The sequence below is a fragment of the Streptomyces sp. NPDC104309 genome (genome assembly GCF_055584025.1).
On sequence record NZ_JBVJMV010000031.1, the window covers coordinates 7,781 to 65,451 of the forward strand.

At 70.0% G+C, this 57,671-nt stretch carries 44 protein-coding genes and 5 pseudogenes (1 of these 49 cut by a window edge); 21 read left to right on the forward strand and 28 right to left on the reverse strand.

What is annotated here, in order from left to right:
* Positions 1–68: 68 nt before the first annotated feature.
* Positions 69–470 (forward strand): hypothetical protein, encoded by a 402-nt coding sequence (locus ACZ68L_RS32985; protein ID WP_469584419.1) that lies wholly within the window; start codon positions 69–71, stop codon positions 468–470.
* A 499-nt stretch (positions 471–969) separates the two neighbouring features.
* Here ACZ68L_RS32985 and ACZ68L_RS32990 read toward each other — a convergent pair.
* Positions 970–1,761 (reverse strand): annotated as a pseudogene (locus ACZ68L_RS32990) (helix-turn-helix domain-containing protein); the annotation flags it as partial.
* A gap of 109 nt (positions 1,762–1,870) precedes the next feature.
* Between ACZ68L_RS32990 and ACZ68L_RS32995 the strand changes: the two are divergent.
* Positions 1,871–3,184: pseudogene (locus ACZ68L_RS32995) on the forward strand (IS630 family transposase).
* A 236-nt stretch (positions 3,185–3,420) separates the two neighbouring features.
* Positions 3,421–3,541: pseudogene (locus tag ACZ68L_RS33000) on the forward strand (dTDP-4-dehydrorhamnose reductase); the annotation flags it as partial.
* Between the two features lie 40 nt (positions 3,542–3,581).
* On the opposite strand, the gene ACZ68L_RS33005 reads toward ACZ68L_RS33000, so the two are convergent.
* A complete protein-coding gene (locus ACZ68L_RS33005) occupies positions 3,582–5,171 on the reverse strand; it encodes a recombinase family protein (protein ID WP_469584421.1) in 1,590 nt (529 codons plus the stop codon).
* Between the two features lie 30 nt (positions 5,172–5,201).
* Between ACZ68L_RS33005 and ACZ68L_RS33010 the strand changes: the two are divergent.
* A pseudogene (locus ACZ68L_RS33010) lies at positions 5,202–6,095 on the forward strand (penicillin acylase family protein); the annotation flags it as partial.
* A gap of 109 nt (positions 6,096–6,204) precedes the next feature.
* Here ACZ68L_RS33010 and ACZ68L_RS33015 read toward each other — a convergent pair.
* The 15 genes from ACZ68L_RS33015 to ACZ68L_RS33085 all read right to left on the reverse strand — a co-directional run bounded on the left by ACZ68L_RS33015 (position 6,205) and on the right by ACZ68L_RS33085 (position 21,820).
* Positions 6,205–7,581: an MFS transporter gene (locus ACZ68L_RS33015; RefSeq protein WP_469584424.1), complete on the reverse strand. Its 1,377-nt coding sequence runs from the start codon at positions 7,579–7,581 to the stop codon at positions 6,205–6,207.
* Positions 7,582–7,752: 171 nt separating this feature from the next.
* Entirely contained in the window at positions 7,753–8,784 is a 1,032-nt protein-coding gene (locus ACZ68L_RS33020) for a hypothetical protein (protein WP_469584427.1), read from the reverse strand.
* Complete coding sequence (locus ACZ68L_RS33025) at positions 8,781–9,383, reverse strand: MOSC domain-containing protein (protein ID WP_469584430.1); 603 nt, start codon at positions 9,381–9,383, stop codon at positions 8,781–8,783. The genes ACZ68L_RS33020 and ACZ68L_RS33025 overlap by 4 nt, the downstream gene beginning before the upstream one ends.
* A complete protein-coding gene (locus ACZ68L_RS33030; RefSeq protein ID WP_469584433.1) occupies positions 9,373–9,636 on the reverse strand; it encodes an acyl carrier protein in 264 nt (87 codons plus the stop codon). Before ACZ68L_RS33030 ends, ACZ68L_RS33025 begins: the two co-directional genes overlap by 11 nt.
* On the reverse strand, positions 9,612–10,631 hold the full coding sequence (locus ACZ68L_RS33035) for an NAD(P)H-dependent flavin oxidoreductase (RefSeq protein WP_469584436.1): 1,020 nt from the start codon (positions 10,629–10,631) through the stop codon (positions 9,612–9,614). The genes ACZ68L_RS33030 and ACZ68L_RS33035 overlap by 25 nt, the downstream gene beginning before the upstream one ends.
* Complete coding sequence (locus ACZ68L_RS33040; protein ID WP_469584439.1) at positions 10,628–11,491, reverse strand: aminoacyl--tRNA ligase-related protein; 864 nt, start codon at positions 11,489–11,491, stop codon at positions 10,628–10,630. Before ACZ68L_RS33040 ends, ACZ68L_RS33035 begins: the two co-directional genes overlap by 4 nt.
* Complete coding sequence (locus ACZ68L_RS33045; protein WP_469584442.1) at positions 11,478–12,392, reverse strand: diiron oxygenase; 915 nt, start codon at positions 12,390–12,392, stop codon at positions 11,478–11,480. The genes ACZ68L_RS33040 and ACZ68L_RS33045 overlap by 14 nt, the downstream gene beginning before the upstream one ends.
* The gene (locus tag ACZ68L_RS33050) at positions 12,380–13,294 is read right to left on the reverse strand and encodes an inositol monophosphatase family protein (RefSeq protein WP_469584443.1); all 915 of its coding nucleotides are present in this window, start codon (positions 13,292–13,294) and stop codon (positions 12,380–12,382) included. Before ACZ68L_RS33050 ends, ACZ68L_RS33045 begins: the two co-directional genes overlap by 13 nt.
* Entirely contained in the window at positions 13,291–14,559 is a 1,269-nt protein-coding gene (locus ACZ68L_RS33055) for an aspartate aminotransferase family protein (RefSeq protein ID WP_469584446.1), read from the reverse strand. Before ACZ68L_RS33055 ends, ACZ68L_RS33050 begins: the two co-directional genes overlap by 4 nt.
* A 136-nt stretch (positions 14,560–14,695) precedes the next feature.
* Entirely contained in the window at positions 14,696–15,241 is a 546-nt protein-coding gene (locus ACZ68L_RS33060) for a dioxygenase family protein (protein ID WP_469584449.1), read from the reverse strand.
* Between the two features lie 359 nt (positions 15,242–15,600).
* Complete coding sequence (locus tag ACZ68L_RS33065; RefSeq protein ID WP_469584452.1) at positions 15,601–16,602, reverse strand: phosphotransferase family protein; 1,002 nt, start codon at positions 16,600–16,602, stop codon at positions 15,601–15,603.
* An 87-nt stretch (positions 16,603–16,689) separates the two neighbouring features.
* Entirely contained in the window at positions 16,690–17,616 is a 927-nt protein-coding gene (locus tag ACZ68L_RS33070) for an ROK family protein (protein ID WP_469584455.1), read from the reverse strand.
* Positions 17,613–18,686, reverse strand: a complete 1,074-nt coding sequence (locus ACZ68L_RS33075; protein ID WP_469584457.1) for a zinc-dependent alcohol dehydrogenase — start codon at positions 18,684–18,686, stop codon at positions 17,613–17,615. The genes ACZ68L_RS33070 and ACZ68L_RS33075 overlap by 4 nt, the downstream gene beginning before the upstream one ends.
* Before the next feature lie 477 nt (positions 18,687–19,163).
* Positions 19,164–20,714, reverse strand: a complete 1,551-nt coding sequence (locus tag ACZ68L_RS33080) for an acyl-CoA synthetase (RefSeq protein ID WP_469584460.1) — start codon at positions 20,712–20,714, stop codon at positions 19,164–19,166.
* Positions 20,711–21,820: an NAD(P)H-dependent flavin oxidoreductase gene (locus ACZ68L_RS33085; RefSeq protein ID WP_469584464.1), complete on the reverse strand. Its 1,110-nt coding sequence runs from the start codon at positions 21,818–21,820 to the stop codon at positions 20,711–20,713. The genes ACZ68L_RS33080 and ACZ68L_RS33085 overlap by 4 nt, the downstream gene beginning before the upstream one ends.
* Before the next feature lie 182 nt (positions 21,821–22,002).
* On the opposite strand from ACZ68L_RS33085, the gene ACZ68L_RS33090 reads away from it, so the two are divergent.
* The 3 genes from ACZ68L_RS33090 to ACZ68L_RS33100 all read left to right on the forward strand — a co-directional run bounded on the left by ACZ68L_RS33090 (position 22,003) and on the right by ACZ68L_RS33100 (position 26,604).
* A complete protein-coding gene (locus tag ACZ68L_RS33090; RefSeq protein ID WP_469584467.1) occupies positions 22,003–23,850 on the forward strand; it encodes a serine hydrolase domain-containing protein in 1,848 nt (615 codons plus the stop codon).
* 407 nt (positions 23,851–24,257) lie between these two features.
* Positions 24,258–25,139: a phosphotransferase gene (locus ACZ68L_RS33095; RefSeq protein ID WP_469584470.1), complete on the forward strand. Its 882-nt coding sequence runs from the start codon at positions 24,258–24,260 to the stop codon at positions 25,137–25,139.
* Positions 25,140–25,383: 244 nt separating this feature from the next.
* Positions 25,384–26,604 (forward strand): MFS transporter, encoded by a 1,221-nt coding sequence (locus ACZ68L_RS33100; RefSeq protein WP_469584473.1) that lies wholly within the window; start codon positions 25,384–25,386, stop codon positions 26,602–26,604.
* 44 nt (positions 26,605–26,648) lie between these two features.
* On the opposite strand, the gene ACZ68L_RS33105 is transcribed toward ACZ68L_RS33100, so the two are convergent.
* Both ACZ68L_RS33105 and ACZ68L_RS33110 read right to left on the reverse strand, forming a co-directional pair.
* A complete protein-coding gene (locus ACZ68L_RS33105; protein ID WP_469584475.1) occupies positions 26,649–27,410 on the reverse strand; it encodes a MurR/RpiR family transcriptional regulator in 762 nt (253 codons plus the stop codon).
* Positions 27,407–28,495 (reverse strand): LacI family DNA-binding transcriptional regulator, encoded by a 1,089-nt coding sequence (locus tag ACZ68L_RS33110; RefSeq protein ID WP_469584478.1) that lies wholly within the window; start codon positions 28,493–28,495, stop codon positions 27,407–27,409. Before ACZ68L_RS33110 ends, ACZ68L_RS33105 begins: the two co-directional genes overlap by 4 nt.
* Positions 28,496–28,721: 226 nt before the next feature.
* Here ACZ68L_RS33110 and ACZ68L_RS33115 point away from each other — a divergent pair, with 226 nt between their 5' ends.
* From ACZ68L_RS33115 to ACZ68L_RS33165, 11 genes are read left to right on the forward strand one after another with little or no spacing between them, the layout of a single operon-like run.
* On the forward strand, positions 28,722–29,990 hold the full coding sequence (locus ACZ68L_RS33115) for an ABC transporter substrate-binding protein (RefSeq protein ID WP_469584480.1): 1,269 nt from the start codon (positions 28,722–28,724) through the stop codon (positions 29,988–29,990).
* Between the two features lie 12 nt (positions 29,991–30,002).
* Positions 30,003–30,971, forward strand: a complete 969-nt coding sequence (locus ACZ68L_RS33120) for a carbohydrate ABC transporter permease (protein ID WP_469584483.1) — start codon at positions 30,003–30,005, stop codon at positions 30,969–30,971.
* Positions 30,958–31,881, forward strand: a complete 924-nt coding sequence (locus ACZ68L_RS33125) for a carbohydrate ABC transporter permease (RefSeq protein WP_469584486.1) — start codon at positions 30,958–30,960, stop codon at positions 31,879–31,881. The genes ACZ68L_RS33120 and ACZ68L_RS33125 overlap by 14 nt, the downstream gene beginning before the upstream one ends.
* A 44-nt stretch (positions 31,882–31,925) precedes the next feature.
* Positions 31,926–32,690: an SDR family NAD(P)-dependent oxidoreductase gene (locus ACZ68L_RS33130; RefSeq protein ID WP_469584490.1), complete on the forward strand. Its 765-nt coding sequence runs from the start codon at positions 31,926–31,928 to the stop codon at positions 32,688–32,690.
* Positions 32,678–34,468, forward strand: a complete 1,791-nt coding sequence (locus tag ACZ68L_RS33135) for a heparinase II/III domain-containing protein (protein ID WP_469584492.1) — start codon at positions 32,678–32,680, stop codon at positions 34,466–34,468. Before ACZ68L_RS33130 ends, ACZ68L_RS33135 begins: the two co-directional genes overlap by 13 nt.
* 3 nt (positions 34,469–34,471) lie before the next feature.
* Positions 34,472–36,454, forward strand: a complete 1,983-nt coding sequence (locus ACZ68L_RS33140; protein ID WP_469584495.1) for a hypothetical protein — start codon at positions 34,472–34,474, stop codon at positions 36,452–36,454.
* A gap of 2 nt (positions 36,455–36,456) precedes the next feature.
* Positions 36,457–37,059 (forward strand): hypothetical protein, encoded by a 603-nt coding sequence (locus ACZ68L_RS33145; RefSeq protein ID WP_469584497.1) that lies wholly within the window; start codon positions 36,457–36,459, stop codon positions 37,057–37,059.
* A complete protein-coding gene (locus ACZ68L_RS33150) occupies positions 37,056–38,135 on the forward strand; it encodes a DUF1565 domain-containing protein (protein ID WP_469584500.1) in 1,080 nt (359 codons plus the stop codon). The genes ACZ68L_RS33145 and ACZ68L_RS33150 overlap by 4 nt, the downstream gene beginning before the upstream one ends.
* Positions 38,132–39,283, forward strand: coding sequence for an SGNH/GDSL hydrolase family protein (locus tag ACZ68L_RS33155; RefSeq protein WP_469584503.1), 1,152 nt, complete (start codon positions 38,132–38,134; stop codon positions 39,281–39,283). Before ACZ68L_RS33150 ends, ACZ68L_RS33155 begins: the two co-directional genes overlap by 4 nt.
* Before the next feature lie 10 nt (positions 39,284–39,293).
* Positions 39,294–41,717 carry a polysaccharide lyase 8 family protein gene (locus tag ACZ68L_RS33160; RefSeq protein WP_469584506.1) on the forward strand — a complete coding sequence of 808 codons (2,424 nt, stop codon included), beginning with the start codon at positions 39,294–39,296 and terminating at the stop codon, positions 41,715–41,717.
* 4 nt (positions 41,718–41,721) lie between these two features.
* Positions 41,722–42,696: an acetylxylan esterase gene (locus tag ACZ68L_RS33165; protein ID WP_469584509.1), complete on the forward strand. Its 975-nt coding sequence runs from the start codon at positions 41,722–41,724 to the stop codon at positions 42,694–42,696.
* A 9-nt stretch (positions 42,697–42,705) separates the two neighbouring features.
* On the opposite strand, the gene ACZ68L_RS33170 is transcribed toward ACZ68L_RS33165, so the two are convergent.
* The 5 genes and pseudogenes from ACZ68L_RS33170 to ACZ68L_RS33190 form a co-directional block, all read right to left on the reverse strand.
* On the reverse strand, positions 42,706–44,250 hold the full coding sequence (locus ACZ68L_RS33170; protein ID WP_469584513.1) for a phytoene desaturase family protein: 1,545 nt from the start codon (positions 44,248–44,250) through the stop codon (positions 42,706–42,708).
* A 22-nt stretch (positions 44,251–44,272) separates the two neighbouring features.
* Complete coding sequence (locus ACZ68L_RS33175) at positions 44,273–46,549, reverse strand: tetratricopeptide repeat protein (protein WP_469584516.1); 2,277 nt, start codon at positions 46,547–46,549, stop codon at positions 44,273–44,275.
* A gap of 72 nt (positions 46,550–46,621) precedes the next feature.
* Positions 46,622–47,464, reverse strand: a complete 843-nt coding sequence (locus ACZ68L_RS33180) for an oxygenase MpaB family protein (RefSeq protein ID WP_469584518.1) — start codon at positions 47,462–47,464, stop codon at positions 46,622–46,624.
* A 518-nt stretch (positions 47,465–47,982) separates the two neighbouring features.
* Entirely contained in the window at positions 47,983–50,517 is a 2,535-nt protein-coding gene (locus tag ACZ68L_RS33185; protein WP_469584521.1) for an ATP-dependent Clp protease ATP-binding subunit, read from the reverse strand.
* A gap of 353 nt (positions 50,518–50,870) precedes the next feature.
* Positions 50,871–51,383 (reverse strand): annotated as a pseudogene (locus tag ACZ68L_RS33190) (universal stress protein); the annotation flags it as partial.
* A gap of 191 nt (positions 51,384–51,574) precedes the next feature.
* Between ACZ68L_RS33190 and ppk2 the strand changes: the two are divergent.
* Entirely contained in the window at positions 51,575–52,396 is an 822-nt protein-coding gene (ppk2, locus tag ACZ68L_RS33195) for a polyphosphate kinase 2 (protein ID WP_469584525.1), read from the forward strand.
* A gap of 248 nt (positions 52,397–52,644) precedes the next feature.
* Here the strand turns inward: ppk2 and ACZ68L_RS33200 are convergent, their stop codons facing one another.
* Entirely contained in the window at positions 52,645–53,526 is an 882-nt protein-coding gene (locus ACZ68L_RS33200) for a universal stress protein (protein WP_469584527.1), read from the reverse strand.
* Positions 53,527–53,970: 444 nt separating this feature from the next.
* On the opposite strand from ACZ68L_RS33200, the gene ACZ68L_RS33205 reads away from it, so the two are divergent.
* Positions 53,971–54,432: a cyclic nucleotide-binding domain-containing protein gene (locus ACZ68L_RS33205; protein ID WP_469584529.1), complete on the forward strand. Its 462-nt coding sequence runs from the start codon at positions 53,971–53,973 to the stop codon at positions 54,430–54,432.
* Between the two features lie 275 nt (positions 54,433–54,707).
* On the opposite strand, the gene ACZ68L_RS33210 is transcribed toward ACZ68L_RS33205, so the two are convergent.
* The 3 genes from ACZ68L_RS33210 to ACZ68L_RS33220 all read right to left on the reverse strand — a co-directional run bounded on the left by ACZ68L_RS33210 (position 54,708) and on the right by ACZ68L_RS33220 (position 57,416).
* On the reverse strand, positions 54,708–55,886 hold the full coding sequence (locus ACZ68L_RS33210; protein ID WP_469584533.1) for an acyl-CoA dehydrogenase family protein: 1,179 nt from the start codon (positions 55,884–55,886) through the stop codon (positions 54,708–54,710).
* Positions 55,887–55,988: 102 nt separating this feature from the next.
* On the reverse strand, positions 55,989–57,146 hold the full coding sequence (locus ACZ68L_RS33215) for a methyltransferase (protein ID WP_469584536.1): 1,158 nt from the start codon (positions 57,144–57,146) through the stop codon (positions 55,989–55,991).
* A 69-nt stretch (positions 57,147–57,215) separates the two neighbouring features.
* Positions 57,216–57,416, reverse strand: coding sequence for a hypothetical protein (locus ACZ68L_RS33220; protein ID WP_114242806.1), 201 nt, complete (start codon positions 57,414–57,416; stop codon positions 57,216–57,218).
* Positions 57,417–57,667: 251 nt separating this feature from the next.
* Between ACZ68L_RS33220 and ACZ68L_RS33225 the strand changes: the two genes are divergently transcribed.
* A protein-coding gene (locus ACZ68L_RS33225; protein ID WP_469584540.1) for an endonuclease I family protein crosses the window boundary here: on the forward strand, positions 57,668–57,671 show its 5' end (the start). It continues 821 nt past the right edge of the window; the window shows 4 of its 825 coding nt (coding positions 1–4); the start codon lies at positions 57,668–57,670; the stop codon falls past the right edge of the window.

The window sequence follows — 57,671 nt, forward strand, 5'->3', positions numbered from 1 at the left end:
CCCCCTCGTCGGATGCCGCTTACGGCTGCCCCCTCGTCGGATGCCGCTTACGGCTGCCCCCTCGTCGGATGCCGCTTACGGCTGCCCCCTCGTCGGATGCCGCTTACGGCTGCCCCCTCGTCGGCTGGGCCCACTCCTTCCTGGGCCTGACCCTCAAGACGGTGCCCCGCCGCAAGGACCAGGACAGCTTCGCCGTGCTCGCAAAACGGTGGCGTGTGGAACGGGCCATTTCGTGGGTCATGCGAGCCCGCAGAAACGTTCGGGACTACGAACGGCTCATCTCCCACAGCGAAGCCCCCATCACCTGGACCACGATCACCCTCATGACCCGCCGCCTTACCCGTTCTCCCTGCCCGCCCCGGACGTCACCGCACCTCCCCGAGCCGGTGAAAGCAGTCGGCAAATCCACGCCGATCCGCATCCGGATGCAGTCCCAGAAGATTCGGCTGGCCCCTACCGCCTTGCGCTGACCCCGGGACCTGACACAGCTTCTGATTGCGGACATGAATGCCCATCGCAATGGCGCTTGGCTGTTACAGGGGGAACCGCTCCGGGCGGAAGTCCGTACGGTGGCTGCCCGTTCGACCAGCTCCAGGGCCCGCACCGGGCGGCTCGCCCGGCTCAGTACCCACTCGGCGCCGCTCCAGCCGCCTGCCGTCCCGCCGACAGACAGCCCCTGCGCCTGGTGCCCGTCACGCAGAGCTGGTCCGCCCGCGGGAGTCTGGGCAGCGACGGGACACCGGCAGGGGCCGTGATCGTCACCGGGCGGGACTACGGCCTCGTGTGGGTCAGCCCCGCCACCTGCCGTCAGGTCCTGGACGTCACGACTGTCGGCCGGTGGGAGCCGGTCATCGGGCGCCCCGCGTCCAAGGCGGCCCTCCCCATCACGCCACGAGCCCTTGCGGCCCTATGGTGTGCTCCCAGCGGGTGGCTGTGGCGGCCGGGGGCACGGGTTCGCCTGCCACCGGAGTACTGGCCGGGGCCCGACGGAACGTACTGGGCGGTCTCCTGCCGGGCTCCGCTGTGGCTCGCGGCCCCCTTCTTGCGCCGGTTGACGCCCCAGAGCGTGTCGTCGCCGACCGAGTAGCAACCGTGAAAGTAGCGCACCCCGTGAGTACGGTGGTAGGTCGCGGGATGCCGCTCGGGCCGACCCTGTTCGGCCCAGCACGACCCGGCGGTGGGCCTGATGCCGAGCGGGCCGAACTCGTCGAACGCGAACACACGGTCCGGGAAGTGCTCCAGCACGTGCTCGATCCGGTCGAGCTTGGCGTCGCGCTCGGGGTCGGGGGATTCCTTCCAGGTCTTGGTGCGTTGGAAGGTGATGCCGCGGCGGGCGAGCAGGCAACGTAACGCCTCGCGTCCGATGCGGATGATGCGGCCGTGTACGAGGCGCAGGTAGGCGGCGAGTTTGCGGATGGACCAGCGGGTGAAGGGCTGCCCGAGCTTGGTCGGTCGGGTGGTGGCCGTCAGCACAACGAAGTCTTCGTCGTCAGGACTGAGAAGGCGGGGACGGCCTCCCGCCCACCGAGGGTCCAAGCAGGCCGGACCGACCTCGTTGAACCGGTGGATCACGTCCCGGACCGTGTCCTCGTCGGCCTGCACCAACTTCGCGATCACCGGCACCCGGTTCCCGCCAGCCGAGGCCAGCAACATCATCGCGCGCCGGTAACGCACCGCACTGGTGCTGCCCCGGCGCACGATCTGCTGCAGCTTCTGCCCCTCCTGGTCAGTCAACCTGCGCACACGGACAGGCTCAGCCACCACACCCCCAGCGGTCAGATCGGACGTCACCGCTCATCTCACCGCTCGGACACCCAACCCGGCGAACCGTTGCTACCTTATCTGGGTGTCGCATCCTGGGCCTTCTGCCGTGTCAATCACGCTGTCTGAGGACGAGCGTGCCGAGTTGGTGCGTCGGGCGACGTCGTGGGACCGGAGAGCTGCGGAGCGGGCCCGGATCATTCTGGCGTGCGCTGACGGTATGTCGAATGCTGCCGTGGGCCGGCTTGTTGACGCCCAGGCCAAGACGGTGGGCAAGTGGCGCCGCAAGTTCGCGGCCGAGGGGCTTGCCGGCCTGCAGGACGCGGGTCGCATCGGTCGGCCGAAGGCCGACCTGGTCCTGAGCGACACCGAGCGGGACCAGCTGGTTCGCTGGGCGAGGCGGGCGAAGACCGCGCAGTACCTCGCTCTGCGGGCCAGGATCGTGCTGCGGTGCGCGGAGGGCGGGACGAACAAGCAGGCCGCGATGGACCTGGGCGTGGACGAGACGACGGTGGAACGCTGGCGGGCCCGCTTCATCGCCAGGCGCCTCGACGGGCTGCAGGACGAGCCGCGGCCTGGCCGGCCGCCGTCGGTCCTGCTCGACCAGGTCGAAGAGGTCATCGCCGCAACGCTGGAGTCCACACCCAGCAGCGACACTCACTAGTCGCGGGCCTCGATGGCCGCTCGTACCGGGCTGTCGAAATCGACCATCGGGCGGATCTGGAAGAAGTTCGATCTCAAGCCGCACCTGCAGGACAGCTTCAAGCTGTCCACCGACCCGCAGTTCGTGGACAAGGTCGTCGATGTCGTCGGCCTGTACCACAACCCGCCCGAACGGGCGGTCGTGCTCTGCGTCGACGAGAAGTCACAGATCCAGGCGCTGGACCGTTCCCAGCCGGTGCTGCCGATGATGCCGGGCATGCCTGAGCGCCGCACCCACGACTATCTGCGGCACGGAATCACCAGCCTGTTCGCCGCCTTCAACATCGCCGACGGCACCGTCATCGGCGAACTCCACCGCCGCCACCGCGCCATCGAGTTCAGGAAGTTCCTGGTCACCATAGACAAGGCCGTGCCGCACGAGCTCGACGTGCACCTGGTGTGTGACAACTACGCCACCCACAACACCGCCGAGGTCAGGGCGTGGCTGGCCAAACACCCACGCTTCCACGTCCACTTCACACCGACCGGCTCCTCCTGGATCAACCAGGTCGAGCGCTGGTTCGGCCTGCTGACCGACAAACTCATCCGCCGCGGCGTCCACACCTCCGTAAAAGCCCTGGAGGACGACATCAAGACGTGGATCGACACCTGGAACGACAACCCCAGACCATTCGCCTGGACCAAGACCGCTGACGAGATCCTCAAGTCCCTCGCCGACTACCTCACCAAGATCAACCCACCGGACACGACACCAGATTAGGAACTTAATTACCTGCTTGATTTCAGGCGCATCACACTAGGGAATCACCAGCCGGGTCGAGGTGGCGCACTTGTCCGCGCCGAGGGTCTGAAGGTAGCTTCCCGGCCCTCCTCGGCCACCTGATACCTGCCCTGAACCGGGTCGCCGACGGCGGCCGGGCTCAGGAAGGAGTGAGGCCCTGGATGAGCCTGAACAGGCCTTTCCTGAGGTGGTCTTGCCCGCTCCGTCCGATCCTAACGGCTCTCCCCGATCCCGTGACTCCCTACGGGGGCCGCGAAGGCCACCGCGGAGGCCGTGGTACATCTGCTTCACCCTGCCGCGGCCGTCGCGCGCACCTCGCTGATCATCGGCGATGGCCGTCAAAGTGACTCTTCGGCGTGACCGGCGCCAGGTGATCTCAAAGCCGCTTTCGGTGATGGCGATACGGCCACTCACTGGGGCCCCCCTTCGGCTCGATGAGCACAGAGGCCGGGTTGAAGTAGCCCTGGTCTCTGCCAGGTACGAAGCCCGCTGGCCGTCCCTGCCGGGCGCGCACCAGGGTGACCGTGACCAGTATGTTTAGAATCTTGCGCCGCCGTTCGAGGGAGTACACCTCACGCCACCAGGCCAAGGCATCGTCCGGGTCGGCAGCATGCCGCCGGGCCAGTTCGGGGCGGTCCACGTCATCGAGCTGGCCTGATCCTCTCGCTGAGGCGGCAAGCGCTACCGCCTCAGCGATCTCCTTCTCGACGGCCCCAATCCTCTCCTTGAGTTTGCGGGATGCGGCGCGGTACTCGACGGGGTCGGCGTCGTCATCGTCAGCGAAGGCGGATGCGAGGGCATCGAGGCGGGCGGTGAGGGTTGCATGACGAACGGTCAGGGCAGCCGAGTCCGGACCGGTAATGACCGTCGGCGTCTGGAACAGGTCGTAGACGTCCGCTCGACAGAGACGGGCCACGATGACGCGCTCGACGAAGTCGTCGATAGGGGCGGCGGTCCGGCTCACATGACCTCCTTGGGTGCAGCGGTACAGCTTGGGCTGTCCGCTCTTGGCCCCACCCGGCCGGACTACGGCACCGCAGTGGCACCGGTAGAGGCCGGAGCCGAGGTATCGCACGGTCTTGCCGTCGTGCTGTGCACTGAGATGTGTGTAGCGGGCTGGGTCGTTCAGCACGGTGCGCACTGCGAGCCACGTGTCGTACTCCAGGATCGGCTCCCACTGTGCGGAACCCACGTCCTGGCCCTTGTGTGCAATGCGTCCAGCGATGCGCGGGGAGAGCAGCATCTTGCGCAGACTGGGCACCGTCCACGGGTTGCCGCGCGGTGTGGTGACCTTCTTCGCGTTCCACGCCCGGCAGATGCCAGCGAGGGTCAGGCCCGTCTCCGGGTCGGCGGCACGGGCGAGCACAGAATTCGCCGCATCGCGGATGAGCTCGGCTTCACGTCGATCGATCTGGGGGACCTGTGGAGCCGTCCCCTTCGCATGCGGACGGACCTTCTGGTAGCCGAAGGCGCGGGGGCCACCGTGGTTGATGCCCGCCGCGCGGAGGTCTTCCTTCTTGTCACGCATACGTTCCTTGGCGCGTTCCACCTCATGGGTCGCCACGGCCGCCAGCATGCGCGCCACCATCCGGCCGGAGGCGGAAGTGAGGTCAAGTGCGCCAGTCTCGACCGGGTAGACCATCGCGTGCGTCTTCTCGACGACATCGATGAGTGGCTCGAGGTCGCGGCTCTGGCGGTACAGGCGGTCGGTGTGCAGACACAGCACAGCGTTCGCCGCTCCGGAGACGAGCATGTCGACGGTCTCGTCGTACGCGGGCCGGTTGGCTCGTTGGCCGTTCTTCCCCATGGCAGTGAGGTCGTCGTCGACCTTCACGGCCACAATGTCGGCACCCAATCGGGCACCCAGTTCACGGCAGCGCCTCACCTGTGACGGAGTGTTGGCCGACCCATTAGACAGCCGGGCATAGATGACCGCCCGTATCCGGAAGTTCGCGGCGATAGCCATACTTCATAGTATGCCTTGATCATGGTCTCGGAGAACTCCAACGACAGCGCCTGGCTGACCTACGCGCAGGCGCCGCTGACCGGCTACGAACGGGTCTTCGGCACGATCGCCGTCCCCCGGTCGATGCGAACCCGGGGCGCGATCGAGGACGTGTCGGCGATGGCGGCAAGGGGCCGGCTCACCGTGGCCGATCTGCAGGAACAGCAGTTCGCGAACCGCGCCCCGGCCGGAGACCTGAGCGCCGCGGACCTGGCGCGGACCTGCGCCGCACTGCCCGGCGGCAGCGCGGTGGGCAGTGACGGCAAGGCCGTCGACGTGTCGGCGGCGTGCGACGTACTGCGGCGCTGGGACCGAAAGCTCGACACGGAAAGCCGGGGCGCGCTGCTCTTCGACCGGGTCTGGCGCAGGGCGGCGACGGTCTCACCGGCCGAGCTGTGGAAGGTGCCCTTCTCCCCCGCCGATCCGGTCGGTACGCCGAACACGCTGAACACCTCGGCGCCCGGCGTCACCAGGGCACTCGCCGACGCGGTGGCCGAACTGCGGGCCGCCGGGATCGCCCTGGACGCACCGCTGGGCCGCCACCAGACGGTCGTGCGCAACGGGAAGCGCATCGCGCTCGGCGGCGGTACGGAGTCCCTCGGTGTCTGGAACAAGACCGAGCCGGTCTGGGACGCGGCGGCCGGCGGCTATACGGATGTGTCGGCCGGCTCCAGCTACATCCAGGCGGTCGGCTGGAACGGGACCCGATGCCCGGTGGCACGTACCCTGCTCACGTACTCCCAGTCCTCGAATCCGAGGTCGCCTCACTACAGCGACCAGACCGAGTTGTATTCCGGTGTGCGGTGGGTGACGTCCCGATTCTGTGAGAAGGACATCCTGCGCTCGCCCGTGCTGCGGGTGGTGCGGGTGCACGAACGCCGGTAGTCCGCTGCGGTGCGTCCGGCCCCCGCCCTCCCATGAGGTGGTCAGGGGCCGGGCGCGAGCCGCCGAGGGACACGCGCCCGGTGCCGGGACCGGGCGGTCAGACCGTGGCTCACGGGCCGTCGGCGCGGGTACGGGTGGCGAGCAGGGCTGCCAGGAGACAGGGCCCGAGCAGCAGTCCGAAGGCGGCGCCGTAACCGGCGGATTCGGTCGTGCCGGCGCCCAGGCAGGCGTTGAACAGACCGGCGGAGACGCCCAGAACCGTGATCTGGCCCAGGTTCTGGTTGGTCTGCATCGCACCGCTCGCAGAGCCCTGTCGGCCGGGCGGCGCGTGGGAGAGCGACAGCAGGGTGAGGGCGGGCGCGAGCAGGCCCATGCCCACGGCCGCGACGACCATGGACGACGCGGCGACGAAAGGGGGCAGCGCGGGCACCGTACCCACGACGGCGACCGCGACCGCCGCCGCCAGCACCACCGCACCGATCGCGACCAGCCGGTGGCGGGGGCAGCGCTCCAGCAGGCGGCCCTGCACCCAGGAAGAGCCGGCCCAGGCCACGGCGGCCCCCGTGAAGAGCAGACCGACCGACACGGCAGACACACCCCGGTCGGTGACGAGCAGCAGTGGCACCAGCGCCTCCAGCGTGAAGAACACCCCCGAACTCATGACGCGCAGCAGCACCGTCGCGGGCAGGCCGGGCGCGGCGCGCCGGGTGCCCGGCGGCAGCAGCCGGGGCGCGAACACCACCATCAGGGCGAGCCCGCCGGCCGCGAACAGCAGATGGCGCGTGTCCCAGCCCGAGACGCCGTACTGCCCCGACGCCGCACCCAGGCTCACCGCCGTCGCGACAAGCAGTGCGGGACGCGGCGGCTTCTCCCCCGACAGCGCGGGCGCGGCCGACCAGGAACGGCTTCGCAGTACGGCCACCACCACCAGTGTCGGCACCACGGTCAGGGCGGCGAGCCCGTAGAACACCACGCGCCAGGACCACCACTCGGCCACCAGTCCCGCCAGTGGCGGGCCGACCAATGACGGAATGATCCAACAGGTGCTCATCAGGGCCAGCACGCGCGGGCGCAGGCGGTCGGGGTAGGCCTGCCCGACGGCCGTGTTGATCGACACGGCGACCATTCCGCCCGCGAGCCCGTCCAGGAAGCGCCCGGCCGCCAGTTGCCAGATCGATGTGCTGGCGGCCGAGACCAGCAGGGTGACCACCGCGAGCGCCGTGCCCGCCGCCAACGGGCGTTGCGCTCCGGCACGGTCCGCCCAATGACCGCCCACTACCCCGCCCAGCAGACTCGCGGCCACGAAGCATCCCGCCACCAGCGGGAAGAGGGACACCCCGTCCAGATCCCGTGCGGCCATCGGCAGGGTGGGTACCACGGCCAGCGCGGCGAACCCGGTCAGGAACATCACCGCGGCGAAACTGGTGGTGGCGGCGACGTACGTGCCGGAGAACAGCCCCCCATCGGACGCGGACGGCGCCGGCACACGATCGGCCGTCGTCGTCGGTTGTCCGGATGTGGACGCGGGCGGTTGCGTGGTGGGCGCGGGCGAACCACTCGCTGGGTGCTCAGAGGCATCGGTCACGAGCGCACAACATAAGTGGATCACACGAGCGCGTGCCACCGGTTTTCGAGCCGCCGCGTCGCCGACTGCACGTCAGGACCGCCCGGACGCCGTTCGGAACGCGTCCGCGTCCTGAGCGCAGGTATGGGGACCGACGCGGCTCGGGATGCCGAGGCCGGCGAGAGGGCGGTCCGGATGGGTGACCAGCGTGGTCAGGGTGTCGGCCCACAGGGCGACGACCAGATCCAGGCGAGACTGTCGCACCAGGTGCCGTGGTGCCACGACCCGCAGCCGGTGGTGTCCCTCGGCTCCGCTCGACGAGCAGTGGACGGCGTCCGCTACCAGGCAGGTCCACGACCGGAGGAGCCAGCCGTCGGGCACCGCGGGCCGGCCCGCGCAGTCGAACACGAACGCCGGGCGGGATGGCGCGGGACCTGCGTGGGGTCGGCGGTGAGTGAGTGCCTCGGCCCCCGTGACGGACGGGCCGATGTCGAGTGAGTCCGCGACGAGACGCGGCTGCGGCCGGGCCGCGGTGGTGCCCGCTCCGGCGGTGTCGTCGTCGATCAGCATCGCGAGGTCGGCGCGCGGGCCCATGTCCGGGGCACGGAGCAGGACATGGAGGGCGAGGTGGGCCGCCGCGGCGGGTGAGCTCATGAGCTCATGCGTGCGGAGACCGGACGGGAGACGGTACACGGCCGACACCGTCGGCACGGGTGGTGGTATGCGGGGAAGCAGGGCGTTGCCGCCGTCCGGCCCGGCCGAAGGCGTGGGCGGGGTGTGCCGGGGTCGGTGCTGTGGGCCGCCCGGCATTCTTCGGGCGATGTCCGCCAGCAGGTGGGTGATCGCCGTCGGGCCGACCGCGTCGGCACCGCCCACGACGCGCAGTTCCGGGCCGTCCCAGGACACACTGAGTTCGGCCCGCAGGCCGCCCGCCGCCAGACCCCAGTCTCCGGAGGCGGTCCGTTGCCACTTTGCCGTTGCCGGACCCGGGGGCCCGGGTGGGGTGTGCACGGCTGCCAGGGCCGAGCGAACGGCGTCGCGCAGCTCGGCGGGGCTCGCGGCGGGTATCTGTACCCGGACCTCCGAGGAACGGGGGTTTCCCGGAGGTGTGCCGGTGCCGGTCATGGGCGGTGCTCCTCGGTGCGGGGCGGTCGTCCCGGCGGTGCCGGAGGGTTCGTCGGCACCCGGACGGTGAGGTCGCTGCCGTGGCCCACCGGGTCCCCGACGTGGATCGGGCCACCATGGACGATTTCGGCGCGCAGCCCGCCTCGGTGCAGGAGACCGCGCACCAGGCCGGGACGGGTCAGCTGTTCGAGACGGGCACAGGGTTCACTCAGCCGAAGCCCGCGAAGCGTCACCCCGCCGACCCGGAATTCCGTGCCCACCAGTGGATTGAGTCGTATGCCCTGGCATACGACGTTGCGCCTGCACTGTGCGGGGGACAGCTCGATGCCGGTTTCCCGGGCCAGGGCGTCCAGGGCTTCGAGCTCGATCAGGGTGACGTCGCAGACGCCGGAGGCGCGGCCGATACCACGACCCGGGCGTCGCGGTCCGTCCCCCGCCCAGTAGTTGCGGTCGCCCTCCAGGCCGCGTCCCGCGACGGCGCCGGCCTGCGCGACGGAGTAGGTGGGTGCACCGGCGACAGGAGCCAGGTGCACCGAGACGACCCGTCCGTACTCCACGATCCGGCCTCCTTCGGTCGGCCCCGCCGTACTACGCGTCATGCTTCCCCAGGCTCGTGGCCTGCGGGGAAAGGAAGTTGTCGTGGATGGCCCGAAGCGAGCGGAGGCGGTCCACATCCAGTTCCCGCAGGGGGAGTTCGCGGCCGACGAGGTCTTCCAGCAGCAGGATGAACTCCATGAAACCGAGGGAGTCGATGAGCCGGTTCTCGATCAGGTCGAGATCGGCAGGGATCTCCCCGGTCTCCGGGTTCCTGGCCAGCAGCCATGCGGTCACCGGCTTGAGCGCTTCTTCCATGGCCCACCTTCCGTGGATGTGACGTGGGTTCGGCCGGCCGCCTCATGGGGGCGGCGGAATCGTTCGACGAGGAGGGCGGCCGGGTGCTGCCCGGCGACCCGGGCACAGGACCGGCCGCAGTACATGGCCATCTCCTCGATCCGGCCCACCGTCCCCGCCACCGGGACCGCCGCGCTGTACCGGGGAACGGGGAACCGGCCGCCCCCCGCTCCGGTCGTCGCGATGAAGGTCGCGGGGTGCCGGGGCGCCGTCCCCGTCAGGGAGTTGTGCAGTACCCGGTGCGGGCGGGCGGGCCAGCCGATGTCGAAGCGCGTGGTGACGACGGTGTCGTCCGCCGACGCGTCGACCACACGCTGTTTGTAGTACGGGTGGGCGGCGGACTCCACCGCGGGGACGAAGACGGTTCCCGCCATCGCCCCGTCGGCGCCCTGCCCCAGGACCCGCGCCAGGTCGACACCGGTCGCGACGCCGCCCGCCACCGCCAGCACGGCGTCGGGGTGCCGGGCGCGTGTCTCGTCCAGCAGGCGCGCCGCTGGCAGCTCACCGAGGAGGTGCCCGCCCGCCTCGGTGCCCTGGAGGACGAGGACACCCGCCCCCAGCCGGAGGGCCGCGTCCGCGTCGTGGAGCGTGCCGACCTGGATGACCAGGACGCGGCCCGACCGTACGACCTCGTGTGCGGCGTCGGCGTCCGGCAGGCCGAAGCTGGTCACGAAGGCGTTCTGGGGCAGTTCGTCCAGGGCGGCGCGGAGCTGGGCCCGGCAGCCGGCCGGACCCGTCACTTCGGGAATGACGTTCACGCCGAAGGGGCGGGAGGTCGAGGCGACGACGGCGCGCACCAGTTCCCGTACCCGGTGCGGAGGTTCCTTGTAGAGCGCCAGGGCTCCCCCCGCCCCGGCTCCGGAGACCGCGGCGCACAGGTCGGGCCCCGCGATGCCGCCCATACCCGCCTGGAGCAGTGGCAGATCGAGGCCGAGGGCGGACGTGAGCCGGTTCACGCCCCCTCGCCGGTCTTGCGGACAGCCGCGGCCGCGGCGTGGAGGTCGCCTTCGAAACGTTCGTTCAGCACGTGCACCCAGCGTTCCAGCCCGAACGCGACACAGCCGGTGAACGCGGGCTTGTCGGCGTAGGTGATGGAGCGGCGTTCGCCGAAGAAGTTCCGGTGGTTGTTCATCGAGGCCACGGCGGTGCCGTCGGTGTGCAGGTACTCGTCCTTGACCGGCGCGAGCAGTTGCATGACGGTGCGCGCGCCGTCCTTCTCGAAGAAGGGATCGGTGGCCGGCTGCCGGGCGAGGGAGAGGCCGAGACCGGCGGCGAAGGCGGCCAGCCGCGCATGATGGTGTTCGAGGTGGTCGCGGACCTGTTCGGCGGAGCCGATGCAGATGATCTCCCGCATGGTGAAGCCCCACAGCCTGCGCAGTCCGTCGTGGTGGTCTTCGTGGCGGAAGCACTGCGCGGCCGTGCTCACGCGCAAGGGGCTTTTGGTCACGGTACCGGAGAAGTGCAGAAAGCAGCCGTAGCAGGCGGCGGAGGGCAGCAGGTGGCCGGCGTCGACGAGGTCGCGCGCGGGCACGGGGCCGTCTGCGGTCCCCCGGCTGTGGGCGTCGAGGCGGTCGGGGCGGATGCGGGAGACGGGGCTGCCCAGGTGCGGGAAGTTGCGGAAGTAGTCGAGGGTGCGCAGATCGTCGGCGGCGAGCAACGGCGGGAAGGTCATCCGTGCGGCTCCCGCGCGGGCTCCCCAGTCGGTGAATACGTCGTCCAGGGCGCGCAGCAGTAAGGTCGCGGGCTCCCCGAAGGAGGCGAGTCCGTCACGTACGGTCCAGGGGCCGGTGCGGGCCGCGGCGTCAGTCCCCGGCATCGAGCACTCCGATCCGGGAGAGGAAGTCGGTGGTCTTGTGCAGCACCCGGGCGTGTGCGGCCTGCCGGGCGGGGTGGGCGAGCAGCCGCTGCCGGAGCGCGTAACCGTCCGCGATCCCCGCGTCGCGGTACACGGCGGGGTTGTAGAACGACTCCATGCTCGTGGTGATGTAACGGCCGACGTAACTGCCGGTCTCGCTCCGGGTCCGTTCGTCGATGCCGCTCGCCACGAGCCGGTCCCACAGCAACTGCACCAGCCGTCGCCCGAAGGCGATGTGGCGGGATTCGTCCTGGTGGTGGAGGCGGTTGATGTGGCGGATGGTCGGGTGCAGCCGTTCGTCGGCCGCGATGCGGACGTTGTAGTGGTCGACTATCTGCTCGAAGACCAGGATGCGGACGAAGACCAGGAAGTTCTCGATCGCCGCGTCCTGCGGGGTTTCGGGAAGTCTCAGTTTCTTGTCGGGGTAGATCTTGTCGGCGTACTTGAGGCAGAACGTGGCGAAGAACCACATGTGGTCGTTCTCCTCGCCGACGAAATGGTGGAAGAACTCCGAGGGGGTCTCGAAGCCGGGTGTGTGGATCCGTCGCATGACCTCGATGAGCAGTTCCCTGATGCCGTGCACGTTCAGGCTGTAGAAGTGGACGCTCTCCCAGCGGCTCAGGGCGTGCAGTTGCCGCGAGGTCAGGGCCTCCATCGTCTCGGTGCCGTGGACCGTCAGCAGTTCCGGGGACATCCAGAAGCCGTCGGTGGGAATCGACTCGGGCCAGTCGAATGTGGTGTACGGGTTGTAGTAGTCCGCCGTCGCCTTGTCGGAGAGCCGTTCCAGCAGCGCACGGAACTCGGCGGTGTCGTCGGGGTCGGGCGGGCGCACCATGTGTTGCTGTCGGGTCAGGCCCTCCATCGGATGCCCTCCAGCAGCGCTTTGTGGAGTTCCGGGGTGGAAGCGGCCACGCAGGAGCGCTGGTTGCCGACGCTCAGGTCGGTGAGCGCGGTGTCGCCGAGCGGTTCGCCGTAGCCGTCGGTGATGACGGCACCGGCCTTCTCGGCGAGGAAGACGGCCGCCGCGATGTCGTAGGGGAACAGGTGGAGCACACGTCCGTTGCCGACCCGCTCGAACTCGGGGAGGAGACCGGGGTCGTCACGCAGCAGCCGGTTGCCGATGTCGACGTAGGCGTCGAGCTGGCCGGTGAGCAGCCGGGAGATGGAGTACGTGGCACTGTTGAAGACGAACACGCCCCCGGTGTTCGCGGAGCGGTCGATGAGGTGGCCGTAGGCATCGGTCATCAACCGTGCGGGATGGCCGTTGAATTCGAGGGACCAGAACATCCGCGAGAGGTCGTTCGTCGTGGTCAGGGACGGTACGGGGTGGTCGTATCCGTGGGCACTGACCCCGTCCGCGCCGCGCTCCCCGTAGAGGTAGGCCCCTGTCCTCATCTCCATCAGCAGCGCGTGTTCCACGTCCGCGATGCGGGGGCGCTCGGACATCCGGGCGACAGCCACGGAAACGGTGGCCGATTCGAGTCCGGCGACGGCCGGCCTGGTGCCGTCGATGGGATCGACGACGAGCAGGTACTCGGGCGCGCTGCCGTGGAATTGCAGTCCCCGGTCCTCGGAGTAGACGGCGACCGGCACGCCGCCGTCGACGACGTGCTTCCAGACGGCGGCCTCCGCCACGTCGTCGAGGCCGAACTGCGCGTCGCCACCGGGTGAATGTCCTCGCACCAGCCGGCTGTCGACCCGGTTCTGCGCGGCCAGTACCTCGTCGCGCACCGATGAGGCGAGCCGTACGACGTAGTCCTTCATGCTGCCTCCGTGGTGAAGAGTGCGTCCAGCCGGTCGCAGAGCAGGTCGGCTTCTGCCCGGGTGATGACGAGCGGCGGCCGGATCTTGATGACGTTGCCGCGACCGTACCGGGAGGTCCGCAGGATCAGGCCGTGCTGCATCCCGCGCCGGGCCAGGGCCTGGGCCCGGTCGCTGTGGGGACGGCCGTCCTCGTCGCCGATCTCGATGCCGATCATCAGTCCGAGCCCGCGCACGTCCACGATGGACGGGTGGGCCGCGGCCAGCCCCCGCAGCCGGTCCATGATGTAGGCACCCACCTCTCGTACGTTCTCCAGGAAGCCGGGGCGGCCGATGACGTCGAGGGTCGTCGCGGCGGCCGCCGCCGCCAGGATGTTGCCGCCGTAGGTGAACGAGTGGTGGTCGCTGCTGAGTCCGGACATCCGCTCGTCGGCGATGATGGCGGCCACCTGCGCGCCGGAGCCGCCCAGCCCCTTGCCGGTGGTCAGGATGTCCGGGCGCACACCGTAGTGCTCGGCGGCGAACATCCGGCCGACGCGGCCGATGCCCGTCTGTATCTCGTCGAAGATCAGCGCGATGCCCCGCTCGTCGCAGAGGGTGCGCAGCGCGGCGAGGTACCCGTCGGGCGGCACGATGTTGCCACCGCTGCCCGAGACGGGTTCCACGACGATGCAGGCGACGCTGCCCGAACTGGCGTGGTCGAGGAAGTCGTTGACCCGCTCGACGCAGAGCAGCCCGCATGTGTCGGGGGTCTGCCGGTAGAAACAGCGCAGGCAGTAGGGGTCCGGGACCTGCAGCACGCCCGGCATCAGATGCGGGAAGGGTGCCTTACGGAAGGATTCGCCCGACATGGTGGTCGTCATCATGGTCTGGCCGTGATGGCTGCGGAAGAGGGTGATGACATCGCGCCGCCCGGTACTGATCTGGGCCATCTTGACCGCGCCCTCGTTGGCGGTGGATCCGCCCGAGACCTTGAGGTGCACCTTGGTGAGGTTGTCGGGAGTGACCTCGACCAGACGTCGCACCAGGTCGTTGACCGGCTTGGTCTGGAATGTCGACGTCGCGTGCACCAGCCGTTCGATCTGGTCGCGCATCGCCTTGATCACTTCGGGATGACTGTAGCCGAGGCTGAGATTGAAGGTGCCGGACGCGCAGTCGATGTATTGATTCCCGTCCGCGTCGTACAGATGGATCCCTTCTCCGTGATCCATCAAATAGTCGCTGACCGGGTAGTAAATCAGTTTTTGGGCGTGCGTCAAGTCGACCATGTGTCTCCTGATGCTCACGACGTGGCATTTCGACGTGCCCGGCAAGTGCCCTTCGACGGGGCCGTTCCATGCGCGCGGAACGGCCACCGCCCAACGTGACTTCCCAGGGGAAACGGGAAATCCCGGTGCTGGAGTCTCAGATGTCCAGCACGAAGGTGAACGCAGCGTCCCAGCCGCCCTCGGTCCGATGGACATCCATCAGACACTCCGGCCGGAAATACTTGTCCAGATGATTGCGCCGTTCGTCCGGGAAGTACAGCATCGTGGTCAGCACCTCGCCGCCAGGGGGCTGCACCTTGACGTGCACGTGGCGCGTGCGGCCCGGGTACACGGCGGGCAGCACCGTCTCCAGCCGCCAGTTCCCGTCGCTGTCGGCGAACAGGTGGCCCCGGAGCCGGAACCCCTCCTCGTCGTAGACGCCTTCGTCCCCGACCTGCCAGAAGTCGAGGAGCGCGCCGCCGATGGGCTTGCCCTCGGGGGTGACGATGCCGCCGTGGAGCAGGAGTGGCGTGCCGCCCTCCACGTCGCCCCTGAAGTCGGGCTTGTGCGGGGTGTCGGGCTTGTAGAAGGGCCCCTCCTTCTGCTCGGGAGTGGGCGGGGTGCCGTTGCACCTGACCGTTGGTGTCGGCGTCAGGTTCCCGTCGGAGCCTTCCGAAGCCCCTTCCCCGGAAGAGGGCTTCAAGACGCTTTCCGGCCTCGTGTTCTCCACTGCGAAATTCTCCCTTGTTCAAGGATCTTTCGACTCACGGCAGCTTAACGGCCCAACTTTCCACTGACCAGAACGAATCAGCCTGTCAGAGAGTGCATATTGGCCAAGAACATCGAGGGAGTCATTTTGCGATCTTCGCATTCCCATCCATCGAATTACCCAGGCATATGAGGAAGGCATTTTCAGCCCAGGGAAAGTTGCGGTGTGACTGCAGACAGAAAGCGAGTCGGGAGAGACGTGCGGGAAACCTGTGAACGGTGTCCGGTGCCACGCACGGGGTGTTCCATATTCGGTGCTCCGTGTTCCGTGTTCCGCGTCCGGAAACATGGAACTCAGCGGGTACGGTCCGACGCCAGTCCCTGTTCGTGCGCCAGGTGGCGGAGCAGCACCGTCCGTGCCCCGGCGAAGCATTCGGCGTCGGGCGGCGCGGTGAGAATGTCCGCCAGGGTGAACAGGTCCAGGGTTCGGCTGAGTTCACGCCAGTCGCACGGCAGCGGACCACCCGCGTCGTGGTAGCCGGACACGAATCCGTCCACGAAGGAGGGCGGATACAGATGGGCGAAGCGCAGCATGTTCCCGATGTCATAGAGGGGCGAGCCGCTGAACGCCTGTTCCCAGTCCAGCACGGCCGCCACGTCCCATTGGCCGCCCTGCCGCGAGACCAGCACGTTCTTGGGGTTGAAATCGCAGTGGACCAGCCGGCTGTGCCCGCTCACGTCGGCGACCCGGTGCCCGGTCCTCGCGGCGAGCCCGCGCAGCGCGTCGGTCTCACCGGGCGTCAAGGCGTTGCCGTCGCCGCCGGTGGCCAGGCAACGCTCGACGAAACCGGGCAGGTCGGCGGCCTCCCCACCGCCCTCGGCCGGCACGAGGCCGGCGTCGTGGAAGGGGCCCGGCCGGGGAAGCCTTACCGCTGCGATCCCTGCCAGGACCGCGCCCACCGCGGCGCCGAGCCCGGCCGCCTCGGCCGCCGTCGGCCTCCCGGCGAGCACCTGACCGAGGGAGACGCCGTGGACGAAGCGGTAGACCAGCGTCGGCCTGCCCGTGGCGTCCCCGTACGGATCGGACGCGACCACGTCGACCACCGGGACCGTCGGCGCCGCCCGCTCCAGTACGGCCGTCTCCACGGCACAGGTGTTGCGGCGCATCCGCGTCCCGCTGGAGCGGTACCGGCGCAGAACGTATCGCTCCCCCTGGCGCGTCGTCACCAGACGCATGTCGTTGGTGAATCCGCCCGGCAACGGGCTGACCCCCGACAGGCTCAGGCCGGGCAGCGCTCGTTCCATCAGCCACGCACGGGTCGGAGTGTCGAGGCCGCCGTGATCACCGGTCGTCATGCCGGCCAGCCTTCCCGTTCGTGGCCCCGCTCACGCGGTCCCTGCCGCCAACGGCGGAACTTCCGTGCCCGAGCCCCTCCGGGAGGGTCACGCCGTCGCATCGCCGGCCGCGCGCCGCGCTTCCTCGGCGGCCCGCTCGGCCAGCACCAGTCCTCCCGCCGGTCCGGCGAGCCGGCCGAGCGCCGCAGGAACCACGAAGTCGTCGGCGTCATGCTCCGGCAGCCCCGGATAGCCGGCCAGTGTCCGGGCGAGTTCCGCCCGCAGCAGCGGGAACAGGCCGGGAAGCACGGCCATCCCGCCCCCGATCACGATGCGTTGGGGCGCGGTGGTGTAGATGATGTCGCGCAGTCCGGCGGCGAGGTAGACGGCCTCCATCCGCAGGGCTCGTCGAAGCACGTCACCGCTCAGTTCCTCCGCCGGTCGTCCCCAGCGGGCGGCGACCGCCTCGCCGCCCGCCATGCCTTCCCAGCAGTCCGCGTGGAAGGGGCACGACCCGGGGAAGTCGTCCCCGGGAATCCGGGGGACGCTCAGATGCCCCATCTCCGTGTGGACCAGGCCGTTGATGACACGTCCGCCGATCACCGCGCCACCGCCGATGCCGGTGCCGACCGTCAGATAGACGTAGGTGTCCCGGTCCCGCGCGGCGCCCCAGCGTCCCTCGCCGAGCGCCGCGCCGTTGACGTCGGTGTCGATGCCGACCGGCACCCCGAGCGCCGCCCCGATCGTCCCCGCCACGTCCACTCCGGACCACCCGGGCTTCGGCGTCGCCGCGAGACACCCGTACCCGGGATGCGAACGGCGCAGTTCGAGGGGGCCGAAGGACGCGATGCCCACGGCGTCCAACGGCCCCTTCGCCGAGACCTCCTCGAAGAAGGCGACTGCTCTGGCCAGCGTCGGTCCGGGCTCCCCCGTGGGAAAGCGGATCTCGTCCTCGATCCGGTCGGGCGCCGATCCGACGAGACAGACGAACTTCGTCCCGCCGGACTCGATCGAGCCCAGCCTCGGCCCGTTCACGCGCCCACCGGCCAGCCGTCGGCGCCGGCCGGGCCGGTGTCGGAACGGATGACGACCTTCATGGCGTCGTACCGCCTGCCCGTTCCGTCGCGGCCGATCCCACCGAGCGCGCCGAGCGCGTCCTCGTACGCCCCCAGCGGGAACTCGTGCGTCACCAGGCGTTCCAGTCCCAGACCGCCCGCCAGGCCGACGGCCACGGGGAAGGTGTCCCCCCGGAAGTCACCGGCTCCGATCAGCCGGATCCCGCGATTGGTCAGCCGGAGGGGCCGCAGCGGCACGTCGTAGCTGTCGTCGAAGCCCATCAGGACGACGCGCCCGCCGTCGTCGATCAGGCGCAGGGCATCATCCAGTCCGCTTCCCGTGGTGTCGAACACCACGCCGGGACGATCGCCGCCCAGGGCCTTCACGAGCGCCTCGGCCGGATCCGTTCGGGACACGTCCACCACGTGCTCGAACGCGTCGCGCGCCGCGGACAGCCGGTAGTCGTCCGTCTCGGCCACGACCACGCACCGTGCGGTCCGGGCGGCGACCTGGGCGACAAGCATCCCGATGGGGCCCGCGCCCAGGACCGCCACGGTGTCGTCGACCGTCAGACCGGCCGCCTGGACGTTGTTGAGGACGCAGGCGAGCGGCTCGATGAGCACCGCGCCGCGAAACGGCATCCCGTCCGGAACGCGTTGCACGAACCGCTCCGGCAGCACCACACCGTCGGCGTATGTCCCGTCACGGTCCACGCCGACTTCCGTCCCGGTCTTGTTGCGGCAGAAGTTCGTCGCCCCGCGCACGCACGGCGGACACCAACCGCAGTACAGCGTCGGGTTGACCACCACCCGGTCCCCCACGGCGAGCGACCGCACCCCGGCACCCACCTCCTGGACCAGGCCGACCGACTCGTGGCCGAGCACCACACCCGGCCTGGCCGGGAAGCGCCCGTGGAGGATCTTGCGGTCGGTCCCGCAGATCCCGGTGCCGACGACCTTCACCACCACATCGTCATCGGCGCCGACCCGCGGCGCCGGGCGCTCTTGGAGCTCGACGGAACCGGGGCCCAGATAGACAAGTGCGCGCACAGGTACCTCCCGATCGGTGTGCGGCAGCGAGCGCTGCCGGCGCCGTGCAAGGCGAAGCTGTGTTCGACCATCGACGTTAGCGCAGGGGTACCTGCTGAGAAACAGCGCTTCTGAGCCGTTGGGAGTCGTGGCCCCGCCGCTGCCGGACGACACCGGTCCGTCCGGCGCGGCCCGCGCTGTTGCGGCCCTCCTTGGAGCGCGGCTCGGAGGAAGGCGGTCAGGACCGGCCGTGGCCGAGGCGGGCACGGTGCCCACCGCGGTGATCAGGGTCCGGGCATGGCGTACGGCGAAGGAGGGGCACGGGTGGTCGCCGGACGCCCTTGCCGTCCGACAGCCGAATGTCCCTGTGGGCTGTCTTGATCCCGGCGCGGCCTCCCGTCGGCAAGGGCCGTTCGCGACCCGCGATGCCGTACGGGGTGCGGGTCGGGACGGGTCCGGGCACGGTGGGAAGCCCGGGGAAGCCCGGACGACCGTGGTTCACAGTGCCCGGCTGCGCCCTTCCCAGTACGGGTCGCGCAGCCGCCTCTTGTACAGCTTGCCGTTGGGGTCGCGGGGCATCGCCTCGATGAAGTCGATGCTCCTGGGTCGCTTGTACCCGGCGAGATGGTGTGCGCAGTGACTCAGGATCTCGGCGGCGAGCGTCTCCCCCGCCCCATGTCCCCCGGCCGGTTCGACGACGGCCTTGACCTCCTCGCCCCAGTCGGGGTGGGGAATACCGAAGACGGCGGCGTCGGCGACCGCGGGATGGCCGAGGAGCACGCCCTCGATCTCGGCGGGGTAGATGTTGACGCCACCGGAGATGATCATGTCGATCTTGCGGTCGCGGAGGAAGAGGTAGCCGTCCTCGTCGAGGATGCCCAGGTCACCGACGGTGAAGAAGTCACCGATGCGGTTCTTCCTCGTTTTCGTCTCGTCCTTGTGGTAACTGAAGCCGCCGGTGTTCATCTTCATGTAGACGGTCCCGAGTTGGCCCGGCGGCAGGCGGTTGCCGTCGTCGTCGAAGACGGCGAGTTCGCTGATCGGCCAGGCTCTGCCCACCGTGCCCGGCTTCTTCAGCCAGTCCTCGGCGGTGGCGAAGGCGCCGCCGCCCTCGCTGGCCGCGTAGTACTCCTCGACGCATCCCCCCCACCAGTCGATCATGGCGCGTTTGACATGGTCCGGGCAGGGCGCTGCGCCGTGAATGGCGTGGCGCATGGCTGTGACGTCGTAGGTCCGCTTCACCTCGTCGGGCAGGGCGAGGAGGCGGTGGAACTGGGTCGGGACCATGTGTGTGTGGGTGCAGCGGTGGGTGTCGATGAGCCGCAGCATCTCTTCGGGGGTCCATTTGTCCATCAGGACCAGCGGGTGCCCGATGTGCAGGGACGCGCCCGCGAACTGGAGGACGGCCGTGTGGTAGAGCGGCGAGCAGACCAGGTGGACGTTGTCGTCGAAGGGTTTGACGCCGAAGATGCCGAGGAATCCGCCGAGGTGGCTCTCCTCGGGAAGCTTGCCGGAGAGCGGACGCCGGATGCCGCGCGGTCGGCCGGTGGTGCCCGAGGTGTAGTTCATCACCCAGCCGAGGGTGCGGGCCTCGGGCGGCGCGTCGGACCGGCCTTCGAGCAGTTCGGCGTACGGACGGAATCCGTCGACCGTGCCCACGGCATAGCGGTGGGTCGCCGAGAGTCCCGCCTCGTCGGCGGCGGCGCTCGCCGCCGGTGCGAACCGCTCGTGGGCGATGAGCACCTTGGCGCCGGAGTCGGAGACGATCCAGGCGATCTCGGGGCCGACGAAGTGGTGGTTGACGGGGACGAGATAGAAGCCCGCCTGGGCGGCGGCGAGGTAGGCGGTGAAGAACTCGACCCCGTTGGGCAGGACGACCGCGAAGGCGTCGCCCCCTCGGAGCCCGGCCGCCCGCAGTCCGTGGACCAGGCGGTTGGCCGCGGCGTGCAGCCTGCCCGCCGTCCAGCTCTCGCCGTCGGGCGCGATCAGGACCGTGCGGCCGGGATCGGCGGTGGCCTGGGCCCAGAAGCCGTTGGGCGGCCGGTTCATGAGGCGCTCCGTCCGGCGATGAGGTTGATCCGGTCCACGGCACGCTCGAAGCCACGGGTCAGGTCGTCGAACACGGCCTGGACGCTGCGTTCGCTGTTCATCCTGCCGACGATCTGGCCGACGGGGGTGCCGAGCAGGGCTCCGGTCTCGTACTTCTGGATGCGCGAGACGGCCTCGGCCACCAGCAGCCCCTGGAGCGGCATGGGCAAGGCGCCCGGACCCGACGGGTCGTCCCACGCGTCCGTCCACTCGGTGCGGAGCTGGCGTGCCGGCTTGCCGGTCAGCGCACGGGAACGGACGGTGTCACCGGAGCCCGCGGCGAGAAGCTTGCGCGTCAGCGCGCGGGAGTGGAGGTCGGCCTCCTCCGTGGTCAGCCAGAGCGAACCCAGCCAGACGCCCTGGGCACCGAGGGCGAGCCCGGCGGCGATCTGTTCTCCGCTGCCGATCCCGCCGGCGGCCAGGACGGGGAGCGGTCCCACGGCATCGACCACGTCCGGCACCAGGACCATGGAGGCGATCTCACCGGTGTGGCCGCCCGCCTCGTATCCCTGGGCGACGACGATGTCGATGCCCGCGTCCGCGTGGTGGCGGGCGTGCTTGGCGCTTCCGGCGAGCGCGGCGACGAGAACGCCCTGGTCGTGGGCGCGCCGCACGATGTCGGCGGGTGGCGATCCGAGGGCGTTGGCGAGGAGTTTGATGGGGTGGTCGAAGGCGACGTCGAGCTGGTTGCGCGCGACCTCCTCCATCCATCCCGTGATGCGCCAGCCCGACTCGTCACCCTCGGCGAGCTCCGGTACGTCGTGCTTGGCCAGGGTGTCCTGGACGAACCGACGGTGCCCGGCCGGGATCATCGCCTCGACATCGGCCTCGGTCACCCCCTCCACCTTCTTCGCGGGCATGACGACGTCGAGGCCGTACGGTCTGCCGCCGGTGTGCTCCTGCATCCAGTCGAGATCGCGGGCCAGGTCGTCGGGGGCGGTGTAGCGGACCGCGCCGAGCACGCCGAATCCGCCGGCCCTGCTGATGGCCGCGGCCACCGCGGGGAACGGCGTGAAGCCGAAGATGGCGTGCTCGACTCCCAGTTTCTTGCTCAGCTCCGTCTCCATGGGCCGCAGGATGCCGCAGTCGGACATTCGAGGGAAGACATTTTCTGATGCAGTGTCAGATTCTTTGTGACGCCGGGGTACTCCGTGACGGAGGTGGTGACAGTAATCTCTGCGGCGGAAGGAAGTTTCACCATCGGGCGAAGATTCGAAAATTACTTTCAGGCAGCGGGAAGGGGTTCCGGATGAGCGAGGACGCGGCCGGCAGAGGGATCAGCCGACGCAGGCTGGGCGGTGGGATGCTGGCTCTGGGCGGGGCACTCGCCCTGGCGCCGATTCCCTTCGCGGAGCGGGCGGCGGCCATGGAGTCGGAGGCGGAGTCGTCGGGTATGCGCACAGGGGCCGGTACGGACGCGGCGTCGGCACAGGGACGGCCGATGTTGCGGCGCGGATCCGCCGCTCGCGCCGGGTTGTTGCAGGGCCCCCTGGACCAATTGGTCGCCGATGCGGAGAAGTTCCTCTCCGCCTCACCCAAGCACCCGTGGTACGCGGGTGCGGTACTGCTCGCCGGGCGGGGCGGCACGGTGGCTCTGCATCACCCGATCGGCAAGGCCGTGCGCTACGCGGCGTACGACGAGAAGACCGACACGGGGGTGGAGTTCCCGCCCGATCAGCAGATCGCGATGGCCGAGGACACGATCTTCGACCTGGCCTCGGTGTCCAAGCTGTTCACCTCGATCCTGGCCGTGCAGCAGATCGAGCTCGGGACACTGGAGCTGGAGGCGAAGGTCGCCTCGTACCTGCCCGAATTCGCCGGTGGCGGCAAACAGGACATCACGGTCCGTCAGCTGCTCACGCACACGTCGGGGTTCCGTTCCTGGATTCCGCTGTACAAGGCGCCGACGCGGGAGGGGAAGCTTGAGCTGCTGTGGAACGAGGTGCCTGCCAACGCGCCCGGCACGGTGTACCTCTACTCCGACCTCAACCTGATCTCGTTGCAACTGGTCCTGGAGAAGATCACCGGCCGCACGCAGGACGTACTGCTCCGTGAGCGGATCACCGCTCCGCTCGGGATGCAGCGCACCCGGTACAACCCGCCGGCCGCCTGGAAGCCGAAGATCGCCGCCACCGAGGACGCCCGGCTCCCCTGGTCCGGCCTCGACCGCGGACTGGTCTGGGGCGAGGTGCACGACGAGAACGCCTACAGCCTGGACGGTGTGGCGGGCCACGCCGGGGTCTTCTCCTGCGCCTGGGACCTCGCGATCCTCGCCCGTACGCTGCTCAACGGCGGGGTGTACGGCCCTGCGAGGATTCTCTCCGCGGAATCGGTCGATCTGCTGTTCACCGACTTCAACACCGCGTTCCCCGGCGATGCGCACGGCCTCGGTTTCGAGCTGTACCAGCACTGGTACATGGGGGCGATGGCGACTCCTCGTACGGCGGGCCACACCGGCTTCACCGGCACCAGCCTGGTCCTGGACCCGACGACCGACTCGTTCCTGATCGTCCTCGGCAACTCGGTGCATCCGGTGCGCAGTTGGCGCTCCGGGAGCGCGCCGCGCGCCGCTGCGGCCAATCAGATGGCGCGCGCCGTCGCGGTCCGTCCCACGCGGGGACGCACGGCGTGGTTCTCCGGACTGGCGAGCGCCACGACGGCCACGCTCTCGCTGCCCGCACTGCGACTCGCCTCGTCACGGGCGACGCTGAGTTCGGCCCTGTGGTGGGACACCGAGCCGGGGTCCGACTTCCTCTTCCTGGAGGCGTCGGCGGACGCCGGGGCGAACTGGCAGCCGGTGCCGTTCACCACCGTACCGATGGCCGATCGTCACCGTGAGCCCGAACCCCATCCGACGGGTTCGGTCTCCGGCTGGTCCGGCCGGGTCTGGCACCGTCTCGACGCGGATCTCGCCGCATGGCGCGGCAAAGAGGTGCGACTGCGGTGGCGTTACGCCACGGACCAGCTGTACGTGGGACGCGGGGTGTACGTGGACGCCGTCCGGGTCGAGGACGGCAACCGGACGGTCTTCGACGAGAACCGGTCCGGCGATGCCGCGCGCATCGAGGCGCTGGGATGGACCGCTTCGGCGGATTGAGGAGGACCGCGCGGGCCACGGCGGACGGGGTGGACGGGGTGGACCGGGAGGACCGGGAGGACCGGGGCGGAGGGAGGAGCCACCGGGTCCACCACCGTTCGCGGCAGGCCGGTCGGCCACGGGCCGGCCGTGGCGGGTAAGGGCCGTCCCCCTTCCCCGCCACGGTCACAGCGGCCGGACTGCCGGTGCCGTGTCGAGGGCGCTGGGTACCAGGGCAGTGGCGAGCCGCGGTGCGACCCGGCCTGGCCGGCCGGTCCCGTACCCGTCCGGACCGCCGTGCGCCGCGCCTGGTACCGCGCGATCGCCCTGGTGCCGCCGTGGCTCGCCGGCGCGACCGGTCCGGCTCCGGCGGTGCGGCATCGGCGCCCACTTCGACGGCGACGGACCCGGGGACGGATGATGCTCCGATGACCCCTTCTCCGTCGCCGCAGAACTGGACACGTACCGAACGGCTGGACGCCGACCGGCTGACAGAGGCCCTGTACGCCGAGGCCGGTGTCCGGCTGGTGGTCGAGGGGCCGTGTCCGGGGGGCGAGACCGGTGCCGCCTATGTCCGGTGGCCGGACGGTCACCGGTCCGTGCTGAAATGGCGGCCGGACACGCGGATCGAGGATCTGGGAGCGGGGCCGCTGACGGTGTGCGAGGTCTTGCTCGCGCAGGGGTATCCCTGCCCGTCGACGGAGTTGGCGGCCCAGGTGGACCACGCGGTCGTGCTGGTCCAGACCTTGCTGGCGGGCACACCGGTGCGGTGTCTGGACCACCGCGGGCTGGATCGGGCCCTCGCCCTCAACGAGGCGCAGGCGGGGCTGCTGGCCGGGCGTACGGATGTCCCGTCGATGAACCTGTACCTGCTCGACGACGGCCCCGGTTACTGTCTTCACGAGCCGCTGCGCCGGCACAGTCGGCGCGGCGGTGATCTGGAGCGCCGGATCAGGTCGGTCGGTCTCGACCACCCCCTTCGGTTCCATGGGCACGACGTCGTGCACCAGGACTTTCACCAGGGCAACCTGCTCGCCGTCGACGGCTCGGTCGCCGGTGTCATCGACTGGGACGGCTCCGGTCGGGGCGACCGCCGTTTCGACCTGGTCACCCTGCGCTTCGGCCTGCACGCGAGCGAGCAGGCGCCCGGAGTCACGAGCCGCCTCGACGACATCCTGGACGGCCTGCCCGAGGACATCCTGCGGCCTTCCTGGGCACATATGAGTCTACGGATGGCCGACTGGGCCATCCGGCACTTCGCTCCGGGGGCCGTCGAGCACTGGCTCGATCTGGCCGAGCAGCGCTTGTGACACCGAATACGCACGGATGGGCCCGGGTGCGGGCCTTCCGGCCCGGCTCTCGGGCCGCCGCAGGTTCGCACGGCACTCTCACCGCACCACACCCCGCGCCGCCCCCTGCACGCCGAGGAACGCTCGGGCGGCCTCGGGGCGTATCCGTGCGACTGCCCCGCCCTCCCGGGGCAGTCGTCCAGGCACCGCTTGGACCACTCCCGAGGACAGGTAGGGTGCCCGCTGGACCTACCTCGGGAGGATCATGAAGGCCACTGCCGCGCACCCGGTAACCCCCTTGACACCACTGCGGGTTGCGGCCTTCCGGCGATTCGTGTTCGCCAATCTCGTCTCGGCCACCGGATCCGCGATGGCGCCCCTCGCACTCGCCTATGCGGTGATCGGGCAGGGCGGCGGAACAGGCTCCCTCGGCGTCGTACTGGCCACGAACTCCGTCCCGACGATCGTCTTCACCGTCGCGGGCGGCGTCCTCGCGGACCGGCTGTCGCGCAGCCGGATCCTGTTTCTGGGCAACCTCCTGTCCGCCGCGGCACAGGCGGTGCTCGCCGTGCTGGTGGCCACGCACCACGCGACGACCGTGTCGATCGCCGCGTGCGGATTCGTGTCGGGGATCGCCGTGGCCTTCACCGCGCCGGCCGCGACGGGCGTGGTGGGGCAGCTCGTCGCGGCAGAGCACCTGCAGCAGGCCACTGCGCTGGTGCGGCTGCCGAACAACGCCGTGAAGGTCCTCGGACCCGTCGTCGGAGGGGTGATCGTCGCGGTCGGCGGTCCGGCATGGGCCCTGTCGTGGGATGCGTTCACCTTCCTCGCCGCGGCGCTCCTGCTGCTCGGTCTGCGCCTGGGCGCGCCGGTCACGACCGGGAGCGCCCTGGCCGACCTGCGGGCGGGCTGGGCCGGATTCCGGGCGCGCACCTGGCTGTGGACGTACACCGCCGCCGGAACGATCGTGGTCGCCGCATGGCTGGCGGGCTTTCAGCTCCTCGGCCCGGTCGTCGCCACGGAGCACTACTCGGGGGCGCGTTCCTGGGGGCTCGTCCAGGGCGCGTTCGCGTTCGGCCTGTTGGCGGGGACGGTGGTGTGTCTGCGCTGGAGGCCGCACCGCCTGCTGACCGTCGCTGTCATCACCGGCTCCGCCCTCTGCCTGCCGCCGGCGGCGCTGGGGCTCGGCCTGGCCCTGCCGTGGGTGCTGCTCGGTGCCGTGCTCGCGGGCATCGGTCTGGATGTCGCCATCGTGGCGTGGAACACGGCACTCCAGCAGCACGTGCCCCAGGCGGAGTTGGGCCGTCTGAGCTCGTTCAACGGTGTCGGGGAACGCGTCGCCATCCCACTCGGCTACCTCGTCGCCGCTCTCGCCGCACATGCCTGGGCCGATCGGACCGTGCTCCTGGTCTGTGCCGGTGCCATCGTGGCCGCCACGGTCCTCAACCTGTGCGTACGGGACGTGTACCGCGTCAACCGGGTCTGAGCGTTCACGCGGCCGCCCCACGGCGGGCACGGGCGTCGGCCGGTTCAGTAGGAGTGGTCTGCGGTGACGTCGGCGGAGAGGTGAAGGGTCTGTTCCGCCGTGCCGGAACGGAGAGTGAGAAGGGTCTGGGCGAGGGCGTCGACGGCGACGAGGTGCGCGATACGGCTGGCGGTGGTTTCCAGACCGAAGACGAGGTCCTGCCCTCCGGCGACGAGGGTGTGGGTGCTCGTCTCGCTCAGGGGTGACTGCGCGTAGCTGGTCAGGCCGATCACCTCGGCGCCGGCACGGCGGGCTCGGCGCGCGGTGTCCACCGTGCTGCGGGTGGCACCGGTATGGCTGATGGCGAGGCACACCGCGCCCGGCGGGAGCTGGGCCGCGGCGAGTTGAGCGGTGAGGGAGTCGACGGGGGCGTCGACGACGCACCCGAGGGCGCGCAGGCGATAGGCGGCGTCGGTGGCCACGGCGGCGGAGAGGCCCGCTGCCGCGACCACGACACGGGGTGCCGCGTTCAGGGCCGAGGCGGCGGCGAGCAGCCGGTCGGCGGTGAGCGTGGTGGTGAGGTCGTCGAGGGCTTCGCGGGAGGCATGGATCGCGTCCGCCAGAGCCCGCGCCGCCGGGTCGTCGTGGGACTCCGGTGCCGGTGCGCGGGTGGGGCTCTCGCGCGCTGCCGCGATCTTCAGTTCCTGGTAGCCGCGGAAGCCGAGGCGCTGACAGGCGCGGACGACGGATGACGGCGCCGTACCGGCCAGGGCGGCGACGTCACTGACGCTGAGCCGGACGAGGCCGGCCCCCTGATCGAGGATCACCTGCGCGACGCGGGCCTCGGTCTCGCGGAAACGGGCCCGTCAACCGGCGCCGGGGCCGTCGACTCCCGGACGACCAGCCTCGGCCGGATCAGCAGCGACCGCCCCGCCACCGGAGCCGAGTCGATCCGCGCCCGCAGCTGCTGGAACGTCTCCGCGGCCATCTCCGGCAGCGGCTGGCGGACCGTCGTCAGCGGCGGTTCGAAGAGGTCGGCGAGGAGGATGTCGTCGAAGCCGACCACGGAGACGTCCTGTCCCGCGCCGCGTCCGGCGTCCTTGGCGCCCCGGCAGATCCCGATCGCGCACATGTCGTTGATGGCGACGAACGCGGTGGGCGGGCGCGGTCCGCCGAGGAGCTCCCTGGCCGCGTTCCGTCCCAGTTCGGCTGCGTCCTTGTCACCGAACTCGGCGGTGTCGGCGCCGGGCCAGACGATCGCGTCGGCCGGGTCGAGACCGGCCGACTCCAGGGCGGCCCGGAAGCCGCGCAGCCGCTCACGGCGGTTCACGCTGTTGACCGATCCGGAGACGAACGCCAGTCGGCGGTGGCCGAGTTCGATCAGATGACGGGTGGCGAGCTCGGCACCCATCGCGTTGTCGACGCTGATGGAGGCCAGCGACGGCGGATCGCCCGCCTGTGCGGTGCGGTCGAAGGCGACCATCTTCAGTCCGCGGCTGAGCAGCGGTGTCACATGGTCGAGCGAGGGGAGTGAGGAGCAGAGCACCACCCCGCTGACCCCGTCGGCGAGCAACTCCTCCCCGTACTTGAGCTCGCGGGCCGGATCGCGCTCACTGTTGCAGAGCAGTACGTGATAGCCCTCGGCGAGCGCGATGGCCTCCAGCTCACGGGCGAGCGCCCCCCAGAAGGGGTTGGCGACGGACGGCACGATGAGACCGATGACCTTGATGCGGCCCGTGCGCAGCATCCGGGCCGCGCGGTTGGGCCGGTAGCCGAGCTGCTCGATCACCTGCTCCACGCGGGCCAGCGTGGCCGCCTGCATACGGTCCGTACGCCCGTTGAGGACGTTGGAGACCGTGCTCGCGGAGACCCCCGCGGCCTCCGCGACCTGATGGATCGTTACCCCGCTCATGCCACCTCCGGTTCGGAACGCAACTGACCCTACCAGTGTATCGATTTACTGAACCGAGTTCACCGGTACACCCGTTAACATCCCTGAAAATTCATGTGCATCAGCTGTTGACGTCCCTCTCATGGCGTTCCTAGCATCACTGCATCGATTTACCAGCGCTTCCCAGCCATGGCCGGGTTGCCATCGCTGGATCGATCCACAGCCTCCACCTCAAAAGGGGTGTCCCATGGAACTCAAAAGACGGTCGCTGCTTGCCGCCATCGGCGCCGGTACCGCTGCCGCCGCGCTCAGCGGGTGCGGAACCGGCACTTCGGCGGCCGGCTCCGCCGACGGTCCCGCCGAAGGCGAGATCACGCTGCTCACCCCGATCTACGAAGGTGCCGACGGCAAGACGCTGTTGGAGAAGGAGATTCTCGGCGGGTTCCGGAAGAAGTATCCGGACGTCAAGGTGAACGTGGACTACACCACGTACGATCAGCTCAACGAGAAGATCACCACGGGGCTCGCGGGCGGTCTGCTGTCCGACGTGATGATGATGGGCGTGGGCTGGATCCCGCCGTTCGCCGCGAAGAAGGCGATCGCCGAGCTGCCCGAGAAGTTCGCCACCGCGCACGACTACGAGAAGCGGGTCCTGGAGCCGTCCCGGTACGACGGCAAGCTGTACGCGCTGCCGGTCGTCCTCGACACCCGCATCGTCGTCTACCGCAAGGACCACTTCGCCGAGGCCGGCATCAAGAAGACCCCGGCGAACTGGGCCGAACTGCGCGCCGTGGCCAAGCAGCTGACCAAGGACGGCCGGATCGGTTTCGACCCATTCTCCATCAATCTGCGCCAGTGCTGGGAAACCTTCCTCTTCGCCAACGGCGGCCAGCTGTTCAGCGCCGACGGTAAGAAGGTGCTGTTCACCGACGCCCGCGGGGTCGAGGCGCTGCAGTTCTTCAAGGATCTCGTCAAGGACGGCTCCGCCGTCTACGCCAAGAAGACGGACCTCGGGGCCCCGACCAACGTGCAGACCGGCAAGGCGTCGATGATGATGACGACCAGTGGGCTGTGGAGGCAGGTCGGGGAGCAGACCCCGGACCTCCTCAAGGACGACAAGCTCGGTGCGTTCATCCTCGCCAACCGCAAGCCCGCGATGCTCCAGGGCGGCACGCTCGTGACCCAGTCCGCCAGTTCCAAGCACCCGGCGGCGGCCCGTGCGCTCGTCGAGTACCTCGCGACGCCCGAGTCGATCCTCGGCGCGGCCAAGCAGCGCGGTTCGGTGCCCGGGCTGAAGGATCTCAGCGACACCGCGTACGTGAAGGAGAACAAGTTCGTCGATCTCTCCCTGCAGAGCATGGCCGACGCCTGTTCCGAAGGCGGCACCGCTGCCTGGATGGAGATCCGCGAGAAGATCAAGCCCACGCTGGAGCCCGCGATCGTGGGCAACCAGTCCGCGAAGGACGCCATCGCGGAACTCGGCCGGCTCGCCGAGGCCGCCATCGGCCGGATGTAAGGACCCGTCACTGTGGGAGCGACATCCGTATTGAAGGCGAGGCCCGCGCCGCCCTCCGCCCCGGCCGGACACACGGGCTCGAAGAAGCGCGCCGGCCGGGTACCGACGGGACCGGGGCGCCGCAGGCAGCGCGCCGGCATGCTGATGGTGGCGCCCGCGCTGCTGCATGCCTCGCTCTGGATCGGCCTGCCGGTCGTCGCGTCGGTCGTTCTGGCCTTCACGAAGTACGACGTGCTGACGGCGCCGCAGTTCGTGGGCCTGGACAACTTCCGGGACATGCTGGACGACGCGGTGTTCCGCAAGTCCATCGTCAACACCGTCATCTACACCTTCTTCACCGTGCCGTTCGGCATGATGCTGGGGCTGCTCGTGGCCCTGGCGCTGCACACCGGGCTGAAGGCGCGGGGCATCTTCCGTACCGCGGTCTTCATTCCCCAGGTGACGGCGACCGTCGCGATCGCCCTGGTCTGGCTGTGGATCTACAACCCGGGCAACGGGCTGCTGAACACCCTTCTGTCGTTCCTCGGGATCCAAGGCCCGGCCTGGCTCGCGTCGACCTCGTGGGCGATGCCGTCGGTGATCCTGGTCGGCATCTGGCAGGGCATCGGCATGAAGATGCTCATCTACTTGGCCGCGCTGCAGTCCCTGCCGAAGGAGCTGTACGAGGCGGCTTCGGTGGACGGCGCGTCCAAGGTGAGGCAGTTCTTCTCGATCACCCTGCCGCTGCTGAAGCCCGCGACGTTCTTCGTGCTCATCACGTCGATGATCAGCGCGTTCCAGTCGTTCGACCAGATCTACATCCTGACCGACGGCGGCCCCGCCAACAGCACCACGATGATGACGTTCGAGATCTACAAGTCCGCCTTCCGGGAGTTCCGCATCGGCTACGCCTCCGCGCAGTCACTGGTGCTGTTCGTGCTGCTGATGGGCTTCACCCTGGTCAACCGGCGGATCATGGGAGGCACCCGTGGCCACAACTGAGCTGCACAGACCCGGGGCCCTGGAGAAGGCCCGGACAGGGAAGAACGGCAAGCCGCTCCCCGTCGGCCGGATCGCGCTCTATCTGACGCTCACCGTCGTCTCACTGCTGATGGTGGCCCCGTTCGTCTGGATGGTGCTCACCTCGCTCAAGACCCCGGTGGAGATCGCCTCGCAGGATGCCGGACTGCTGCCGGAACACTGGGAGTTCGGGAACTATGTCGACGCACTGAAGGCGGCGCCGTTCGCGACGTACGCACGCAACAGCTTCATCATCGCGTTCAGCCACACGCTCATCAATGTGATCGTGGCGTCGATGGCCGGGTACGCGCTGGCTCGGATCAAGTTCCGGGGCAGCGAGGTCATCTTCTACCTCTTCATCGCCGCACTGATGATCCCCACCTACACCAAGGTGCTGCCTGAGTTCCTGATCGTCCGCTTCATGCCGCTGGCCGGCGGGAACGACATCTTCGGCCAGGGCGGCAGCGGCTGGCTGGACTCCTGGTGGGCGCTCATCATTCCCGGCGCCGTCACCCCGTTCGCCGTCTTCCTCTTCCGCCAGTTCTATCTGGACCTCCCGGTCGAGCTGGAGGAGGCCGCCAGGCTCGACGGTCTGGGCGAGTTCCGGATCTACGCCCGGATCATGACGCCGCAGGTCAAGCCCGCGCTCACCACCGTGGCGCTGCTGACCTTCGAGTCGTCGTGGAACAACTTCCTCTGGCCGCTGCTGGTGACCCGCACCGACAGTCTGCGGGTGATCCAGGTGGGGCTCTCCGTCTTCAAGACGGAGAACGGCCCCCAGTGGCACTTCCTGATGGCCGGCACCACGCTGGCCACCCTGCCCATGGTCATTCTCTTCCTCATCGGCCAGCGCTACTTCGTGCAGGGCTTCGCGACCGCCGGTCTCAAGTGACCGGATCCGGTCCCAACGATCGTTCCTCGAAAGGTTCTTACTCCATGTCTGCTGATCTCAACGGCTCCCGCGCACTGGTGACAGGGGCGGGCCACGGAATCGGCCGCGCCATCGCTGTCGCGCTTGCCGAGGCCGGCGCCGATGTAGCCGTCCACTACCACTCCTCCGGCGACGAGGCCGCGAAGACGGTCTCCGCGATCGAGGCGCTGGGCCGCAGGGCGAAGGCGTTCAAGGCCGATGTCACCGTGACGGGCGATGTGGACCGGCTCGTCGAGGAGGCGACCGGCTTCCTCGGCGGCCTGGACGTGCTGGTCTGCAACGCGGGCCATCTGATCGGCCGGGCCACGATCGCCGAGATGTCCGACGACCACTTCGACCAGGTGCTCTCCACCAATCTGACGTCGACGTTCCGCACCGTGCGCGCCGCACTGCCGCATCTGACGCAGTCGTCGGCCGGGCGCATCATCACCATGTCCTCGCTGGCCGCGCACAACGGCGGAGGCCCCGGTTCGGTCGCCTATGCGGCGGCCAAGGCCGGTGTCCGCGGCTTCACCAAGGGCCTGGCCAAGGAACTCGGCGGCACCGGCATCACGGTCAACACCGTGGCGCCCGGCTTCATCAAGGGCACCGCGTTCCACGACACGTTCACCGCGCCCGAGGCACAGCAGGCGATGGAGGCGGGCATCCCGGTCGGCCGGGCCGGCACCCCGGAGGATGTCGCCGCCGCGGTCGTGCATCTGGCGTCGCCGTCGTCCGGCTTCCTCACCGCCACCACGGTGGACATCGACGGTGGCGTGTGGCCGCGTTGAGGCGGATCCCCCGGGAGCGGGGCGGCTGGTGGCACGCGTTCGTCTGCCCGGCGCACGGTGTGGAGCTCGACCACGGTGACCTGCTCGCCGGGGTCTTCCCGGCGGGCGGGGCGCGGTGTGCGTACGGCTGCCGGGTGGACGACGAGGCGGTGCGCGGCGCCTGGCTGGTGCTGTCGCACCAGGCGTGGGCGCGGCACCTCCGGGTGCTCGCCCACCGGGGCCAGCGTGCCCAGGCGGTGGAGCGGCTCGTCGAGTACGCCGGTCTGTACGCCGAACTCGCCACCGAGCGGCACGGCGAGGCACAGACCTGGATGCTGCGCGGCCGGCTCTTCCACCAGGCGCTGACCGATGCCATCTGGGCGGTCAGCATCGGGCACACCGTGATCACGCTCGCCGAGGAATCCACAGAACATCTGGCGGCGGTGCTGCCGCTCCTCGACGACCTGGAGCGGGCCGCGCTGGACGCCCGGGTGGTGCTGACCGGTCAGGGCCACCTCGCCTCCAACTACACCGCGTGGCTCAACGCAGCCGGTGTGGCGGCGAGTCGGGGCGCCGCCGCAGCCCGTGGCCAGGAGTGGGACCGGGCCGAGCAGTGGCTGGAGGGCGAGCACGGGCTGTACGCGCATCTGCGGGTCGCGGTCGCCGATGACGGCTGGGAGTGGGAGGGCAGCACCTACTACCACGGGTTCGTACTGCGGGCCGCGCTGCTCGCGCTGCGCGGCACCGACCCCGCGGCCGTGCCGTCCGACGTGGTGGACGTGCTGGCCGGGATGACCGGCGTACTGGCGACGATCGCGACGCCGGGCGGCATTCTGCCCGCGCTGCACGACGGCCCGTATCTGCGCGGTCCGCTCGCCCTGGAATGGCTCGAACTTGCGTCTCTGGCACGGCAGTTGGTTCACTCTCCCGCCCTCGATGCGGTGGCAGGGCGGGCTCGCGAGGAACTCGGCGCACATGACGACGGGCTCGACCGCGAGCTGGGCGGCTGGTTCGCCGGACCGCCGCTGCCGAAGCGTCCGGCACCCGGCCCGGTCACGGTGTTCCCGATGGCCGGATACGCGGTGCTGCGCCACGCGGGCGTCCACGCCCTGCTGGACTTCGGTCCGCACGGCGGCTCGCACGGGCACCGCGACAAACTGTCGCTGTATCTGTACGGGGCCACCACTGCGTGGCAGCCCGACCCCGGCCAAGTGCCTTACGCGCATGCCGAGTTCCGTGATCTTTACGCATCGACCGAGGCGCACCCCGCCTTCCGGGTGGACGACGCGGAACAGGCTGAGTGCACCGGGAAGTTGATCGGCTCGGACGGCTCCCGCGTCACGGCCGAGGTGACGACGGCGTACGAAGGTGTGTGTGCGGTGCGGCAGGTCGCGCTCGGCGACAGCTATCTGGTCGATCTGCTGACCGTGACGGCCGAGGACGAGCGCCGGCTCACCGCGCAGCTGCGTCCCGGTGTCGCGCTGGACATCCAGCTCCAGGCCGCGGGTCCGGTGCGCACCACCTGGTACGGCGACGAGACCCTGCACGGCTGGCACACCCACACCCCCGGCGCGACCGTGCGTCCGGTCACCCGGCCGGGCCCCGGCCCGGCCGACGACCCGCAGCGCATGCGTACCGGGGTCGACTTCACCGCGAAGTCGGACCGGATCACCTTCGCCTCGGTGTATCAGGCGGCCTCGGCGGGCCCTGCCGTCACCGACGTACAGCTGGACGGTGACGGACTGCTGACGGTCGCGCTGGCCGACGGCAGCACCGCACGGTTCCGGACGGAGGACTGACCCTTGTTGCTCTCGGCGACCCCGCCGCCCGGTCCGCGCCTCGCGCAGGAGGTGCGGTTGTACGAGGAGGCCGCCCGTCACCGCGGGCTGACCCCGCCCCGTACGCACCCCCTGGCCAGCATCACCTGGCTGGGCCCGGCCGCCTCCAACCCGGCGCTGGCCTACCGGGTCGGCGGCGACCCGGCCCATCTGGCGGAGAGCCGCCGCTGGATCGAGGCCGCGGTGCGGCTGCCGCACTGGGGCAAGGCTCATATGCCGGACCACGATCTGGACGCGGGCTGGCTGCTGCATCATCTGTCGCTCACGTACCGGTGGATCGGCGAGGATCTGCCGGACGGGGTGCGGGCGCTGCTGCGGTACAAGCTGCTGCTCCAGGGGCGCCGGATGTACGAGTTCGCGGTGGCGAGCGAGGGCGGCTGGTGGTCGTCCTCGTACTGGCAGAACCACAACTGGATCTGTTACGCGGGTCTGGCGACGGCTGGCTATGTGCTGGGCAAAGAGGAGTGGACCGAGCGTGCCAAGGACAACCTCGGCACGGTCCTCGATCTGATGCCCGAGGACGGCTCGCACGCCGAAGGTGTCGTGTACTGGCGCTACGGCGTGCCCTTCCTCGCCATCCATCTGGATCTCCTCCAGGAGGCGGAGGGCATCGACTGGTGGGGGCGGGGCGGTTTCCTCTCCCGCACCTTCCGCTACCGGCTGCACCAGACCGCCCCCGGTTTCGCGTTCAATGTCGACCACGGCGACTGCCACGACCGGCGCAGCGGGCACAGCGCCGGTCTGTACTACCGTCTCGCAGCCCAGTACGGCATCCCTCAGGCGCAGTGGATGGGTGATCTCGCCTCGGGTGAACTGCTGTGGCAGGAGGCCGCGGAGAGCGGGGTGCGGCCCGGGATTCTGCCGGAGGCCTACCTCGAATACCTCTGGTACGACCCGTCCGTGGCCGGCGCCCGTCCCACCGAGACGAGGGCCTTCTTCCCGGATCTCGGTCTGCTCGCGGCCCGCACCGGATGGGACGACGACGCCACGCTCATCTCGTTCAAGGCGAGCCCCGGCGGTGGCCACAAGGCGTGGGAGACATCGGCGAAACACCGGGCCGAGCGGGGATGGGAGACACTCAACCAGGGTCATCACCATCCTGATTCGGGCTCGTTCGTGCTGGTCTCGCAGGGCGCGTTCCTCGCGGTCGACGAGGGCTACAGCAACCGAAAGCGGGCCGCGCACCACAACCTGCTGCTGGTGGACGGACAGGGGTACGCGGACGAGGACCGTTACCACGTCTACAAGGACATCCCGTACGAGCGACAGGCCCGGCAGCGTGATGTGTTCGCCGCCCCCGACTGCGGCTGGGCGCACGCCACGGCGGAGATCGCCGCGATGTACGACCCCGGACTCGGGGTGCGGCGGCTGGACCGGACGCTGGTGTTCACACCGTCGGGGCGGCTCGTGCTGCTGGACCTGGCAGAGGCGGACACGGAACGGGAGTGGACGTTCCTGCTCCAGACGGACCGGCCGACCGAGCCGCAGCCGGACGGCAGCCGGCTGATCCGGTCCGGGGCGGCCTCGGCGTTGGTGCGGCAGTTCGCGCCGCTCCACGCCTCGGTCGTCTCCGAGGCCACGGAGGTCGAGGCCAATCCGACGTCCAGCACGCCGGAGCTGCGCCTCACCCGCACGCTGCACACGCTGCGTTCGACGACCGCGCGGTCGTCGAACGGTCTCTTCCTCACCGCGATCACCCCGGGCGGCGAACCGGTTGCCGCGCGGGTCGTGTGCGCGGAGGGCGAGGGCGTCTCCTTCGGCGAGGAGACCGTGCTCCTCTCGCCCGTCGCCCGTCTCATCCGTACCACCGCAGTCTCGGCCGATGCGGCGGCGGTGCTGCTCGGCGGCGACGGCTGCGCCCCGTATGTGGTGGCGGCCACCCGGCTGGAGCTGGACGGCCGGGTGCTGCTCGATGTCCCGGAGCCGTACACAGGAAAGGTCGGCTGATCATGCAGGCAACCCTCTCGTCCGGCTGGCCGACGCTGCTGCGGCGGCTGGAGTTCGTGGCCTATCCGGCCGCCGCCGGAGCCGCGTTCGCCGTGCTGTCGCTCGGCTTCGTGACCTGGCTGCCCGCGCTCGCCGCGATGGGGCACGCCCTGCAGCGGTGGCGGGCGGAGGGTGACAGCCGTTGCTTCACCAACGCGTTCAGCGCCTTCCCGTGGTACTGGCGGGCCCTGTGGCGGCACTCCCTGGCGTCCACCGCGGCGGGGATCGTCCTGACCGCCAACCTCTTCTATCTGCTGGGCCGTTCGGAGCCGTGGACATTCGTGCTGCTCGCCGCACAGGTGGGCATCGCGGCCGCTCTGGTCATCCATCATGTGGCGCTGGCGGCCGAGGCGGGCCGGTCGCCGCACGGGACGGTCCGCACCTGGTCGCGCGGTGCGCTGGCCCTCGGCTTCGGGTCCGCGGCCCGTGGCACCGCACTGCTCGGCGCGGTGATCTCCGCCGCACTGCTCTCCCTCGTCGTACCGCTGGGACCCCTGCTCCTCGGCCCCAGCATCCCCGTACTACTCGCTCTGTCCTTCGCAGACCCCAGGAGGCACACCCCATGAGCCGTGTACTACGCATCACTCTCGTCGCCGCGCTTGCCGTCGGCGCCCCATTGGCCTTCCCCCCGGCGTCCGGGGCCGCCGAAGCCGCCACCGCGTACTACGTGTCGCCGGCCGGCAGCGACTCCAACGCCGGTACGTCGGCGAGCGCCCCGCTCGCCACGATCCAGAAGGCGGTCGATCTGGCGCCGACGGGTGCGGTGGTGAACCTCGCCGCCGGCACGTACAAGCAGGACGTCGTGACCGAGCGCGCCGGAGTCACCATCACCGGCCCGTCGAACGCCGTGGTGAAGGGGGCGGGCGACGCCCGGATCATTCAGGTGCAGCACGATTCGACGACGCTCAGCGGTTTCACCGTCGACGGGCTGCACGGGTCCTCCACCGATGTGTCGGGGTACCGCCTCAAGCTCATCTATGTCATGAGCACGACTCCGGGCAACGGTGTGGGCGGTCTGCGCATCACCCAAATGACACTGAAGAACGCCGCCGACGAGTGTCTGCGGGTGCGCTATCTGGTGACCGGCGCCGACATCTCCGACAACACGATCACCAACTGCGGAGTCAATGACTTCAAGTTCGGCGGCGGCGGCAAGAACGGCGAGGGCATCTACCTCGGTACGGCCCCCGAGCAGCAGGGAGCGAACGGCGCCCCGGACGCGGCCCCCGACATCAGCAAGAACAACCGCATCCACCACAACACCATCGCCACCCAGGGCAATGAGTGCGTCGATGTGAAGGAGAACTCGACCAACAACTACGTCGAGTACAACGACTGCAGCGGCCAGCAGGACTCCAGCTCCGGTGGGCTGGACGCGCGCGGCAGCGGCAACATCTTCCGCTACAACACCATTCACGGCAACGTCGGATCGGGCATCCGGCTCGGTGGCGACACCGCGACCGACGGCATCAACACCAGTATTTACGGCAACACCATCACCGGTAACGCGGGCGGCGGCATCAAGTTCATGCGCACCCCGCAGGGGCCGGTGTGCACCAACACGATGAGCAACAACACCGGTGGCGACGCGGTCGGCACCTATGGCAGCGAGTACACGCCGACCGGTGCGTGCCCCCAGTGAGCGGGCGGGGACCCGCGAGACGCGGGGTACTGACGGCGGCGGCCGGTCTGGCGGCGATGGCCGCGACGGCGCCGGGGGCGCAGGCCGCCGAGGCGTCGAACACTGGCGTGGGCCAGTCGCGCTGGACGACGTCCTGGGCGACCGCGCAGACCGCACCGACCGCCTCCGACGCGGTGGCGAGCGCCGGGCTGACCGACGGCACGTTCACCGCCAACGTACGGCTGTCGGCGGGCGGCACGGTCCGGCTGCGCTACGGGCACGCCTTCGGCACGGTTCCGGTCCTGATCGGCCCTGTGACGGCGGGCGGCCGGCCGGTGACGTTCGGCGGTCAGCGGCAGGCATGGATCGCCGCGGGCGCCTCGCTGACCAGCGACCCGGTCGCCGGCCTGCGTACCTCCGAGGCAGCACGGCTGACGGTGGAGACCCGGCTCCCAGGCCCCACCGGGCCGCTGTCCTTCCACCGCAACACCCATGCCTCGCACACCGTCGACGGCGTGCGCACCACCTCGGTGTTCCTGCTGACGGGGGTCGAGGTGACGGGCGCGCACGGGCCGGTGGTCGGGGTGCTGGGCGATTCCATAGCAGAGGGCGTCGGCACACCCGACGACGCCGATCTGCGCTGGCCCGACCAACTGGCCAGGCGCCTGCCCGGTTCGGCCGTCGCCAATCTCGGCGTCAGCGGCAACCGGGTGCTGCTGGACGACACCCGGTTCGGGCCGAGCGGACAGGCGCGCTTCGACCGCGATGTGCTGTCCCTGCCGGGGCTGCGGACCGTACTCGTCCATCTCGGTGTCAACGACCTCCAGCAGCCGCCGAGCCAGACCGATCCGGCGCGCGTCCTGGCCGGGTACCGGCAGCTGGTGCTGCGCGCCCGTAACTCCGGGCTGCGGGTGGTCGGCGCGACCGTCACCCCCTTCGGCGGGTGGACTCGCTGGACGCCGGAGCTGGAAGCCGTACGGCAGCGGATCAACGCGGCGGTGCGGACCGGCCGGGTCTTCGACGCCGTGGCCGACTTCGACGCCGCCCTGCGCGACCCGGAACAACCGTCGCGGATGCTGCCCGCGTACGACAGCGGCGACGGACTGCACCCCGATCCCGCCGGTCATGCCGCGCTGGCCGCGGCCGTCGACCGCCGACACCTTCTGTGAGGGCCGCATCATGAACCCAGGCACCACCCCGGGCGCCACCCGGCGCACCGTTCTCGCCGGGGCGGCGGTGCTCGGCGCAGCCGCCGCCCTGCCGCTCGCGCTCACCGCGGCCACCGCGCACGCGGCGGCCGGGGACGCCGTCGTCGACGACGCGGCCTCCCTGCGCGGCCGCTGGCACACCTTGCTCACCGGAGGGCCGGGCCTCGACCTGGCGGACCCGCGGATCGCCGCGGCCGTGGCCAGGACCGGCAAGGCCGCGACCACCTCGGTCAAGGGCCTCGACCCGGCCCGGACGGACGGGCTGTTCCCCGATCTGACCAGCACCACGCTCTCCAACCACGTCACGACATCGTTCAAGCGGCTCGCCACGGTCGCGACCGCGTGGGCCGTGCCCGGCACTCCTCAGTACGGGGACACCGCACTGCGCGATCTGCTGCTGGCCGGCCTCGACTGGATGCTGACGAACCGCTACGGCCCCGGCCACACCCGGTTCGACAACGACTGGGACTGGGAGATCGGCTCCGCGCTCGCCCTCAACGACGCGGCCGTGCTGCTGTACGACGTGCTCGGGACGGAGCGGCTCGGCCGGATCACCACGGCCGTAGGGCACTACACGCCCGACCCGAACCTCTGGCGGGCCGACCAGCAGATCGCCACCGGCGCCAACCGGGTGTGGATCTCCACCGTCGTCGCCGTCCACGCCGTTCTCACCGGCAACGGCGACGATCTGGCCCGCGTCCGTGACGCTCTTTCGGACGTCGAGGGTTCGGGTGCCAACAGTGTCCTCGCCTTCAACGACGTCAGTGCGGCGGCGGAGGGCACCGGCGAGGGCTTCTACCGGGACGGGTCGTTCCTCCAGCACTACAAGCACCCGTACAACGGCGGGTACGGCAAGGAGCTGCTGAACAACCTCTCCCGGCTGCTGAACCTCCTCGCCGGTACCGCGTGGACGGTCACCGACCCCGATCTCGACAACGTCCGTTCCTGGGTGGACGAAGGTTTCGACCCGCTGCTGGTCCGCGGCGACGTGATGGCCTCGGTGTGCGGGCGCGAGATCGCCCGCCCCAGCAAACAGGGGCACGTCTCGGCACAGACGGTCATCGAGGCCGTGGTACGGCTGATCCCGAGCTTCCCCGGCGAGACGGCCGACCGGTTCACCGCCCTGGTCAAGCAGTGGATCGCCGAGGACACCTACCGGGACTTCCTCGCCGTCACCGACCTCGCCTCGCTCGTCGCCGCCCGGCAGGTCATCGCCTCCCCCGTCCCCGCACGCGGTCCCCTGGTGGCTCACAAGCAGCACCCCCGGATGGACAAGGCGGCCCACCACCGGCCGTCGTTCGCGCTCGGCATCTCCGCGTACTCGTCCCGGATCTACAACTACGAGTCGATCCAGAACGAGAACCTGCACGCCTGGCACCTCTCCGACGGCATGGTCCTCCTCTACACCGACGACCTCGGGCACTACAGCGAGGACTACTGGCCGACCGTCGACCCGACCCGGCTGCCCGGCACCACCGTCATCGCCGGACGGCCCGCGGACGCAGCGGGTCAGCGCACCATAAGCTCGGCCGACTGGGCCGGCGGCACCACGCTGCCGGGCACGACGCTCGGGGCGTACGGCATGGAGCTGCGCGCGTACGGAAGTTCGCTGCACGGGCTGAAGAGCTGGTTCTGCCTGGACGACGTGATCGCGTGCGTCGGCTCGGGCATCGCCTCGGACGCGGGCACGGCCGAGACGGTGGTGGAGAACCGCAAGCTCCGCGACCCGAAGGCGGCCCTCCTCGTCAACGGCACGGCGGCGCCCACCGACGCCGGCTGGTCGGACCGGCTCGACGAGGTGCGGTGGCTGCATGTCGCCGGTACCGGCGGCTACGTCTTCCCCGAGCCCGCCACGCTGCACGGCCTGCGCGAGGACCGCACCGCCACCTGGCGCGAGATCAACCTCAAGTACGGCACGGACACCCCGGTCACCCGCCCGTACCTGACGCTGTGGCAGGACCACGGCACCGCACCGAGCGGGGCCGGCTACTTCTGGCTGCAGGCCCCGGCGGCCTCCGCCGAGCGTACGAAGCAGTGGTCGTCCGCGCCTCCGGTGAAGGCGATCGCCCGCTCCACGGCCGTGCACGCGGTACGCCGCTGCGCGGACGGCCTGGTCGCCGCGAACTTCTGGACCGCGGGCACCGCTCAGGACCTGACGTCGGACGGCCCCGCCTCGGTGCTCGTACGTCCGGACGGAAAGACGGTGAAGGTGTCGCTGTCCGACCCGACGCAGCTGCGCCCGTCGGTGGTCCTGGACCTGGCACAGCGCGGTCTGACCGTCGTCTCCGCCGACCCGGGCGTGAGCGCCGCCCCCACCACCGACGGCATCAGGATCACCGCCGACACCGCCGGACGCCACGGCGCCACCCTCAACCTCACCCTGAAGAGGAGCTAGACCCTTGCTGTTCGACATGGATCTGGACCGGCTGCGCGCCTACCGGCCGGAACCGGAGGAGCCGGCCGACTTCGACGCCTTCTGGGAGAAGACCCTCACCGAGACGGCCCGCCACCCGCTGGACGCCGGCTTCGTCCCGTTCGACGCCGGTTTCGCGACAGTCGATGTGTTCGACGTGACCTTCCGGGGCTGGGGAGGGCAGCCGGTGAAGGCCTGGCTGCTGCTGCCCAACGCGCGCTCGGGCCCGCTGCCCGCCGTGGTGCAGTACATCGGTTACAACGGCGGCCGGGGCATCCCGTACTCCTGGCTGACCTGGAGCGCACTGGGGTACGCGCATCTGGTGATGGACAACCGGGGCCAGGGCGGCGGTGGCAAGAACACCGCGGACACCCCGGACATCGGCCCGGACGGGCACGGCTCGTCCTCCCCCGGGTTCCTGACCCGCGGCATCGAGGACCCGTACCGCCACTACTACCGGCGGCTGATCACGGACGCGGTGCGGGCGGTGGACGCCGCGAAGGCCCATGAAGCGGTGGACGCCTCACGAGTGGCGGTGCTCGGGGGCAGCCAGGGCGGCGGGCTCGCCCTGGCCGTCGCCGGGCTGCGGGACGACATCGCGGCGGCGGTCGCCGATGTGCCGTTCCTCTGCCACTACCGGCGTGCCTCGCAGATCACCGACGCCGGACCGTACGCGGAGATCGCCCGCTGGCTGTCCGGGCACCGCTTCCGGATCGACGAGGCGATGGAGACCCTCTCCTACTTCGACGGGGTCAACTTCGCGGCGCGGGCGACCGCACCGGCGTGGTTCTCGGTCGGTCTGATGGACCGGATCTGCCCCTCGTCCACGGTGTTCGCCGCGTATCACCGCTACGCGGGTCCGGCCGAGATCGAGGTGTTCACGTACAACGGGCACGAGGGCGGCGCGGAGTACGACCTGCCGCGCAAGCGCGACGCGCTGCGGGGCGTCTTCGGCCGGTAGCGGTGACGGTCACCGGCCCAGCGCCGCCATCGCGGCGTTGTGGCCGGGGACCCCGCTGACCCCGCCGCCGCGGACGGCGCCCGCCCCGCACAGCAGCACATTGGTGTGCGCCGTCTCCACCCCCCACCGCCCGGTGGATTCGGTGGCGTACGGGAACGCGAGGTCCCGGTGGAAGATGTGGCCACCGGGCAACCTCAGGTCCTGTTCGAGGTCGAGCGGGGTCTTCGCCTCGATGCACGGTTCACCGTTCTCGTCGCGTGCCAGGCAGTCGGTGATCGGCTCGTCCAGGTGCGCGTCGAGTTCGGCGAGCGTGGCCGTCAGCAGCTCGGCGCGCGTGGCCGCGTTGTCGGCGGCGAAGAGCCGGGCGGGGGTGTGCAGACCGAAGAGGGTGAGGGTCTGGTAGCCGCGGGCGGCGAGATCCGGTCCGAGGATCGACGGGTCGGTCAGTGAGTGGCAGTAGATCTCGGACGGCGGGGCGGCGGGCAGCCGGCCCGCCGCCGCGTCCCGGTAGGCGTCGGCGAGCTGCCCGTACCCCTCGGCGATGTGGAACGTTCCGGCGAAGGCCTCACGCGGGTCGACGGAGCGGTCACGCAGTCGGGGCAGCCGGGTGAGCAGCATGTTCACCTTCAGCTGCGCGCCCTCGGCCGGGGTGGGCGGCTCGTCGCCGAGGAGGGCGGCGAGCGCTTGCGGCGAGGCGTTGACAAGGACCCGGCGGGCCGCGACGACGTGTTCCGCCCCAGGTGAGCGAACGGTGATCTCGGCCCGTGTTCCGTCGGTTTCGATACGGGTCGCCTCGTGCCGTACGCGGATCTGTGCCCCGGCTTCTCGGGCGGCCCGTGCGAGGGCGTCGGTGAGTGCGCCCATGCCGCCGACCGGGACGTCCCAGTCGCCGGTGCCACCGCCGATGACGTGGTAAAGGAAGCAGCGGTTCTGGAGCAGGGACGGGTCGTGCGCGTCGGCGAAGGTACCGATCAGGGCGTCGGTCAGCACGACTCCGCGTACGAGATCGTCATGGAAGTTCTCCTCGACGGCGACGCCGATGGGCTCCTCGAAGAGCGTCCGCCAGGCCTTCTGGTCGCCGATCCGCTCGCGCAGGGCGCCCCGGGTGGGCAGGGGCTCGGTGAGCGTCGGGAAGGCCCGTTCGGCGACGCGCCGCGTCATGCCGTAGAAACGCCGCCACGCCTCGTACTCCCGGTCCGATCCGGTGAGCGCGGCGAAGGAGTCCCGGGTGCGGTCCCCGCCGACGAGCAGTCCGGTGGCGCGGCCGCCGCGCTGGGTCGGGGTGTAGGAGGAGACGGTCCGCTTGCGTACGGCGAAGTCCAGGCCGAGATCGCGGACGATCTTCCGCGGCAGCAGGGACACCAGGTACGAGTAGCGCGAAAGACGGGCATCGACCCCGTCGAAGGGGCGGGTGGAGACGGCCGCTCCTCCCGTGGTGGCGAGGCGTTCCAGGACCAGGACGGACTGTCCGGCGCGGGCGAGGTAGGCGGCGGCGACCAGACCGTTGTGGCCGCCGCCCACGATCACTGCGTCATAGCTGTCGGGTGCGGGCATGGCCCTTCGTAACACGGGACGATCACACCTGACCAGAGGTCGCGGTGTGCGGTCCGGGCGGCGGCGCTTCCCGGCCGCGTCGCAGCGCCGCGACCCGGCGGTACAGCTCGACGGCCTCCGGGCCCCGGCCGAGCTGCTCCAGACAGTGCGCCTCGTCGTTGCGGGCGGCCAGGGTGTCGGGATGGCCGGCGCCGAGTACGCGCTCGCGGGCCTCGGCGACCTGGCGGTAGACGGTGAGAGCGTCGGCCCAGCGGCCGAGCCAGCCGAGGCCGACGGCGACCTCGCGATGGCTGACGAGGGTGTCGGGGTGGTCTGCGCCGAGGACACGTCCACGGATCGCGCACACGTCGCGGGCCTCGGCGAGCGCCTCCTCCCAGCGGGCAAGGCGCCCCAGATTGACGCCGAGGCCGTGGCGGGCGCGGAGGGTCTCGGGGTCGGCGGGGCCACCCACCCTGGTGCGGTCGTCGACGAGTACGCGGTACAGCTCCAGTGCCTCCGCACTGCGGCCCAGGCGGCCGAGGCTGATGCCGACCTCGTAGCGGGCGGACAGGGTGTCGGGGTGGTCGGCACCGAGCGACCGGGACCGGGCCCGCGCGACCTCCCGGTAGGTCTGCAGGGCCTCCGTCCAGCGGCCGAGCCGGCCGAGTGTGTAGGCCACTTCGTAGAGCGTGACCAGGGTGTCGGGGTGGTCGGCACCGAGCAGTCGGCTGCGGGCCGACGCCACGTCCCTGGCCATCCGGTACGAGTCCTCCAGGCGGCCGAGCCTGCTGAGGTTGAAGGCGAGGTTGTGGCGGCAGCGCAGGGTATCGGGGTGGTCGGGGCCCATGGACCGTTCCCTGGAGGCGAGGACGGCCGCGTACACCTGGTGGGCTTCGAAGTGGCGGCCGAGCCGGTCGAGGACGTACGCCGTCTCCTGGCGGGCGGCGAGGGTCTGCGGGTGGTCGGGTCCCAGGACACGTTCACGACCGCGGGTGACACGGCCGAACTCCCGCAGGGCGTCGGAGGCTCGCCCGGTGCGGCCGAGGGTGAAGGCGACCTCGTACCGGCTGGAGAGCGTGTCGGGGTGGTCGGGGCCGAGGGCGTGCTCGCGTTCGGCGGCGACCGCGCGGTGCACCTCGCCGGCCTCCTCCCAGTGGCCGAGCCGGCCGAGGTTCAGGCCCGCGCTGTGCCGGTTGGCGAGGGTGGAGAGAAGTTCCGGCGACGGGGTCGGCCGCTCGGCCCTGGGCACCGGCAGCTCTCCCGTCCGGTGCCGCAGGTCGGTGCCGGTGGTCCACTCGCCGGTGAGGCCCGCGGAGTGATCGGGCACCGCGAGTCCGCGGTGGGCGCCGGACGCCTTGTGTCCGCCGGTCATGCCGCGGGTCCAGGCCGGCAGCCGCTGTCCGGGACGCGTGACGGGCACGGGCGGCGCGAGCCGCACCTGTCCCGTGGACGGGAGCCGCGGCTGTTCGCCGGTACGGCCGACGGCGATCCGCTGCCGCAGGTCGCCCGCGTCGACGGGCCGTTCCTCGGGGGCCTTGGCCAGCAGTTCCAGGACCACGCGGTCGAAGAAATCGGGGAGCTCCGACCGGTGGGTGCGCAGTGGTTCGGGCTGGGTGTCGCGGTGCCCGACGAGGACGGCCCAGGCGTCTTCGAGGTCGAACGGCGGTGCCCCGGTGGCGATCTCGTACAGAACGCAGCCCAGCGAGTAGAGGTCGCTGCGGTGGTCGACATGGCCGCCGCTGATCTGCTCGGGCGACATGTAGTGCGGGGTGCCCATGGCGATGCCCGTACCGGTGAGGCGGGAGGTGAAGCCGATGTCGTGGCCGAGCCTGGCGATGCCGAAGTCGCAGATCTTCACCGTGCCGTCGGTGAGCCGCATGATGTTGGCGGGTTTGAGGTCGCGGTGCACGATGCCCTGCTGGTGGGTGTAGCCGAGGGCGTCGGCGACCTGTTCGGCGATGTCCACGATGTCGGGCACCGGCAACGGATGCTGTTTGTTGTCGTCCAGCAGCTGGCTGAGGTTTCGGCCGTCGAGGAGTTCCATCACCAGATAGAGGACACCCTCGTGTTCGCCGAAGTCATGGACGACGGTGACGCCGCGGTGCTGCAGCGCGGCGGCGACGCGGGCCTCGCGGCGGAAGCGTTCGCGCAGGACGCGGGTGAAGGACTGGTCGTGCTGGGGACCCATCGGCTTGAGGCATTTGACGGCCACGTGACGGCCGAGCGACTCGTCGCGGGCGCGCCACACCTCGCCCATGCCTCCGCGCCCGATCAGATCGAGCAGTCGGTACCGGCTCTGGATCAGCCTGGTGTCCGCCATCGCCTGCTGTCGCCCCCGTCGGTCCGCCTACCCCTTTGCCCTCCCCGGCCCGTCCAGTATGGCGGCCCGGCTTCACAGTTTGTACGGGGTGGGGCGGCTGCCGGGACCGAGCCGGGCCATCGCGTTCAGAATGTGACCGGGCGGGAGTTGCCAGCGGAGCTGCGAGGGAATGCAGCGCAGCGCCCTTCCGGTGGTGCGCAGGCGGCGGTCGACGATGCGCACGGGCCCGGCGGGTCTGCCGTAGAGCTCATGGGCGTACGAGGGCAGTGACTGGTAGGCGAGTGACGCGACGCGCCGCCACAGCAGTGCGCGCGCCGGTACGAGCAGTGCGTGGACCGGTGGCCGGCGCAGGAAGTCGTCGACGTCCAACGCCTCCGGTGAGGCCGCGAGTTGTGGCCGCACCCGTTCGAAGTAGGCGGCGAGCTGTGCGGTGGTGGCGGGTACGTCGGCGGGGTCGAGGCCGACGAGACGTGCGCTGTGGCGGTGCTCGTCGATGTAGCGGTCGGCCTGGGCGTCCGTGAGCGGGAAACCGGAACGGCGTTCGACCTGGAGGTAGGAGTCCACCTCGGCGCAGTGCACCCACAGCAGCAGTTCGGGTTCGTCGACGCCGTACGTCCGCCCGGTCGCCGGGTCGGTGACCTTGAGGAGCCGGTGGATCCTGCGGACCCGGGCCCCCGCCTTCTCGGCGGCTTCGGTGGTGCCGTAGGTGATCGTTCCGACGAAGCCGGCCGTACGCATCAGCCGCCCCCAGGCGTCCTGGCGGAAGTCGGAGTTCTGCATGACACCGCGCACGGCGCGGGGGTGCAGTGCCTGCAGGTAGAGCGCACGCACTCCGGCGACCCACATCATCGGGTCGCCGTGCATCTGCCAGGTGACGGAATCCGGCCCGAAGAGCCCGGGGTCGGCATCCACCATGTCGCCCGTACCTCCCACCGTCTCCACGACGACCGACAACCGGCCCCGATCGGGCCGGAGTTCACTCTCGATGGTATCGCGGCCCCCTGCGCCGCCGCGGCACACGATTCCCGTCGTTCCACCGGTCCCTGGCTGCGGGGGAAGCCGCCGCCTCGCGCGGGAGCGTCACCCGGACTGCCCGGAGCGGATCTTCCGGAAGTCGAATGGCGCGCGTGGGCCGACCTGCATAGCGTGCCAGGAAGGTGCCCTCCATCGCCCTGTACCCGAATGGCGGGAGGATGGAGCGTCTTGAGCGGCGACACCGACGAGCAGACACCGCTGGAGCCCGGAGCAGGACCCGCTCCCGAGCGGCCGTCCCGGACGGCGCCGGTCGGTCTGGTACCACCGCTCGCGAGCCGGGATCGGTCATGGCCCCTGCCCTCACGGCGGCCGCCCGCCACGCCGGGGTCGCCGCCGCGCTGGAACGCCTCCCCGGGGATCCCGCGCCGCGGTGGACGAGCCGGGCCGGACCGCGGCCCTCAGGCCGCGCCGGTGCTCGCCGTCCCCTCGTGGTCCGCACTGCCGTCGGAGTGGTCCTTGCGCACCGTGCAGTGGAGCGAGTTGTCCCGCACATCGGCAACGATCGTGTCTCCGGGCCCGGCCTCACCGCCGAGCAGCAGCGAGGCGACACGGTTGTCGAGTTCCGTCTGGATCGTCCGGCGCAGCGGACGGGCACCGAACTCCGGCTGATAGCCATGAGCGACCAGCAGCTTCTTCGCCGCTTCGGTGACCTCCAGCGTCATGCCCTGCGCGTGGACACGTTGCTTGCTCCGGCCCAGGAGGTGCTCGATGATCTCCGACAGGTCTTCCTCGGTGAGACTGTGGAAGACGATGATGTCGTCGATGCGGTTGAGGAATTCGGGCAGGAACCGTCCCCGCAGGTCCTCCATCAGCACGTCCTTGAGCTCCGCCGCGTCGCCCTTGTGGGCGAGGATGCGATGGGCGCCGATGTTGGACGTCATGATGACGACGCAGTGGCGGAAGTCGACCGTGCGGCCCTGTCCGTCCGTGAGACGCCCGTCGTCGAGGATCTGGAGCAGTGTGTTGAAGACGTCGGGGTGTGCCTTCTCCACCTCGTCGAACAGCACCACGCTGTACGGGTGGCGCCGAACCTTCTCGGTGAGCTGGCCGGCCTCTTCGTAGCCGATGTATCCGGGGGGCGCTCCGACGAGCCGGGCGACGGTGTGCTTCTCCTGGAACTCGCTCATGTCGAACCGGATCATGCGGTTCTCGTCGCCGAACAGCAACTCGGCAAGTGTCTTGGCGAGTTCGGTCTTGCCGACACCCGTCGGCCCCAGGAAGAGGAACGAACCGACAGGGCGGTTCGGGTCCCCCATGCCCGCTCGATTCCGGCGCACGGCTTCGGATACCGCGGTGACCGCCTCGTTCTGGCCGACGATCCTGGCGTGCATCTCCTCTTCGAGTTTGAGGAGCCTCTCCTTCTCGCTCGCGGTGAGCTGGGAGACCGGAATCCCCGTGCGGCGGGAGACGATGTCGGCGATGTCGGCGGCCGTGACCGAGACAACCCCTTCCCGGCGCTCCTCGATTCCCGCGAGCTCGCCCTCCACCTCGGCGATCTGCCGCTTCAGTTCGGAGGCCTGCTCGAACTCCTCGCCCGCGACGGCCTGGTCCTTCTCACGTCGCAGCTTCGCGAGGCGGTCCTCGCGGCTGACGATCTCGGTGGAACGGCCGGCACTGCGCAGTCGCACGCGGGCGCCCGCCTGGTCCATCAGGTCGATGGCCTTGTCGGGCAGGAACCGGTCGCTGATGTAGCGGTCGGAGAGTTCCGCCGCTGCCGTCAGGGCCCCGTCGGCGAAGCGGACCTGGTGGTGGGCCTCGTACGCGTCCCGCAGCCCTTCGAGGATCTGGACCGTCTCCTCGACCGTCGGCTCCGGGATCAGGACGGGTTGGAAGCGACGTTCGAGCGCGGCGTCCTTCTCGACGTGCTTGCGGTACTCGTCGATCGTCGTCGCCCCCACCACGTGGAGCTCGCCGCGTGCGAGTGCGGGCTTGAGCATGTTGCCCGCGTCCATGGAGCCCTCACCGGTCGCACCCGCGCCGACGACGGTGTGCAGTTCGTCGATGAAGAGGATGATATCGCCGCTCGCCTCCTGGACGTCCTCGATGACCTTCTTCAGGCGCTCCTCGAACTGGCCGCGGTACTGCGCGCCGGCCACCATGCCGGACAGGTCCAGGGACACGACCCTCTTGTCCTTGAGTGTGTCGGGCACTTCGCCCGCCACGATGCGCTGGGCCAGTCCCTCCACGATGGCGGTCTTCCCGACACCGGGCTCGCCGATGAGCACGGGGTTGTTCTTGGAGCGCCGCGAGAGGATTTCGACGGTCTGCTCGATCTCCTCCGCCCGGCCGACCACGGGATCGAGCCTTCCCGCCTTCGCTTCCTCGGTCAGGTCCCTGCCGAACTCGTCCAGGGTCGTGGACGGCTGCTTCCCGGCAGCGGGAGCACCGCCCGTCGCGCGGGTCGCCTGTTCTGTCAGGCCGCGCAGCTTCTGCACGTCCAGGTCCTCCGCGCGCAGGAAACGGGTGGCACCGGATTCGGAGTCGCCGAGGAGCGCGCCGAGGATGTGCTCGGGGCCGATGTACGACACCCCTGCCGCCTGCGAATCGGCGTAGGCGGCGGCCAGGGTGCGCTTCGCCGCCGGCGTGAGTCCCGGCTCCGCGGACGGCTCGCCGGACTCCCGGGGAAGCACTTCGGCGATCTGAGTCGCGAGCGCTTCGGGGTCCACTCCCACCTGGGACAGCAGCCTTCGTGCGGGATCGACCTGTGTGGCCGCCCAGAGGAGGTGCTCCGTGTCGAGGTCGGACGTTCCGTCCTCGGCCGCCTTTCGCGCGGCCGTGTTGAGGAGTTCGTGCGACGAATCGGTCAGGAGCCGTCCGATGGGTACGCGCTGCACGGCTGGGGGCGACGTTCCGGGCGACATCCCAAAGAATCGATTCAGCAGATCGCTGAACGGATCGGCCGAACCGAAGGGTGAACCGAACGCCATCGACATGTCAGCTCCTGATGCGCGAGGGGGTTCCTCACACTCAAACTCGATGTCCACCGCTCCGCAAACGGAATGGCGCTGCGCTGTCGGCGCAGCCCGAGGGGCGGACGGCAGCTGCAGGAGTCCCTCACCGGGACGGCGTGGACGTTCCCTGATCACGACCGCACACCCGATCACGCCGAGCCGGCCGATGGGCGACCCGTTCCTGCCGTCTGCCGCACCGGCTGACCTCGTGGACGCCCTACGCCACGCCTCATGCATGTGGCCCATCTCGACGCGGACTCCGGATCCGGCGCGACACACCCCGTGGTACGGCCCGCCCCCCGGCCCCGCTGACCGGCTCCGTACGGCTGCTCGGCTCAGGCATGGGGAACGACAGCGACAGGGCAGCGCGCGTGATGAATGGCGGCCTGGGCGACCGGGCCCAGGTGTGACGCGGGGGCGGGGCGGTGCTTGCGTCGGCCGACCACCAGCAGGGCGGCGCCTCGGGCGGCCCGTACGACAGCCTTGGCGGGGCTTTCGAGAGCGATGCTGTCGCTCACCTCCACACGCGGGAACTTGTCACGCCAGGGGCGGAGGATCTGGTTGAGGTCCTTCTGCGCGTCCTGAGTGATTTCTTCCGCCACGTCGTGATCCACGCCCCAGGGCGCGTATGCGACCAGCGGCAGGCTCCGGCCATGGACGGCTCGAAGAGGCACGCCTCGCGCTGCGGCGGTACCGAAGGCGAATTCGAGCAGGTCGTCGCAGGGGCCGTGCAGTTTCAGTGCCACCGCGACGCCCCTTGCCACGGCTGGAGCGGGTGACGGCTCCTGTCCGTGCGTTTCGGCGCGTACCAGCACCACCGGCCCAGCGGCCCGTGCCACGACGGGCATTCCACGACGATCCGGTCCTGACAGCACGGCGGTCCCGGCCCATGGGCCCACCGGGCAGGCAGGCTCGGGTGATCCAGGCCGCTGCTCCCGCTGATCCACGCCGCGGGGCACGCCGTACCGAGCCTGCGCGGCGAAGCGCGATCGGCGCTGACACTTGACTTCGAGGATGTTTTGCTCCATAACGTCATCCCATGTCGGACAAGAAAGACTCGGGCCGGCCCGGAAAGCTGCCGCGTTCGTTGTACGAGCGGGAGCTGTACCGGCTCCAGACCGAACTCGTGAAGCTCCAGGAATGGGTGCGGGCCGAAGGCGCACGGCTCGTCGTGGTGTTCGAGGGGCGTGACGCGGCGGGCAAAGGCAGCACGATCAAACGCGTCACCGAATACCTCAATCCCCGGGTGGCACGCATCGTCGCGCTGCCGCGGCCCACCGAGCGCGAGCGCGGGCAGTGGTACTTCCAGCGCTATGCCGAGCACCTCCCAGCCGAAGGGGAAGTGGTCCTGCTCGACCGGAGCTGGTACAACCGCGCGGGCGTCGAGCGCGTCATGGGTTTTTGCACCATGGAGGAATACCAGCGATTCCTTCGCCAGTGCCCGATCTTCGAGCGGATGCTGGTGGAGGACGGCATTCTGTTGCGCAAGTACTGGTTCTCGGTAAGTGACGCGGTGCAGGAGGAACGGTTCCGACGCCGACTGCAGGATCCCACCCGTCGGTGGAAACTCTCACCGATGGACCTTGAATCGATCACCCGCTGGGAGGACTACTCACGGGCGAAGGACGAGATGTTCGTCCATACCGATATCTCGGAGGCTCCGTGGTACGTCGTCGAGAGCGACGACAAGCGCCGGGCCCGGCTGAACATGATCGCCCATCTGCTGTCCACGGTGCCGTACGAAGCGGTCGCCCCGCCGGTGATCGAACTTCCTCAGCGGCCTCCGGCCACCGGATACCGACGGCCGCCGAGAGACCTCCAGACGTATGTCCCCGACCACGCGTCACAGCTCAGCAAGTGAGTCGAGGGGTCTCACACGATCAGGCCGCCGGAGGTACGACAGCCACCGGACGATCGGCATGGTGGAGCAGGACATGGGCAACTCGGCCGAGCCGGAGTCCGGGGTGGCGGCGATGCGCTCCGACGGCGGGCGGCGCCCTGGTCCTGTGAACCACGCGATGTTGCACCATGCACCCTGCCCCGCGTCGCCGTCGTCCCCGGCACCCGTCGAGCGCGACTGCGGCACGGGCCCTCAAGGGGCGCCTTTCGTCAAGGGTGGGGAACGAGGACGACCGGGCAGTGCGCGTGGTGCAGGACAGCATGCGTCACGCGGCCGAGCGGAGAGCCGATGGAGTGGGAACGCCGACGCGATCCGATGACGATCACGTCGGCGTCGGCGGTCGCTGCCACCAGCGCCTCGGAGACGGATCCGGCATGAACGACATGCTCGGTCACCGTGAGACCCGGAAACTCCTTGTGTACGGGCTCGACGAGGCGGGCAGTCACTGCCGCCTGATCCGCGGCCAACCGGCCCACACTGTCGAACATCGTCGCCATGCTGCCGACGTTCTCGAGGAGCACCCAGGCGTTGAGCACCCGCAGCGAGACGCCCTCCCGCGCGGCCAGACGGGCGGCAAGGCGCAGCGTTTCCTTGTCACGCTCATCCCGTACCCCGGCCAGGACGACACCGGCCGGTTCACGGTCCTCACCGCTGGGCACGACGACAACCGGAACGTGGGAGCGCGCGGCTACCCGGAGTGAGTCCGAACCGACCAGCAAGGACGCGAATCCGCCGCGTCCACGGGAGCCCACGACGATCGTGGCATCGGGGCCGGCTTCGCTGAACAAGCATTCCGCTGTCTCGTTCTCGCACACAGCCGTCGTCACAGGGACGGCCGGATCAAGTCGGCGTGCGACGACGGCAGCCTCTTCCAGCACACCTTCAGCGAAGTCGTCGATTCGCTGGATGTCCTCCCGGGAGAGGTACAGCCTTCCACGGCCCGTCCCGGTGGCGTACACGATCCGCAACGGCCGACTGCGGGCGGCAGCCTCGCCCGCAGCCCATCGCACGGCTCGCATCGCGTGGTCGGAACCATCGGTGCCGACCACGACCGGTCCCGACATGGTCGCGCTTGATCGAGTACGGTCCATGGTCTCTCCTCGAAGTTGCGAGCGCCGATCCGTCAGCGATTTCGGAACTGCTCGGACAGCGCTGCTTCCGCCTCGTCCCCCTCCGGCTCCCACTCCATACACCTGTTGCTGTCCACCGGCTTCGTGAAGACTTTCCACACTGCGACGAAAAGTCCCGTCGCCACTACGAGAGTCCCTGTTGCCGTCATCCATGCAGGTGCAACGGCCCCACCGGGCGTCATGGGATCCCCGCCGGTGGCCACGCCTTGTTGAGCGGCGGCCCACGATGGATCTGCGGCAAGGTCCACAAGCACGATGTCGCAGGCCCTGACCATCGGCATGCGGCGTACCGGCCGGCGTGGATTCCGTATCGTCACGCAGCGCGGTCGAGCGTCCCTCCAGAACCACGCATATCGTTCAGAGCGGGCGGTCGCGTGCACACCGTCGGCCCGGAACGGAGGTCCCATGGCAACGGCCAGGAGTCTGCTCGACGTGATCCCGCCCGAGAACCGGGCCCGCTTGCTCGACGCGGCAGCCAGCGACGTACCGCTGGTTCTCGACGCACGGCTCTTCGAAGAGGGCAGAAGGGCCGACCGCTTCTGGGTCATCCGCTCCGGACAGGTCGAGGTCGACCTCCATGTGCCCGGCCGCCGTGCGGCGGTCGTCGAGACACTGGGACAGGACGATCTGCTGGGCTGGTCCTGGCTGTTCCCCCCGCATGTGTGGCATCTGGGTGCGCATGTGATCCGGGCGGGACAGGCCGTGGAATTCGACGCCGCTGCCGTCCGCTCGCTGTGCGAGGCCGATGCGGTGCTGGGCCGGGCGGTCTACAAGTACGTCGCCGAGACAGTAGCGGAACGACTGTACGGCACACGGAAAAGGCTGCTGCAGTTGTACGGGCCCGGGGCCGAGGCCCCTGACGACTGAACGATCCGGAACACGGGACCGTTCGGCCCCGGTGTGTTCCTCCTGTGCGAACTCACCCTGACGAGGCGGGACTGCGCGACCCGCGCTCGCAACCGCCGCCCCGCTCCCACGGAATCCCGGTGCCGGCCATCCGCCGAATGTGCCGACTACCGTCCGTGGCCACAGCCGTTGTGACCACAGCTCGTTCATGTCACCTGCGGCATGGTCCGACCTGCGTGTTTGACACCTAAGGGCTGGCCCGGTCCATGACAACCAGAATCTGTGGCCGCAGCCGCTCACCGCCGTACGCGCGGCATCCCCAGCCCGATCCACGAGATGATCTCCCGCTGGATCTCGTTGTTGCCGCCGCCGAAGGTGAAGATGACGGCCGACCGGTAGCCCCGTTCGAGTTCGCCGTGGAGCACGGTGCCGGCCGACCCCTCCTTCAGCGGTCCCGCCGAGCCGACGACCTGCATCAGCCATGCGTAGGCGTCGCGGCGTGCCTCCGAGCCGTAGACCTTGACGGCGGAGGCGTCCTGCGGGGTGAGGGTCGCGTTCTGGACCGCCGACACCATCTGCCAGTTGAGGAGTTTCATGGCGTCGAGCCTGGTGTGGGTGCGGGCGAGGAGGGCGCGGACCCAGCCGAGGTCGATGACGCGGCGGCCGTCGGCGAGTTTCGTGTCCGCCGCCCAGCGCTGGACGTCGTGGAGGGCGCGGATGGCCATGGTGCCGTGGGCGGCGAGGGTGACGCGTTCGTGGTTGAGCTGGTTGGTGATGAGGCGCCAGCCCTTGTTCTCCGTGCCGACGCGGCGGGAGACGGGGACACGGATGTTCTCGTAGTAGCTGGCGGTGGTGTCGTGCGAGGCGAGGGTGTTGATCAGGGTGCACGAGTAGCCGGGGTCCGTGGTCGGGACGAGCAGCATGGTGATGCCTTTGTGCGGCGGGGCGTCGACGTCGGTGCGGACGGCGAGCCAGACCCAGTCGGCGGTGTCTCCGTTGGTCGTCCAGATCTTCTGCCCGTTCACGACGTAGTCGTCGCCCTCGCGCACGGCTCGGGTCTTGAGCGCGGCGAGGTCGGTGCCCGCGTCGGGTTCGCTGTACCCGATCGCGAAGTCGATCTCGCCCGAGAGGATCTTCGGCAGAAAGTATGCCTTCTGCTCGTCGGTGCCGAACTGCATGATCGTCGGACCGACGGTGTTGAGGGCCATCAGCGGCAGCGGTACGCCCGCCTGGGCGGCCTCGTCGAAGAAGATGAACTGTTCCATCGGTGACAGCCCCCTGCCGCCGTACTCCTCGGGCCAGCCGACGCCGAGCCAGCCGTCGGTGCCCAGGCGTCGGATCGTCTCCCGGTAGAAGTTCTTCTGGGCGGCGGGGTCGGCGTAGCGCGCGTAGGCGTTGTCGGGGACCAGTCCGGCGAAGTACGTACGCAGCTCGGCGCGCAACTGCTGCTGTTCAGGCGTGTATTCGAGGTGCACGGCCCCTCCAGGAGTCTCGCGTTCGCGTCGCCCGTGTGCGGCGGCGCACACAGTAGAACGTGTTGCAAGAATCTGGAAGGGCCAGGACGCCCCGGGCGGACGTCAGCGCTTGACGGCACGCAGCACGACGAACTTCGGGTCGCCCGCGACCGTGGTGCAGTTGCCGAAGACACGGCGCAGCTGGGTGTGGTAGCCGAGGTGCCTGTTGCCGACGACCCACAGCTCACCGCCCGGCCGCAGTGCGGTGCGCGCGCTGTGGAACATGGTGCGGGCCGTCGCGTCGGTGGTGGCCTGGTGGGAGTGGAACGGCGGGTTGTTGAGCACCAGGTCGACACCGGCGGGCGGCAGCCGTGTCAGCCCGTCGCCGACCATGAAGTCGGCCTTGGCGTCGGGGCCGGCGTTGGCCCGGAAGGTCTCCTCGGCGGAGGCGACCGCCTGGTACGACTCGTCGATGAAGGTGACCGTCGCTTCGGGGTTGGCGAGCGCCGCGGACAGCCCGACGACGCCGTTGCCGCAGCCGAGGTCGACGACCCGGTCGGGGCCGCTGCGCGCGGGGAGATGGCCGAGGAAGAAACGGGTTCCGATGTCCAGGCGCTCGGCGCAGAAGATGCCGGCGTGATTGGTGACCGTCCGGCCGGAGACCGGGCCGACACCTTCGGGCAGGTCGTAGCGGTACGGCCAGGGGCTGGGCGTACGGGGCAGGTCCGGGTCCGGAGTGCAGAAGATGAGTCGGGCCTTCTTGACCGCCAGGGAGGTGCGGGTCGGACCGATGATCCGCTCGAAGAGCCTGAGGGTGGAGGTGTGGATCTCCTTGACCATGCCGGTGCCGATGACCACGGTGCCCGCATGGACGGCCGGCGCGAGCCGGTGCAGCTGGTCCTCCAGGAGCGCGAGGCTCTTCGGTACGCGCACCAGCAGGACGTCGACACGGTCCGGTGGCGTGTCCCTGGCCGACAGGAGGCGTACCGAATCGGCGGCCATGCCGTTGCGGTCCAGGTTCGCCAGGGTCGCGCGCTGCGCCAGATAGGAGTCGGTGATCTGTACGGGGCGACGTCCGGCCAGAACGGTGCTCAGGGCACCCCAGCGGTCGCCCACCACGACCACGACGCCGGACAGGTCGACCGGCTCCGACTCCTCGGTCCCCTCCAGCTGCCGCAGCAGGTACTCATCGGCAGCGTCCCAGGCGCGGAAGGGGTCGCGCGGGTCCTCGGGAAAGCGGGCGAGCTCGTACCCGGCCCCTGACGTCGTCAAACGGTTCATTGTCCACCCAGGCTAGCCGAGCCGCGGGGCGCGCCCACACGCTCCCCGCGCCGGCCACCGGGTCATACGTCAGGGCAGCGCCTTGTCGATCGCCGACCGCCCCTCCCGGGCGAGCCTGCGCTCGGCCCACTGAAGATTCTTCGGAGTCAGGTCCCGCCCGGAGGCGAGCACCAGGTCCTCTGCCGACGGATTGTCGCTCCCGCCGGTGTGCAAGAGGCTGTCGGGAGTCACTCCCCGAGCTGCGGATACGGATTCGGGCTCGTCGCTCATGCCGCCTCCTCGTCCTTTCGGTCATTCTCGCCCCGCGTCCGGCCCGCCGCATCCGAGGACCCACCATCCCGCTCCCGGCACCGCACAGGGACGCTCGCTTGACCTGCACATGATAAGTGCACAGCGTTCACACCACGGTCACGGTGCGTGTGGAAGGCTCCCGCTGACCCCGTACCACACGACCATCGCGGCACCGCTCCCCACCTTGTGACGGCGTCGTGGTGCCCGCATTTTCGGAGAGGACACCCCACATGT

Excerpts from the sequence above, each read along its gene's own strand:
- ACZ68L_RS32985 (WP_469584419.1), top strand. The coding sequence starts at position 69 with ATGCCGCTTACGGCTGCCCCCTCGTCGGATGCCGCTTACGGCTGCCCC.
- ACZ68L_RS33005 (WP_469584421.1), bottom strand. The coding sequence starts at position 5,171 with ATGGCTATCGCCGCGAACTTCCGGATACGGGCGGTCATCTATGCCCGG.
- ACZ68L_RS33020 (WP_469584427.1), bottom strand. The coding sequence starts at position 8,784 with ATGACCGGCACCGGCACACCTCCGGGAAACCCCCGTTCCTCGGAGGTC.
- ACZ68L_RS33025 (WP_469584430.1), bottom strand. The coding sequence starts at position 9,383 with ATGACGCGTAGTACGGCGGGGCCGACCGAAGGAGGCCGGATCGTGGAG.
- ACZ68L_RS33030 (WP_469584433.1), bottom strand. The coding sequence starts at position 9,636 with ATGGAAGAAGCGCTCAAGCCGGTGACCGCATGGCTGCTGGCCAGGAAC.
- ACZ68L_RS33040 (WP_469584439.1), bottom strand. The coding sequence starts at position 11,491 with ATGCCGGGGACTGACGCCGCGGCCCGCACCGGCCCCTGGACCGTACGT.
- ACZ68L_RS33045 (WP_469584442.1), bottom strand. The coding sequence starts at position 12,392 with ATGGAGGGCCTGACCCGACAGCAACACATGGTGCGCCCGCCCGACCCC.
- ACZ68L_RS33050 (WP_469584443.1), bottom strand. The coding sequence starts at position 13,294 with ATGAAGGACTACGTCGTACGGCTCGCCTCATCGGTGCGCGACGAGGTA.
- ACZ68L_RS33055 (WP_469584446.1), bottom strand. The coding sequence starts at position 14,559 with ATGGTCGACTTGACGCACGCCCAAAAACTGATTTACTACCCGGTCAGC.
- ACZ68L_RS33065 (WP_469584452.1), bottom strand. The coding sequence starts at position 16,602 with ATGACGACCGGTGATCACGGCGGCCTCGACACTCCGACCCGTGCGTGG.
- ACZ68L_RS33080 (WP_469584460.1), bottom strand. The coding sequence starts at position 20,714 with ATGAACCGGCCGCCCAACGGCTTCTGGGCCCAGGCCACCGCCGATCCC.
- ACZ68L_RS33085 (WP_469584464.1), bottom strand. The coding sequence starts at position 21,820 with ATGGAGACGGAGCTGAGCAAGAAACTGGGAGTCGAGCACGCCATCTTC.
- ACZ68L_RS33090 (WP_469584467.1), top strand. The coding sequence starts at position 22,003 with ATGAGCGAGGACGCGGCCGGCAGAGGGATCAGCCGACGCAGGCTGGGC.
- ACZ68L_RS33095 (WP_469584470.1), top strand. The coding sequence starts at position 24,258 with ATGACCCCTTCTCCGTCGCCGCAGAACTGGACACGTACCGAACGGCTG.
- ACZ68L_RS33100 (WP_469584473.1), top strand. The coding sequence starts at position 25,384 with ATGAAGGCCACTGCCGCGCACCCGGTAACCCCCTTGACACCACTGCGG.
- ACZ68L_RS33110 (WP_469584478.1), bottom strand. The coding sequence starts at position 28,495 with ATGAGCGGGGTAACGATCCATCAGGTCGCGGAGGCCGCGGGGGTCTCC.
- ACZ68L_RS33115 (WP_469584480.1), top strand. The coding sequence starts at position 28,722 with ATGGAACTCAAAAGACGGTCGCTGCTTGCCGCCATCGGCGCCGGTACC.
- ACZ68L_RS33130 (WP_469584490.1), top strand. The coding sequence starts at position 31,926 with ATGTCTGCTGATCTCAACGGCTCCCGCGCACTGGTGACAGGGGCGGGC.
- ACZ68L_RS33145 (WP_469584497.1), top strand. The coding sequence starts at position 36,457 with ATGCAGGCAACCCTCTCGTCCGGCTGGCCGACGCTGCTGCGGCGGCTG.
- ACZ68L_RS33150 (WP_469584500.1), top strand. The coding sequence starts at position 37,056 with ATGAGCCGTGTACTACGCATCACTCTCGTCGCCGCGCTTGCCGTCGGC.
- ACZ68L_RS33160 (WP_469584506.1), top strand. The coding sequence starts at position 39,294 with ATGAACCCAGGCACCACCCCGGGCGCCACCCGGCGCACCGTTCTCGCC.
- ACZ68L_RS33170 (WP_469584513.1), bottom strand. The coding sequence starts at position 44,250 with ATGCCCGCACCCGACAGCTATGACGCAGTGATCGTGGGCGGCGGCCAC.
- ACZ68L_RS33175 (WP_469584516.1), bottom strand. The coding sequence starts at position 46,549 with ATGGCGGACACCAGGCTGATCCAGAGCCGGTACCGACTGCTCGATCTG.
- ACZ68L_RS33180 (WP_469584518.1), bottom strand. The coding sequence starts at position 47,464 with ATGGTGGATGCCGACCCCGGGCTCTTCGGGCCGGATTCCGTCACCTGG.
- ACZ68L_RS33185 (WP_469584521.1), bottom strand. The coding sequence starts at position 50,517 with ATGTCGATGGCGTTCGGTTCACCCTTCGGTTCGGCCGATCCGTTCAGC.
- ppk2 (WP_469584525.1), top strand. The coding sequence starts at position 51,575 with ATGTCGGACAAGAAAGACTCGGGCCGGCCCGGAAAGCTGCCGCGTTCG.
- ACZ68L_RS33200 (WP_469584527.1), bottom strand. The coding sequence starts at position 53,526 with ATGGACCGTACTCGATCAAGCGCGACCATGTCGGGACCGGTCGTGGTC.
- ACZ68L_RS33205 (WP_469584529.1), top strand. The coding sequence starts at position 53,971 with ATGGCAACGGCCAGGAGTCTGCTCGACGTGATCCCGCCCGAGAACCGG.
- ACZ68L_RS33215 (WP_469584536.1), bottom strand. The coding sequence starts at position 57,146 with ATGAACCGTTTGACGACGTCAGGGGCCGGGTACGAGCTCGCCCGCTTT.
- ACZ68L_RS33220 (WP_114242806.1), bottom strand. The coding sequence starts at position 57,416 with ATGAGCGACGAGCCCGAATCCGTATCCGCAGCTCGGGGAGTGACTCCC.